The 56,242-nt window shown below is 69.6% G+C and carries 53 protein-coding genes, 1 tRNA gene and 2 pseudogenes (1 of these 56 running past the window's edge); 33 read left to right on the top strand and 23 right to left on the bottom strand.

Annotation, left to right across the window (positions count from 1 at the left end; all coding sequences use genetic code 11):
• On the bottom strand, nt 1-313 hold the 5' end (the start) of the coding sequence (locus ACFVGS_RS17330; protein ID WP_385692934.1) for an RNA-binding domain-containing protein. 1,499 nt of this gene lie to the left of the window's left edge; the window shows 313 of its 1,812 coding nt (coding positions 1-313); the start codon lies at nt 311-313; its stop codon lies off the left edge, out of view.
• A 175-nt stretch (nt 314-488) separates the two neighbouring features.
• Here ACFVGS_RS17330 and ACFVGS_RS17325 point away from each other — a divergent pair, with 175 nt between their 5' ends.
• Both ACFVGS_RS17325 and ACFVGS_RS17320 read left to right on the top strand, forming a co-directional pair.
• Entirely contained in the window at nt 489-818 is a 330-nt protein-coding gene (locus ACFVGS_RS17325) for a DUF6087 family protein (RefSeq protein WP_385692923.1), read from the top strand.
• A 70-nt stretch (nt 819-888) separates the two neighbouring features.
• The gene (locus ACFVGS_RS17320; RefSeq protein ID WP_385692922.1) at nt 889-1,323 is read left to right on the top strand and encodes an NUDIX domain-containing protein; all 435 of its coding nucleotides are present in this window, start codon (nt 889-891) and stop codon (nt 1,321-1,323) included.
• A 21-nt stretch (nt 1,324-1,344) separates the two neighbouring features.
• Here the strand turns inward: ACFVGS_RS17320 and ACFVGS_RS17315 are convergent, their stop codons facing one another.
• Both ACFVGS_RS17315 and ACFVGS_RS17310 read right to left on the bottom strand, forming a co-directional pair.
• The gene (locus tag ACFVGS_RS17315; protein ID WP_385692921.1) at nt 1,345-2,328 is read right to left on the bottom strand and encodes a phosphotransferase family protein; all 984 of its coding nucleotides are present in this window, start codon (nt 2,326-2,328) and stop codon (nt 1,345-1,347) included.
• A gap of 588 nt (nt 2,329-2,916) precedes the next feature.
• Nucleotides 2,917-5,307 (bottom strand): Helicase associated domain protein, encoded by a 2,391-nt coding sequence (locus ACFVGS_RS17310; protein WP_385692920.1) that lies wholly within the window; start codon nt 5,305-5,307, stop codon nt 2,917-2,919.
• A gap of 549 nt (nt 5,308-5,856) precedes the next feature.
• Here ACFVGS_RS17310 and ACFVGS_RS17305 point away from each other — a divergent pair.
• Nucleotides 5,857-6,042: a hypothetical protein gene (locus ACFVGS_RS17305; protein ID WP_385692919.1), complete on the top strand. Its 186-nt coding sequence runs from the start codon at nt 5,857-5,859 to the stop codon at nt 6,040-6,042.
• 268 nt (nt 6,043-6,310) lie between these two features.
• Here ACFVGS_RS17305 and ACFVGS_RS17300 read toward each other — a convergent pair whose 3' ends face one another.
• Nucleotides 6,311-6,451 (bottom strand): hypothetical protein, encoded by a 141-nt coding sequence (locus ACFVGS_RS17300; RefSeq protein ID WP_385692918.1) that lies wholly within the window; start codon nt 6,449-6,451, stop codon nt 6,311-6,313.
• Nucleotides 6,452-6,712: 261 nt separating this feature from the next.
• A complete protein-coding gene (locus ACFVGS_RS17295; RefSeq protein ID WP_385692917.1) occupies nt 6,713-7,003 on the bottom strand; it encodes a hypothetical protein in 291 nt (96 codons plus the stop codon).
• A gap of 976 nt (nt 7,004-7,979) precedes the next feature.
• Between ACFVGS_RS17295 and ACFVGS_RS17290 the strand changes: the two genes are divergently transcribed.
• The 7 genes from ACFVGS_RS17290 (at nt 7,980) to ACFVGS_RS17260 (ending at nt 14,219) form a co-directional block, all read left to right on the top strand.
• On the top strand, nt 7,980-8,234 hold the full coding sequence (locus ACFVGS_RS17290) for a LapA family protein (protein ID WP_385692916.1): 255 nt from the start codon (nt 7,980-7,982) through the stop codon (nt 8,232-8,234).
• A gap of 335 nt (nt 8,235-8,569) precedes the next feature.
• Nucleotides 8,570-9,103 carry a CbrC family protein gene (locus ACFVGS_RS17285; protein WP_385692915.1) on the top strand — a complete coding sequence of 178 codons (534 nt, stop codon included), beginning with the start codon at nt 8,570-8,572 and terminating at the stop codon, nt 9,101-9,103.
• A gap of 548 nt (nt 9,104-9,651) precedes the next feature.
• A complete protein-coding gene (locus tag ACFVGS_RS17280) occupies nt 9,652-10,170 on the top strand; it encodes a DUF2716 domain-containing protein (RefSeq protein ID WP_385692914.1) in 519 nt (172 codons plus the stop codon).
• A gap of 237 nt (nt 10,171-10,407) precedes the next feature.
• Complete coding sequence (locus ACFVGS_RS17275) at nt 10,408-11,178, top strand: hypothetical protein (protein WP_385692913.1); 771 nt, start codon at nt 10,408-10,410, stop codon at nt 11,176-11,178.
• A 222-nt stretch (nt 11,179-11,400) separates the two neighbouring features.
• The gene (locus tag ACFVGS_RS17270) at nt 11,401-11,898 is read left to right on the top strand and encodes a hypothetical protein (protein ID WP_385692912.1); all 498 of its coding nucleotides are present in this window, start codon (nt 11,401-11,403) and stop codon (nt 11,896-11,898) included.
• Nucleotides 11,899-12,475: 577 nt separating this feature from the next.
• Nucleotides 12,476-12,814 (top strand): hypothetical protein, encoded by a 339-nt coding sequence (locus tag ACFVGS_RS17265; protein WP_385692911.1) that lies wholly within the window; start codon nt 12,476-12,478, stop codon nt 12,812-12,814.
• A gap of 529 nt (nt 12,815-13,343) precedes the next feature.
• Nucleotides 13,344-14,219 (top strand): endonuclease/exonuclease/phosphatase family protein, encoded by an 876-nt coding sequence (locus tag ACFVGS_RS17260; protein WP_385692933.1) that lies wholly within the window; start codon nt 13,344-13,346, stop codon nt 14,217-14,219.
• Nucleotides 14,220-14,440: 221 nt separating this feature from the next.
• Here the strand turns inward: ACFVGS_RS17260 and ACFVGS_RS17255 are convergent, their stop codons facing one another.
• Nucleotides 14,441-15,592, bottom strand: a complete 1,152-nt coding sequence (locus ACFVGS_RS17255; RefSeq protein WP_385692910.1) for a DNA gyrase subunit B — start codon at nt 15,590-15,592, stop codon at nt 14,441-14,443.
• Nucleotides 15,593-16,384: 792 nt separating this feature from the next.
• Here ACFVGS_RS17255 and ACFVGS_RS17250 point away from each other — a divergent pair.
• Nucleotides 16,385-18,154: an ATP-binding cassette domain-containing protein gene (locus ACFVGS_RS17250; RefSeq protein ID WP_385692932.1), complete on the top strand. Its 1,770-nt coding sequence runs from the start codon at nt 16,385-16,387 to the stop codon at nt 18,152-18,154.
• A gap of 113 nt (nt 18,155-18,267) precedes the next feature.
• Here ACFVGS_RS17250 and ACFVGS_RS17245 read toward each other — a convergent pair whose 3' ends face one another.
• Nucleotides 18,268-18,570 (bottom strand): hypothetical protein, encoded by a 303-nt coding sequence (locus tag ACFVGS_RS17245; RefSeq protein ID WP_384417509.1) that lies wholly within the window; start codon nt 18,568-18,570, stop codon nt 18,268-18,270.
• A gap of 495 nt (nt 18,571-19,065) precedes the next feature.
• Entirely contained in the window at nt 19,066-19,488 is a 423-nt protein-coding gene (locus ACFVGS_RS17240; protein ID WP_385692909.1) for a hypothetical protein, read from the bottom strand.
• A gap of 8 nt (nt 19,489-19,496) precedes the next feature.
• On the opposite strand from ACFVGS_RS17240, the gene ACFVGS_RS17235 reads away from it, so the two are divergent.
• The 3 genes from ACFVGS_RS17235 (at nt 19,497) to ACFVGS_RS17225 (ending at nt 21,816) form a co-directional block, all read left to right on the top strand.
• The gene (locus ACFVGS_RS17235) at nt 19,497-19,619 is read left to right on the top strand and encodes a hypothetical protein (RefSeq protein WP_385692908.1); all 123 of its coding nucleotides are present in this window, start codon (nt 19,497-19,499) and stop codon (nt 19,617-19,619) included.
• Nucleotides 19,620-19,941: 322 nt separating this feature from the next.
• Nucleotides 19,942-21,057, top strand: a complete 1,116-nt coding sequence (locus ACFVGS_RS17230) for an NADAR family protein (RefSeq protein ID WP_385692907.1) — start codon at nt 19,942-19,944, stop codon at nt 21,055-21,057.
• Between the two features lie 387 nt (nt 21,058-21,444).
• Entirely contained in the window at nt 21,445-21,816 is a 372-nt protein-coding gene (locus ACFVGS_RS17225; protein WP_385692906.1) for a hypothetical protein, read from the top strand.
• A 326-nt stretch (nt 21,817-22,142) separates the two neighbouring features.
• On the opposite strand, the gene ACFVGS_RS17220 is transcribed toward ACFVGS_RS17225, so the two are convergent.
• Together ACFVGS_RS17220 and ACFVGS_RS17215 are read right to left on the bottom strand one after the other, a co-directional pair.
• The gene (locus ACFVGS_RS17220) at nt 22,143-22,832 is read right to left on the bottom strand and encodes a hypothetical protein (protein ID WP_385692905.1); all 690 of its coding nucleotides are present in this window, start codon (nt 22,830-22,832) and stop codon (nt 22,143-22,145) included.
• Nucleotides 22,833-23,107: 275 nt separating this feature from the next.
• A complete protein-coding gene (locus tag ACFVGS_RS17215; protein ID WP_385692904.1) occupies nt 23,108-23,494 on the bottom strand; it encodes a barstar family protein in 387 nt (128 codons plus the stop codon).
• Between the two features lie 290 nt (nt 23,495-23,784).
• Between ACFVGS_RS17215 and ACFVGS_RS17210 the strand changes: the two genes are divergently transcribed.
• On the top strand, nt 23,785-24,594 hold the full coding sequence (locus tag ACFVGS_RS17210; RefSeq protein ID WP_385692903.1) for an alpha/beta fold hydrolase: 810 nt from the start codon (nt 23,785-23,787) through the stop codon (nt 24,592-24,594).
• A 23-nt stretch (nt 24,595-24,617) separates the two neighbouring features.
• On the top strand, nt 24,618-25,559 hold the full coding sequence (locus ACFVGS_RS17205; RefSeq protein WP_385692902.1) for a helix-turn-helix domain-containing protein: 942 nt from the start codon (nt 24,618-24,620) through the stop codon (nt 25,557-25,559).
• A 69-nt stretch (nt 25,560-25,628) separates the two neighbouring features.
• On the opposite strand, the gene ACFVGS_RS17200 is transcribed toward ACFVGS_RS17205, so the two are convergent.
• Both ACFVGS_RS17200 and ACFVGS_RS17195 read right to left on the bottom strand, forming a co-directional pair.
• Complete coding sequence (locus tag ACFVGS_RS17200; protein ID WP_385692936.1) at nt 25,629-25,970, bottom strand: hypothetical protein; 342 nt, start codon at nt 25,968-25,970, stop codon at nt 25,629-25,631.
• A complete protein-coding gene (locus tag ACFVGS_RS17195; RefSeq protein ID WP_385692901.1) occupies nt 25,910-26,149 on the bottom strand; it encodes a DnaB-like helicase N-terminal domain-containing protein in 240 nt (79 codons plus the stop codon). The genes ACFVGS_RS17200 and ACFVGS_RS17195 overlap by 61 nt, the downstream gene beginning before the upstream one ends.
• A gap of 303 nt (nt 26,150-26,452) precedes the next feature.
• Between ACFVGS_RS17195 and ACFVGS_RS17190 the strand changes: the two genes are divergently transcribed.
• Entirely contained in the window at nt 26,453-27,184 is a 732-nt protein-coding gene (locus tag ACFVGS_RS17190; RefSeq protein ID WP_385692900.1) for a DUF6193 family natural product biosynthesis protein, read from the top strand.
• Between the two features lie 79 nt (nt 27,185-27,263).
• The gene (locus ACFVGS_RS17185; RefSeq protein ID WP_385692899.1) at nt 27,264-27,992 is read left to right on the top strand and encodes a DUF2625 domain-containing protein; all 729 of its coding nucleotides are present in this window, start codon (nt 27,264-27,266) and stop codon (nt 27,990-27,992) included.
• Here ACFVGS_RS17185 and ACFVGS_RS17180 read toward each other — a convergent pair.
• Nucleotides 27,942-28,756, bottom strand: a pseudogene (locus ACFVGS_RS17180) (IS5 family transposase). The gene ACFVGS_RS17185 and the pseudogene ACFVGS_RS17180 sit on opposite strands and share 51 nt — an antisense overlap.
• Nucleotides 28,757-29,398: 642 nt before the next feature.
• Nucleotides 29,399-30,073 carry a helix-turn-helix transcriptional regulator gene (locus ACFVGS_RS17175; protein WP_385692931.1) on the bottom strand — a complete coding sequence of 225 codons (675 nt, stop codon included), beginning with the start codon at nt 30,071-30,073 and terminating at the stop codon, nt 29,399-29,401.
• 83 nt (nt 30,074-30,156) lie between these two features.
• Here ACFVGS_RS17175 and ACFVGS_RS17170 point away from each other — a divergent pair, with 83 nt between their 5' ends.
• The 5 genes and pseudogenes from ACFVGS_RS17170 (at nt 30,157) to ACFVGS_RS17150 (ending at nt 33,944) form a co-directional block, all read left to right on the top strand.
• On the top strand, nt 30,157-30,591 hold the full coding sequence (locus ACFVGS_RS17170; protein WP_384417478.1) for a hypothetical protein: 435 nt from the start codon (nt 30,157-30,159) through the stop codon (nt 30,589-30,591).
• Nucleotides 30,592-31,375: 784 nt separating this feature from the next.
• Nucleotides 31,376-31,897 carry a hypothetical protein gene (locus tag ACFVGS_RS17165; protein WP_385692898.1) on the top strand — a complete coding sequence of 174 codons (522 nt, stop codon included), beginning with the start codon at nt 31,376-31,378 and terminating at the stop codon, nt 31,895-31,897.
• 243 nt (nt 31,898-32,140) lie between these two features.
• Nucleotides 32,141-32,701: pseudogene (locus ACFVGS_RS17160) on the top strand (GNAT family N-acetyltransferase); the annotation flags it as partial.
• 66 nt (nt 32,702-32,767) lie between these two features.
• A tRNA-Met gene (locus ACFVGS_RS17155) sits at nt 32,768-32,843 on the top strand.
• A 474-nt stretch (nt 32,844-33,317) separates the two neighbouring features.
• Nucleotides 33,318-33,944, top strand: coding sequence for a TetR/AcrR family transcriptional regulator (locus ACFVGS_RS17150; protein WP_385692897.1), 627 nt, complete (start codon nt 33,318-33,320; stop codon nt 33,942-33,944).
• A 125-nt stretch (nt 33,945-34,069) separates the two neighbouring features.
• Here ACFVGS_RS17150 and ACFVGS_RS17145 read toward each other — a convergent pair whose 3' ends face one another.
• The 4 genes from ACFVGS_RS17145 to ACFVGS_RS17130 form a co-directional block, all read right to left on the bottom strand.
• Complete coding sequence (locus ACFVGS_RS17145; protein WP_385692896.1) at nt 34,070-34,414, bottom strand: DoxX family protein; 345 nt, start codon at nt 34,412-34,414, stop codon at nt 34,070-34,072.
• A gap of 461 nt (nt 34,415-34,875) precedes the next feature.
• Nucleotides 34,876-36,471 (bottom strand): FAD-dependent oxidoreductase, encoded by a 1,596-nt coding sequence (locus tag ACFVGS_RS17140; protein ID WP_385692895.1) that lies wholly within the window; start codon nt 36,469-36,471, stop codon nt 34,876-34,878.
• Complete coding sequence (locus ACFVGS_RS17135; protein WP_385692894.1) at nt 36,468-37,373, bottom strand: alpha/beta fold hydrolase; 906 nt, start codon at nt 37,371-37,373, stop codon at nt 36,468-36,470. Before ACFVGS_RS17135 ends, ACFVGS_RS17140 begins: the two co-directional genes overlap by 4 nt.
• A 19-nt stretch (nt 37,374-37,392) precedes the next feature.
• Nucleotides 37,393-38,226, bottom strand: coding sequence for an alpha/beta fold hydrolase (locus tag ACFVGS_RS17130; RefSeq protein ID WP_385692893.1), 834 nt, complete (start codon nt 38,224-38,226; stop codon nt 37,393-37,395).
• Between the two features lie 118 nt (nt 38,227-38,344).
• Here ACFVGS_RS17130 and ACFVGS_RS17125 point away from each other — a divergent pair, with 118 nt between their 5' ends.
• From ACFVGS_RS17125 to ACFVGS_RS17115, 3 genes are all read left to right on the top strand, one after another.
• Nucleotides 38,345-39,361 (top strand): alpha/beta hydrolase, encoded by a 1,017-nt coding sequence (locus ACFVGS_RS17125; RefSeq protein WP_385692892.1) that lies wholly within the window; start codon nt 38,345-38,347, stop codon nt 39,359-39,361.
• Between the two features lie 1,163 nt (nt 39,362-40,524).
• Entirely contained in the window at nt 40,525-42,501 is a 1,977-nt protein-coding gene (locus ACFVGS_RS17120) for an RICIN domain-containing protein (protein ID WP_385692891.1), read from the top strand.
• Between the two features lie 117 nt (nt 42,502-42,618).
• A complete protein-coding gene (locus ACFVGS_RS17115) occupies nt 42,619-43,272 on the top strand; it encodes a hypothetical protein (RefSeq protein ID WP_385692890.1) in 654 nt (217 codons plus the stop codon).
• A gap of 151 nt (nt 43,273-43,423) precedes the next feature.
• On the opposite strand, the gene ACFVGS_RS17110 is transcribed toward ACFVGS_RS17115, so the two are convergent.
• Nucleotides 43,424-44,329: a TolB family protein gene (locus ACFVGS_RS17110; RefSeq protein WP_385692889.1), complete on the bottom strand. Its 906-nt coding sequence runs from the start codon at nt 44,327-44,329 to the stop codon at nt 43,424-43,426.
• Nucleotides 44,330-44,611: 282 nt separating this feature from the next.
• Nucleotides 44,612-45,391: an NAD(P)H-dependent oxidoreductase gene (locus ACFVGS_RS17105; RefSeq protein WP_385692888.1), complete on the bottom strand. Its 780-nt coding sequence runs from the start codon at nt 45,389-45,391 to the stop codon at nt 44,612-44,614.
• Nucleotides 45,392-45,529: 138 nt separating this feature from the next.
• Between ACFVGS_RS17105 and ACFVGS_RS17100 the strand changes: the two genes are divergently transcribed.
• Both ACFVGS_RS17100 and ACFVGS_RS17095 read left to right on the top strand, forming a co-directional pair.
• The gene (locus tag ACFVGS_RS17100; RefSeq protein WP_385692887.1) at nt 45,530-46,390 is read left to right on the top strand and encodes a helix-turn-helix transcriptional regulator; all 861 of its coding nucleotides are present in this window, start codon (nt 45,530-45,532) and stop codon (nt 46,388-46,390) included.
• Between the two features lie 104 nt (nt 46,391-46,494).
• Nucleotides 46,495-47,241 (top strand): hypothetical protein, encoded by a 747-nt coding sequence (locus ACFVGS_RS17095; protein ID WP_385692886.1) that lies wholly within the window; start codon nt 46,495-46,497, stop codon nt 47,239-47,241.
• A gap of 148 nt (nt 47,242-47,389) precedes the next feature.
• Here the strand turns inward: ACFVGS_RS17095 and ACFVGS_RS17090 are convergent, their stop codons facing one another.
• A complete protein-coding gene (locus ACFVGS_RS17090) occupies nt 47,390-48,085 on the bottom strand; it encodes a phosphodiesterase (protein WP_385692885.1) in 696 nt (231 codons plus the stop codon).
• Nucleotides 48,086-48,410: 325 nt separating this feature from the next.
• Here ACFVGS_RS17090 and ACFVGS_RS17085 point away from each other — a divergent pair, with 325 nt between their 5' ends.
• The 3 genes from ACFVGS_RS17085 to ACFVGS_RS17075 all read left to right on the top strand — a co-directional run bounded on the left by ACFVGS_RS17085 (nt 48,411) and on the right by ACFVGS_RS17075 (nt 50,530).
• On the top strand, nt 48,411-48,623 hold the full coding sequence (locus tag ACFVGS_RS17085) for a hypothetical protein (RefSeq protein ID WP_385692884.1): 213 nt from the start codon (nt 48,411-48,413) through the stop codon (nt 48,621-48,623).
• Nucleotides 48,624-48,838: 215 nt separating this feature from the next.
• Nucleotides 48,839-49,921, top strand: a complete 1,083-nt coding sequence (locus tag ACFVGS_RS17080) for a YihY/virulence factor BrkB family protein (RefSeq protein WP_384406538.1) — start codon at nt 48,839-48,841, stop codon at nt 49,919-49,921.
• Nucleotides 49,922-49,939: 18 nt separating this feature from the next.
• Entirely contained in the window at nt 49,940-50,530 is a 591-nt protein-coding gene (locus ACFVGS_RS17075; protein ID WP_384406540.1) for a phosphatase PAP2 family protein, read from the top strand.
• Nucleotides 50,531-50,674: 144 nt separating this feature from the next.
• Here ACFVGS_RS17075 and ACFVGS_RS17070 read toward each other — a convergent pair whose 3' ends face one another.
• Nucleotides 50,675-53,002 (bottom strand): hypothetical protein, encoded by a 2,328-nt coding sequence (locus ACFVGS_RS17070; RefSeq protein WP_385692883.1) that lies wholly within the window; start codon nt 53,000-53,002, stop codon nt 50,675-50,677.
• Nucleotides 53,003-53,211: 209 nt separating this feature from the next.
• Between ACFVGS_RS17070 and ACFVGS_RS17065 the strand changes: the two genes are divergently transcribed.
• The gene (locus ACFVGS_RS17065) at nt 53,212-53,805 is read left to right on the top strand and encodes a hypothetical protein (RefSeq protein ID WP_384406544.1); all 594 of its coding nucleotides are present in this window, start codon (nt 53,212-53,214) and stop codon (nt 53,803-53,805) included.
• A 181-nt stretch (nt 53,806-53,986) separates the two neighbouring features.
• On the opposite strand, the gene ACFVGS_RS17060 is transcribed toward ACFVGS_RS17065, so the two are convergent.
• A complete protein-coding gene (locus tag ACFVGS_RS17060) occupies nt 53,987-54,589 on the bottom strand; it encodes a hypothetical protein (protein ID WP_384406546.1) in 603 nt (200 codons plus the stop codon).
• Nucleotides 54,590-54,774: 185 nt separating this feature from the next.
• Here ACFVGS_RS17060 and ACFVGS_RS17055 point away from each other — a divergent pair, with 185 nt between their 5' ends.
• A complete protein-coding gene (locus ACFVGS_RS17055) occupies nt 54,775-56,097 on the top strand; it encodes a serine hydrolase domain-containing protein (RefSeq protein WP_384406548.1) in 1,323 nt (440 codons plus the stop codon).
• The last annotated feature ends 145 nt before the right edge of the window (nt 56,098-56,242 follow it).

Raw genomic sequence — 56,242 nt, 5'->3', positions numbered from 1 at the left:
CGCGGGGAGCCGGGGAGATGCGCTGACGGATCAACTTGCGGATCTGGTCCACGTTTACTGCGGCCGGGTCGAGGCCGACGACACGGTCCAGAACCTCCTCGTCATGCTCGAGGCGGGTGGAGATGCCGACGACGATGACCCCGCCGCCCCCGTTGGCGAACGCCGCGACATCCTTGCTGAGCTCCTCGACCGCCTTGGGGTCCGCCAGCTGGTACGGGGCCGCCTTCGCGTCGAGCCACTGCGTCTCGCGTATCCCGAGCAGCGAGCCCGGCTCCTGGGCGTCCAGCGCGGCCAGCGCGCTCTTGAGATCCATCACCACCTCGGCAGTATCCACCGCCGCACACGCCGGACCACCGGATTTCGAAGTTCCCGCCTACGCACGGGCACTGCCCCGCGACCGCACCTCTCTCCCTCTGCTCCCCGGGAGCGATGACACCCGCCGAGGGACACGGTGGCCAACGAGCGGAAACCTCGGCGACGATCCACAGATGCAGGACGAAGAGCCGCTGGAAGAGTGGGCACGCCGACGTGCCGAGCGCCAGGCAGCATCGAAAGGCAGACTGCGCGCCGTACCGCTGGGCGACGGCCCTCACCGCGGAGCCCACGTCGCCCCCAGCGTTCCCCGGGCGATCGAGGAATGGAGCGGAACGCAGTGGCAGGTGATCGGAGTGGTCGAGAACCTGGCAGCGGCCCAGGCCCTGCTGTATCCGCCACCGCCCGAGCAGGACAAGCCCGCCGAATGGGACCGCCCACCGACCGCGATGCGTGAGGGCCGGGGGCGGCACCGCAAACCGGCGCCGAAGGAGGGGGATCGGTAGCTTCCAACCGCACGGGACCGGCACCCGCAGCAGCACTGTCCCCCGCCCCAGCCACAAGAGAGACCGAACCGTGAAGCAGCGCGTCCGCGCCATCCTGATCACCCCGAGCAACACCACGCTCCTGATGAAGCGCGTCCGCCCCGGACGCTCCCCCTATTGGGTGGTCGTCGGCGGCGGCGTCGAAGACACAGACGCCAGCCACGAAGCCGCGCTCCTGCGCGAGATCCGCGAAGAGGTCGCCGGCGAGGCGGAGATCGTGCGTCTGTTCCACCGGCTGACGAACGCAGCCGGCGAGACCGAACACTTCTACCTCGCCCGCATCACATCATGGAACTTCAACGACCGCAGCGGCCCCGAGTTCCAGGGAGACGACCGTGGGCAGTACCTCCTTGAGGAGATCCCCCTCACGCCCGAAGCCCTCGCCGAACTGAACCTGCTGCCCGAGGAGATCTCCGTCGCCGTACGCGAGGCCCTTGTCCACGGCGACCTGCTTGCTCCGGCGTAGCGACCTGCGCGCTTGAACCATTCAGGCGTAGCGCGCGAAAAGCGCCTGGAGGTATCCCTCCAGCCGCCTGGTCAGCAGGGTGGGGGTCAGATCGGCACGGCCCACCTCGCGCCATGGGACGGCGACCTTCTCCGCGTCCGGAGCGAAGGCCAAGGCGTCCAGCAGACGCCAGTAGAGATGAGAAGCGTGATCTGCAGCCAGCGTCCCTCCCGCCGCAACGTAGAGGTCGGCGAACTGCATGCCCGCAGAGACCCCGTGCAGGAGGGCGAGGGCCGTCGAGCAATGGGCCACGTCCAGGTCGGCCGGTCCCCACGAGGTCTCCACCCAGTCGACGACGCCGCTGATCCGCAGCCCGTCGCCGTCGCCTGTGAAGAGGACATTGCCGGGATGGAAGTCCCGGTGCAGGAAGCAGGCCCGGTACTCCGGGGGCTCGCGGCGGATCACGTCCACGGCCCATTGCCACAGCTCAGGCCGCTCGGTGTCTTCGGGCGGGCTCACCCGCTCGGGAGAGGTCCACGCCTGATACGCGCGCGGCCGTGTCTCTGCGGTCACCGACACCCGGTGGATACGCAGCAACTGGCGGGCCAGTCGTTCGGCACGCTGGCCGGCCCCCTTGTCGCTCAGGCGCACTGCCCCGGGCAACAGGGACATCAACAAGGAGGGGTGATCGCAGTACTGCGCTGTTGCATCCACGGCCACCAGCGCGGCCGCGGGTACATCCGTGCCGCCGAGCAGACGCAGAACGGCTGCCTCGCGGTTCAGCAGGCCCTCCGCGTGTCGAACGTAGAAGGGCTTGACGAAAGAACGCAGGACCAACGCGCGTCGACCTGCCGGCCCACAGACGTCCAGACGGCGCATCTCCGACGTCCAGCCGCCACGCAGCCGCGCGACATCCTCGATGCGTTCCGTCTCGGTGAGCCCCTTCTCAACCCAGACGCGCGTCGCATCCCAGCCCTGGCCCTCAAGATCGACACCGATGTGCTCGGTTCCCTCACCCGCAACCATGGAGGCAGGCTACTCACTTCACCCGACGGATACCTTCGGCCACCCCACCCATAACTGTTGCGGCCGCCTTCCGGCTCCTGGACGCCATGGGCTTTCAGCGGGGCCAGGAGCCGCGGCCTCACCCTCATCGCCGAAGATTTCGGGCGGCCGACGAAGGCCCCGGGACGCAGATCCCGCTCGACGGGGAGCAGGAGAACCGTCTCCCACTGGAACCAAAGCTGGACCGCGTCAACGCCCGATACGGGCGCTCCGGGACGGCGCCTCGCAGGACCACCGGCGTCTACGTGAAAGCCAGCTGACGAACCGGTAGCACGGACCTGGCCGTATCTGGCATATGCCGGATTCGGTCGCCCCTTGGCGCGCACCAGCGCCGCGGCACCACAAGGAGGGGAACCATGCGACGAGACACCGGCTGGGGCGTGCAGGGCGACACCGGCTGGGGCGTCGACCCCGGCTGGGGAATCGACCAGGACAGCGGCTGGGGCGCGGCTGGCGACCCGAACTGGGACTGACACGCGAGGAGGGCCCCCTCGAGCCTCTCTTACGGCAGCGCTCTTCCGCGTCTGGCGGAGGACCGCTGTAGGGGGGTCAGGATGCCCATTCAAGTCCAAGTGCGGCGAGCGCGGCGAGCTTGTCGGAGGTGAGGTTGGTGCGCCTGGTCTTGGCGTTCGAGAGCCAGACGCCGAGTTTGAATTCGGTGCCGTTCTCAAGGCGTTCGATGTGCGTGCGGCTGACGGGTCCTACGGTGCCGGTGCGGTCCTTGTACTGGGTGAGGGCGGCGAGGCCTCGTTCAAAGGCGCTCCTGGCCGCCTTGGGCGGCTTGGCGGGTGCCTGCTCGGGTGGAAGGGGTGTGACGCCGAGCTGCTCCAGGAGCTCGCGCTGTCCGTCCGCCAGCGCGGTCCACAGGGTGTGCTGGCGCTGTCGGGCGAGCCATCGTCCGACGTCCATGCCGTAGACAGTGACGCCGGGCAGTACGTCAGGCTGACCGGGCTCGTCGGCGACGAGGTCGCGCAGGGCGGCGTAATGGCGCTGCCAGTCGGCCGGCCACGCGGGGTTCCAGTGCTCGTCCACCTCACGCAGCGCTGCTTCCCATTCGGGGTGGTCGTCGAGGGCGCCAGGGCGGCGAAGGTTGGAGAGCCACTGGCCGATCGGCCGGTCCAGCGCGGTTGCGGTGCGGGGCGCGCAGAGCGTGCCGTGCTCCTCGTGGTACACCTTGGCTGCGGCGAGGTTCTCCTGGAACCGTTCGTCTGCCGGCGACCAGACCATGCCGAGCTTCTCCAGCCGTCGGGCGCGCTGGCCGCTCATCTGCCCGACGGTGTAGGTGCGGCGCTGCTCGGCGATCCACTGCCCGAGCGGGTAGGCGCCTTCCTTGTGTCCGTAGGGGACGCGGGCGTGTCCCTCGCGCTGGGTGTACTGCTTGAGCTTCGACCAGCCGCGGGCCCAGTCCTGCTTTTCGGTGTCGATAATGTTGAAGCTGACCCAGTCGGCGATCATGGCGGGGTCGCGGCGGGAGGCGAAGCGCAGCAGGAGGCGGGATTCTTCCTCGCCTTCCTCGGGCGGCGGGCCGATGTACTGCGAGGGCTGCGCGGTGTCCTTCTGCGGTTCCTGCGGGATGGCCAGGAGCTCCACGGCCTCTTCGTCGTGGGAGCGCAGGGCCTGCAGGACCTTGACCAGCGGGCGGTAGGAGGCGGAGGTGAACATGTCCTCCTCGGGCTTCTCGCCGGGCTGGAGGAACACCGGGACGATCAGGGAGGCGAGCTTGCGCTCGCCGGGCTTTTGCCTGAGGGCGCGGCCGATGGCCTGCACGATGTCGTGCGGGGCGCCCTTGGGGTCGAGGAGCGCGACGCAGTCGACGGCGCGGATGTCGACGCCTTCTCCCAGGACGCGGACGTTGGACAGGATCGCGCGCCGGGCGGTGCTGCCGAACTGGCCCAGGACCTCGCGCCGGTGCTCGGGGGCGTGTTCGCCGCACAGCCAGTCGGCCCAGATCCGGTTGGGGTAGGTCTCGGGCTCGTCGGCATGAAGCTTCGCCGCCACGTCTGGCAGGCCGTCGGCGAACGCCTGGGCTTCCATCGTGCGGTGGTGGAACGTGATGCAGGTCTGCAGTTGGTGGTCGGACATCGTGTGCAGCAGGGCGGCCTGGAGGGCTGCGAGTCGCTGTCCTCGGACCTCTTCGGAGTGCCGGTCCTCGCCCATGAGCCGTTCGGGGGTGACGAGCGGGTCCTGGATCTCCATGACGATGATCTGGTAGCGGGCGAGCAGCCGGCGCGAGACGGCTGAGGCGAGCGAGAGCTTGTAGAGCACGGGCCCGAAGAGATCGGGGTCGTCCATCGAGGCGGCCATCTCCTGCGGCAGCGCGTCGCGGACGCCTTCGGCGACTTCCCAGTGCGGGGGTCGCTCCTGCCAGATCCGCGGGGTCGCCGTCAGGTACAGGCGTCGTGCCGCGGGGATCACGCCCTGCTTGTGGACGTCTGCCCAGGCCTTTCCGAGCGATCCGGACGTGCGGTGGGCTTCGTCCACGCACACCAGGTCCATCGGCGAAAGCCGCTGGCCGTAGATGCCGGCGAACGCCTCGGCGAGGACGTCGAGGGAGGCGCAGGTGGCGTAGATGGTCACGGGTCCGGTGCCGTGCCACAGGGCCAGCTGCACGGGATTGGTCGTCGCCCGCATCCCGCGGCTCCACAGCGCCGGGTCGTCGTTGAGGGAGCACACGGCGACGGCCGGTCCTGTATGGCCGGCGTCGTGCCAGGCCTTCACGGTCTGGGTGAGCAGGTCCAGGGTCGGTACGAGGACGAGGACGCGCCCGTTGCGTGCGATACGCCGTGCTGCCGCGGCCGCGATGATCGTCTTCCCGGTTCCGCAGGCGGCGTGGACCTGGCCACGCAGACCGGTCGGAGGGATACCGCCGGGCGGGATGTCCAGGCCGCGAACGATGGCGTCGACGGCTTCGATCTGGTGGTCGCGCAGCTTCACGGCCATGGCTCGGTGTCTCTCCTCATCTCGCGGGCGAGTGCCACGTCAGGGCGGGCGGGGTCCCGGTGCGGACCGTGCCGTCACGGGTCCCCTCGGGCAGCGGCCAGGGATTCCCGCGTCCCCGTACAGCCCTAGCTCCGCGTCCGGGCCGTACCTGTTTCTGCTGGTGGCCGAGAAGAGCCCGCTCGCCTGCGCCGGTGATGGCGATTCTTGGAAACGGCCAGGGCTCCTCCTGGCCTCACATGATCCGATTCTCAAGGGAGTGGGGAGGCTCGGTGAGCCGCGTGCGGCCGGCGATGGGCTGTCCTGGCAGCCAGGAATGCGGATGCTGGGCCCGGAAGCATGACTCGGAGAAGCCCCTGCCCTTCGTGACGCCGTCTTCCACCCGGGGCGCCGGGCAGCCGTCCGCAGCGTGCTCCAGGGCAGGCCTCGCACGGATTTGGCAGGCCGGCACCTGTGCGACCGGAGTCCGTCCCTCCGATGGGCCGTGTCCGCGCCCCGGTTGCAGCCGGTGCGTCGCGGGTATTTCTCCCGGACGCTCATCCAAGGGGGATCGTGAACAGCGACGAGGACAACGAGGAGACCGGCGGCGAGCCCGGCAAGGGCCAGCGCAGCCGCGCCGAACTGCTCTGGCGCGTCGGCATGCTGGTGGCCCTGGTGGCCTGGATCGCCTTCCTGATCTCGATCTACGAGGATCCCGGGCCGGTGTGCGGGACGGGGCAGGACAAGGGGCCCTGCTGAAGTTCCGCGGCCCGGTAGGCGGACTGCGGGATCACGGCCCGGATCCCGCGCTGCCGCAGATGGGTGGGGATTGGCGCGGGGCAACTAGGCGGTGCAAGGACGGCTTCTGGCCGGGTCCGGGGCCGTCCACGCCTTCGGGGAACACGCAGCCGGGCCATCACGTCAGCGAAGGCAGGCGCGTCATCAGCCTGCGGTGGGATGGAAGACCAGGCGCCGGCAGTCACTGTCGGTCGCAAGATGGATCTTCGTAGTCAGACCGCCGCGGGGCCTATGGCGTGATCGTCCGGCTCGCCGGCTGTGGCCCCTTCTTGCGGGCTTCGGCCGCGTGCTGGTGAGAGCGCACGATCGTGGAGTCCACCGAGACGACCCAGTTCAGCTCCTCGTCGGCGTCCGCCTGTGCCACAAGCACGGTGAACACCCGCTCCCACGTGCCGTCGGCGGGTCACATCCGCAGCCGGTTGTAGCCCCCGGCCAGTTGTGTACTTCTCCGGCAGCTGCACCCACTGAGGCTCGATCTGGAGCTTCCAGGCGATGGCGTCGATCACCTCTCGGCGGTCCGGCCGAACGCCCGCCTCGGCGTCCGGTCCGGAAGCAACGGCTCGATCCGCGCCCACTGCGCGTCAGTCAACGACACGCCCGGACAGACGATCAGGCGACACGGAAGAAGCGTTTACACGAAGCTGGTGCCATCAGCCCTGCCGGCATTTGCCCACCAGTCGATCACTCGGACTGCCATCGCATCCGGTCGCAGGCCCAGAGGGTCGAGACCGAAGTGATCCTCAAGCTCTTGCCGCAGAAACGCAGCAATCTCGGCCTGATCCGCGCCACCCCGGAGGCGCTGGAGCAAAGGTGCAAGCATGCAGTCGTACTCGTCTGCCACCTCGTCGGCGACGCCAATCGGATCCCACTCATTGAGCAGATGCCGCAGGTCGTTCTCGGTGGCGTCGGTTCCAGGTCGCATCGCACCAGGGTGCCACCCGGGAACCGCCGTCATCACTCGCCCCCGCCATGATCCAAACGAAACCGCCTAACTGCACTGCCTGCGGATCAGCCGACGGAGCATCAAGGCAGCAACGGACTGTGCGAGTCCTCCCAGGAGATGCGCGATTGGGATTCTGTCTCTGACGAGAATTGCGCCGCCTGGCGCACCGTCGCCTACCGGATTGCTGCCCGCGACGAGGTTCCCGAGCTGATCCGAGTAGCCGCAGCCGCGGTCCTCTCCGCCGTCGACCGCGAGCCGTGTTCTTGATCACCATGGCGGGGATATCGATCCCCGCGCATGTGTGGGGACCGGCCTGTCGAGCACGTGTCTGCGCGAAGTGCCGGCACCCGAGCGACGGGAAGCCCGTGAGGAGCACCGAGTCCTGGGCGAAGGGCAAGCCGATGCGCTCGGCCGGCTGAAGACGAATCAGCCGACGAAGCGGGACTCGTTTCGGACTCTCATGTGGGGCGCTTTGCCTCCTGACGGCTCACGCAGCTGAAGGTGAATGGCGCTTCCATGTCTGTGGCTCCACGCCGTGCGAAATCCGCGGAGCCACCACAGAGACACCCGTCCAGTCAGGTATCAGGGAGAACGTCCGACCTGCCGCTCGATACCGCGCTTCGGCTGCCGGTCCGCACGGGTTTGCCCAGATCGACACTTGGGTTCAGCCCAGGCGCGCATCCTGAGACCATCCAGAGCTGGTCCCCGCGCCAACGAGACCGACCTGACACAGCGGGCACCGGCCGTCCGACCGCTCCGTCGCACCTGACGCGAACCGCTCGACAAGCGCCGCGGGCTGCTCCAATGTGGCGGGACAGATCGTTCGGCTGCCCACACCCTGGGCCGTAGGGCCGGCTGCCGGGTCGGGGCCACGAGTGGGACCGCCGATCAGAGTTTGCGGCTGCGACTCGTTGCCGGGTCGCCCCGCGGAGGTAGATCGACTGATACTGGAGGTATGGCCCGAGCAGCTGAGAAATCGCACGAGCGTTCTAAGCTTACGGTCAAGGGGCGTGACATCCGGTTGCGTACGATCGGCTTTGTCGCGCTCGCCGTTTTGGCCGTCTGGTTTATCGCCGCCAACACCAAATCGGTCACCATCCGACTGTGGGTCGCCGATGTCACGCTCCCTCTCTGGACCGTCCTAGCGGGTACTCTGCTGGCCGGAATCGTCCTAGGCCTGCTCATCGCCTACCGGCGCGCCCGCCGCTGATCTCGGGACACCGGCGCAGTTGGCTTGCGTCCCACGGCCTGACTATGCCGCTGTCCGGACCATGCCCTGACGATGTGGTGGTCCTACCCGTCAGTAGGCGCTTTGAACGCCGGCCGTGCGGTGCCCACGGCTGGGTGGACTTTGGCTCTGGCGTGTGGCGGGGTGGGCCGGCGGTGCTGCGACCTTCGTATCCCCCGCCCCCGAAGCAGCTGACAGGCCGACTCCATGCGCCCTTAGCCTCCCACCACACCCTTGATCGAAAGCCCGCCCTCAGACAGACTGATCTTCTTGGAATCGGTGGGCGTGGCCACCGGGAAACAGATCGAAGAGTGTCGATGAGTCCCGACCTGCCCTTCTTCCGTTATCACCCAGACCCCCTCGCGAGTGGGTCCATCCGCGCGGCCAACGAGACGTGCGCCTGCTGCAAGCGCAACACTGGGTGGATCTACACGGCCGCCTTCTACACCGCTCAAGACGTCAACAGCCGGTTCTGCCCGTGGTGCATCGCGGACGGGAGCGCGGCTGAACGCTTCGCCGGTGAATTCACGGACTCCTACGGGCTCGACGGTGTCAGCGAGGACGTCGTGCACGAGGTCACCCGCCGCACCCCTGGTTTCCACGCCTGGCAGGATCCGCACTGGCTCGTCCACTGCCGGGACGCCGCCGCGTTCATCGGCGAAGTCGGCTTCACCGAGTTGGCGGCGCATCCTGAAGCCCTCGACCAGCTGCGGACCGACATGCGCCTCGACGGATGGCATGACGAAACACGACTTGAGTACTTCCTGACCAGCCTGGGCGCAGGAGCCACCGCCATGCTCTTCCGCTGCACCGCCTGCGGCACCCACCTCGCCTACGCCGACGCTTCCTGAAAAACCGTGAGGGCCGGTGAGTCTGCGATGGCAGATGAGGGGTGCAGGCGACGCTGGCGAGGACCAAGAAGTGGCCGGCATTTCCTTCGTAGCGCCGATGCAGGCGCCGGCATCGCCGAGCCAGGCCACGATGCGCTCGACGGGCCCGCGGAGCCGGCCCAGACGACGGCCGGCATCCTTCCTGCTACGCGCGATGGGGCGTCGTACCGCGACCGCGTAACCGTCGCCGCACGTAGCCCTAGTCGCAGGCCTTTTGTCACCGCTCTCTCACAACACCCCACCCTCGCCAGAGATCAATCCGAAATCGCCGCCTACCCCCCGCCGTGTGGTGGCCGCCAGTAGTGACAACCGCTACAAACATGACGGCGCACTGACGCGCGAGAGGCATGGGCCATGCCACCACCGTTGTGGAGAACCCACACGACCTCGCGGCCAGGAACGGTCCGCGTATTCCTCATCGCGAGCGCTGGGCAAGGACCGGCGGCACGGAGTTCCGTGATCGACCTATCCTCGTGCTTTTCGACGGGACTGATCGGTAGCATCCACAGGTGACGAACGAACCCGTGCTCAAGCTTCAGGAAGCCGAGTACCACCGTGTTTGGGATCGGTTCTGCGCGGAGTTCGCGTTCCGGCCAAGCATGTACGCGGCGAAATGGCCTGCAATCAAGGAGCCCACCGCCTCGGTCACCTGGAGCCTGGCGGCATTGGACGACGATCCGGACTACAAGCGACTCGACCGGCTTGTCGAGGTAGTTCAGCAAGGGCTGACGGCCTGCGTCCTGCCGCAAGACAGGCTGTTCGCGCTGGACTGGCAGCACGCCTCGTTCCGGTTCTCGCCCCGCATGGTCGGAGGTCCTGGGCAGGAGCGGTGGCCTTTGAGCCCCTACCCGGATGGCGACTACTACATCTATCTCACGGAGGACTTCCTGACCGGCAGCTTCGGGCACCCCTGGGAGCACTCACTGTGTCTGTTCGGGCAGGCATTCCTCGACACCGTTGCCGCCCAGGTCGACGAGATTCTCGGCGTGCCGATACGCAGATCCGGTCGCGCTACCGATCAGCAGTAGTCAGTGATTCCGCTCGGAATTGGGCCTTGCAGCGGATCCGACCATGGTGCCGGCAGCCTCGCCAGGGGCGCCGCAGGTGCGCACCGAACGGCTGCTGCAGCTCCCGGCTGCCCTGGTCTGGCCAGCGCAGGTTTCAGGCGACCGCACGGCGGAGCCAGACATGCAATGACTGCGGCACGCCGGGAAACCTAGGTGCCGCTACCAGGCCAAGGGGCGGTCAGGCTGCATGGTGGGGACATGATCGGCACGGTGATCGCGATCCTCGGCTTGTTCGTGTCTGTGGCGACCGCAGTCGTCGGCTACCGGCACGGCCAACGTGCCGAGCGAGCTCAGCAGCGGCGCGACGAACGTGAAGCGGCCGACCGGAGACGCCTCCAGGAGGAGGCGGATCGGACGGAACGGATCCGCCAGGCGAGCTGGATCTCGACTCTCATCGAAGCCGACGGCCTGCACGTCGAGGTCTACAACGGCAGCAGCCAGCCTGTCAGCAACGTGCACGTCCTGGCAGGCGACACTCCTCTGCAGCCGCACGTCGATCGGCGGCAGGATCTCGTGCTAGGCGTCACTCCGACCAGCCGGCGGCTGCTGACGCCGGGCAGGTCCTTGTTCTTTGTTCGTGATCCACAGGATTCGACCAGCGAACTCGACCTCGCACGGGTGACAGTGGAGTTCAGGGATGTGGCGGGCCGCGTCTGGCAGCGGACGGCTGCCGGCGCACTGCGCGAGCGCATCTCGCCGGACGACGCTCCGCCGGAGTGGAGCACAACCATGGCTCCGCTCGTCGAACCGTACCGAGAGCCTAGCCCTGAAGGGGGGCGGTACTTCGATGGCCCGCCTTCAGGTCCTCTCGGCGGAGCAAGCCAGCCGCCACTCCCGCCCCCGCCCTACGGCAGTGGTGTCTCCCGCGCTGCCAGCCTGCGCTCGCGACGAGCCTTCTCTTGTCTGTTCGTCCTTGGCTGCCTAGGCGCGGCGGCCGCTCTGGCCTACCTCATCTCGCAGTTGGCCTAAAGCGTGCCTCCTTGATCCGTCGGTTCTTGGGGGCATCGGCCTGCACTGCCTGCAGTGCCTGCACCTGACGGACGATAGCCATACCCGTGGGATTCTGTCGGGATCGATACGTTCACGGCCCGCGGGCAGCTTCAAGGCTCTGCCCAGATCTACGTGAACGCTCCTGTAGGTTCTTCGGGACGCGTGTGGGCGGGTCCCCGCCGGAAGCAACAGGGAGGGACCGTGGCTGGCGAGCGGCTTGATGCCGAGTGGCTTCGCGGTTGGTGTGGGCAGGCGAATTCGACGCTCGCGAAGCTGGTGCACTCGTTCCAGGCACGGCACGGCTTCGAGCCAGGCAGCAACGTGGTCGTGCTCGCTACGGAGGAGAGTCATCAGGCCACCGACGCGCTCGTGGAGCTGACGCCGATTCCCTCGGACCTGACCACGATGTACTGGGTGATCGACGAAGTCTCCCTGCCCGATGTCGAGAACGGCTACTTCGTCCACCCGGCCTCGCTGGTGGCGGACCACTTCCGCGAGTACGGGGCCGTCCAGATCAACGGGGAAGAGCCTGCCCTGGTCTTCGCCAGCGACGGCGGCGGCCACCTGTTCGCGCTGGCAGGATCCGGGCGGGTCTGGAGGTCGACCACAGCCTCGTGGTTCGATCAGTTCGACCTCGCTGCGGCCAGTCTCCAGGAGTTCTTCGACGGGCTCGCTCGGCAGATCAGGGGCCAGCTCTGAAGGTTGTTCGAAGGGCGCGTCGACTCAAATCCGGGTGAGGATTTGGATCCTCAGGAGCCGGATCGAGGCCCGGCCTTACATGGCTCTCTTGATCGTTTGACCCTGTTGACGTGGCCCTCGACGGCGCCGGAGCTCTAGACGCGGGTCAGGCCGGCCGTCACCGCGTCGAGGTCCTGGCGGAGGAAGCCGGCGAAGCCGCGGATCGGGGCATGCCCTCTCCGTCCCTGCTGTCGGCAGCTCGGACAATCCAGCGGCTTGCCGCACGCTGCGGCGTCGACGAGCAACACCGCGCCGGTGACCTCATGGTCTCCAACCGCACGTCGATTCCGAGAAACAGCACATCTTCGATCGAGCAGGCCCCATATTCGAGACCTGCCCTGAGTCAACGTACATCTGGCGGCGGCCGCAGTCGGCATGCCGACCTGGCCGCCCTGTCGGAGGCCTGGCGCGGTTGGTTCATCCGTCTTGTGACGAGATGCTGTAGGGGACATTCGGGTGGAATGCGCACCGCTCCGCAACCTCCGTCAGGCTTCTTCCAGTCGTCTTCCCCAGTGGTAGGACGACCAAGGAGGTACTCGTGACCGGGTTTCAGGCATTGGCCACAGGCACCGCGGCGCTGCAAGATCTCGACCCGTATCGGTTCCCGGCCGCGCTCATCGACGGTCAACCGGAGAGCGCGTCTACAGCCGGCGCTTTCATGGACACAGGCGACTACCTCCTGCCCGCACCGGACCCGGCCAGCCGCCTGTCCGCTCCACTCGCCCCGGCCGACCGTCGCCGTCTGGAGCTGCACGCCGCTCTCACCACCGCGGGCGTCACACCTTTGCCCGGCGACCTCGACGCCATCGAAGCGCTGTGCACGCTGGACGACACCACCCATGCGGTGCTCCGGCGATGGATCAACCACACCATGTGACCGGCAGCACCGGATCGCCGGATCCATATCGGGGAATCGCCACGGCGCCCGGTCACCGCGCGCCCGCCCGAGGACCGGGAGGCCGACGGCGCGGCCTACCTCACGGAAGGCGAGCCGGCTGAGTCCGAGACGAGGCGTACTGGCGGCTGCTCATCGAAGCCTGGCGGCCGTCCACCGCGTATCCCACACGCGGGCGTATCGCCTGGCTGTCGGACTTCTCCGGTACGGCGTGGCGGATTCCCAAGCCGGTCCCTGTTCGCTGAGCGTGCGGGTGCCGAGGTCTGACCGGCTGCGCAGTCGCGGCGGCATGCCGGCTGCCGAAACCGATGTGCCTGGGAAGCCGTCTTGGGCAGCAAGGTCAGGCAGAGGGGACGTCGTGGTGGGTGAGAAGGCAACCGTGGTCCGGTGGGCGCGGCGACGATCCGGGGCGTGGGCTGCGGGCGGGTGCGCGGAGCGGGTCTCACGGTGGCCGCTGGACTGGCGACGGGGGCGGGTGACCGCCGTGCTCGCGGTGCTCACGGCCGGGCTCATGGCCTGCCATCGAGCGGTGCCCAACTCCGTGGGGCGGCTGGGCAGTCTGCTGGAAGCGTTTCTGCCGTGGCTCGGCCTGGTGGTCGTGGTGCTGCTCGTCCCGGCCCTGCTGCGCCGTTCCGCATCCGCGCTGGTGGCGCTGCTGCTACCGGTGGCGGCCTGGATGCACCTCTTCGGCGAGCTGCTCCTGCCCGGGGCGGGGCCCGGCCCCCGGGATCTGGTCGTGGTGCAGCACAACGTCAGCGACGAGAACACCGACCCGGCGGGCACGGCCCGCGCCCTGGCCGCCGCCGGGCCCGACCTCATCGCGCTGGAGGAGCTGGTGCCGCCGGCGCTGGCGGTGTACGCCGACACTCTCGCGCCGAACTACCCGTACCACGCCGTCCGGGGCACCGTCGGACTCTGGTCGAAGCATCCGCTGACCGATGCCCGGCTGGTGGACATCAGGCCCCGGCAGATCGCAGAACCCTGGAGCCGCGGGCTGCGGGCCGTGGTCCACACGCCGCACGGTGACATCGCGGCGTACGTGGCACACCTGCCCTCGGTCCGTGTCCAGGCGAGCGGCCTTGCCTCCGTCGCGCGGGACGACAGCGCCCGCATGCTGGGCGAGGCCATCGCCGACGAGAAACTGAAAGCAGTCCTCCTGCTCGGTGATCTCAATGGCACCGCCGACGACCGTGGCCTGTCCCCGCTCACCTCGCGGATGAACACGGCCGAGCGGGGCCTCGCCTTCAGCTTCCCCGCTGCCTTCCCCATGGCCCGCATCGACCAGGTCATGGCTCGCACAGCCACCGTCAGCCGCATCCGTACCCTGCCCGCCACCGGCAGCGACCACCTTCCCGTCACCGCCCGGGTCGTACTGGGTGAAAAGTGATCTTGGTGACAATATGCCTGCCCATGCTGCGAACCGTCGTGTCTCAGGCCACGGCTGGTCCAGGCCGAGCGGAGGTACTCCCCTTTCTCGGACCGCGTTGGAGCTCTGCCCTGGCCTGTAGCTGTTGAGGCTGGTGAGGTTGCTGCGCCCGTCTGCGCCGTCGAAGCCCCAGGCCGGGGATCCTCCCCGACCTGGGCTTCGGTGTCTTCGGTGTGCTGCTGTCAGGGGCGGGCGGCCGTCGAGACCCGGGCGAGGACGGCCGTCGCCTGCGCCGGGTTCGCGCGGAGCCAGGCGGTCAGGTGGTCTCGGACGGCCTCGGTGACGCAGGTGCGGACGGGGCCGTTGCCCAGTCGGTCGCGAGTTGCGCCCTCGTACTCGGGCCGATCGAGCTTCACCGACACGACCGCCGTCAGGCCCGCGCCGAGCTGGGTGGGGGTGAAGTCGGGGTCGGACGGGCTGAGCAGCCGGTGCTCCTGGGCGTACGCGGTGAGTGCGGCCGCGAGGCCGTCTCGGAAGCCGAGTTCGTGCGTGCCGCCGCCGGTGGTCGGCCGGCTGTTGGCGTAGCTTGCGATTCGTTCGTCGCTGCTGTCGCACCAGCGGAGGGCCACCTCCACGGTTCCCTCCATCTCGGCGTACTCACGCTCGAAGCTGATCACGTCCGGGTGGAGCGGGGCACTCTGTTGCGCGACGTAGTCCCTTGGGCCGCCCGGGAAGCGGAAGCGAACGGTCCGGGGTGCCGCGGGGTCGCGGTCATCGGCCAAGGTGATGTCCAACTCGCGGTTCAGGAAGGACAGCTCCCTGAAGCGCGCAGCGAGGGTGTCGAACGAGAGCTCCAGAGTCTCGAAGATCTCGGCGTCCGGCCGGAAGGTGATCACGGTCCCGGTGGCCTCGGCCGGCCCGGTGCGGGCGGGCACCCCGACAGGCACGCCCTGCTCGTACTCCAGCACCCAGCGGGCGCCGTCGCGGCATACCTCTGCCGTCAGGCGGCTCGACAAGGCGTTGACGACGGCCATTCCCCCTCCGAAGTTGCCGCCGGACAGCAGGCGCCGGTCAGCGGGTGGTGCCCCGCACCAGAGTTCGGTCAACCGGCTCTCCAGCGGAGGACCGTCGCCGTGGCCGGCATACCCGACCGCAAGACCCGTGCCGTCGTCGGCGACACGGACGCCGCCGTCGGCGGTGAGGGTGATCTCGACACGGCTGGCGGTGCCGCCGAGGATCTCGTTCAGCGCCCGTTCGGCGGCATCGAGCACCAGGTGGTGCAGGCCGCGTTCGCCGACCGATCCGACGTACATCCCGGGGCGCTTCCGAACGGCCTCCAGGCCCTCGAGAACCACGATCACGCTGGCGTCGTACGTATGGGATTCCTCGCTCATGATGCCCCCTCCGAGGGTGTCCGACAGAGGTCTCCCAACTTAGGAGATCTCCCATAAAAACAGCAGGTCAGGGGCGAGAGAGCGAGGCCTCCGGCGGACTCCTGAAAGGCGATGAGGGGCGGTCGGTCGGGAGGAGTACGCGCGGCCGCGGCAAGGTCCGCCGCGGCCCGCAGAGGACCGTCTGCGGCACTGTTTCGGGAGGCCGCGGAGCCACGAATTTCAAGAACTTGCCGCTCGGTCTCATGCGGCCGTGAGTGCGGGTGAGCCGTTCGGCTGCGCGCCGAGATGGCTGCGCGACACGGGGCCGTTCGGCTGATCAGGTCGTGCTGTGCCAACGCCTGGTAGCTCTGGGGAGAGAACGGTCGCGGGGGCTGTCGAGGCGGATGCGGCCGGGTCAGCGCCTACCGGTGAGGCCGTAGGCGACGTGCTCGATGAGCACGATCTCGGCGCCGTCCGGACGAGCAGGGAATCGAGATCGACAGGTGCCATCGGCGTTTCGGCCAAGCGCCGTGGTCGTGAGGTCCGTTGGGAGACCTGGGTCGGTGCATCTTCCATGCTCCGACACGCGCCGGATCCCGGGGATCCGACGGAGTCCGAAAGACACCAGTTCGATATCTCCGCGGGGTCGTTGAGCTACACGAACCGCGCCGGACGACCGCTCAGGAGGACCCGCCGTTGACCTCGACGCCCGTGAACGAACAGCAGACCACGCCGCCTCCACCTCCGCCCGCGGAGATCACCTACAGCGGGCAGTACGCGATCAACCCGCTCGCCGAGGTCTCCTTCCGGCGCATGTGCGCGCAGATCCCCGCCGTCCTGGGTCGCATCGCTCGGCTCTCGTGGCGGACCGACCGGCGCGCCGTGCAGCTGCTCCTCGGCTGCCAGCTGGTCACGGGCGCCTCCGCCGCGGTGCTGCTGACGGCCACCGCCCGGGCCATGGAGCCCGTCCTCGGGTCCGGTTCCGCCGGGGAGCGGCTGAGGGGTGCGCTGCCGGCCCTGCTGGTGGTGGCCCTCGCCGCGGCGCTGGCTCGTACGGCCGGGGCGGTTGCCTCGTACGCGGAACGGCGGATCACGCCACGTCTGACGACCGAGACGGACTCGGCGCTGGTCGAGGCGGTGTGCCGGGTGGAGGCGGTGGCGTACGCGGAGGACGGGTTCGCGGACCGGCGCGAGGCGGCCGAGATGGGCGTGATGCGGACCCATGTGATGGTGACCGACGCCCAGCGGTTCGTGTCGGCGGTCATTCGCATGGTCACCGCTGGGGGTGTTCTGTCGGTGCTGAACCCGCTGATGCTGCCGCTTCTCCTGCTCGCCGTTCTTCCGGCCGGCGTCGGGGCCGTGCTGAGCGCGCGGGTCGACTACGAGATCCACTACGCGAACGTGGCGGACCGCAACGTGAGGGGGATGATGCGCTGGTGGGCGACCGAGTCCCGTTACAGCGACGAGGTCCGCGCGAACTCGATGACCGACTACCTCGTCTACTGGTACCGGGCCCTGTCCGACCGGTGTGACCTGCGCAGCCTGGGCGCCGCGCCGCGCACGCTGCGGATCGCCCTGCTGTCGGCGCTGGCCGGCGGCGTCTTCCTGCTGGCGACGTGGGGGGCTCTGGCGTGGCTGGCCGTGTCCGGCCGGATCGATCTCGCGGTCGCCGCGACGGCCGTGATCGCCGTGCAGACCACGCTCGCCGCGCTGTCCCAGGTGGTCATCGGCGGCGCCGCGGTCTTCCACACCAGCCTGTACCTCGGCGACATGCAGTCCTTCCTCGACGCCGCCGCCGCCCGCGCCCCCAGACGCGGTCCCCACCGTCTCGCCGCCCCGGTCGACGAGATCCGCATGGAGGAGGTCGTGTACCAGTACCCGGGCAAGGACAAGCCTGCTGTCGACGGCGTCTCGTTGACCCTGCGGCGCGGCCAGATCCTCGCGATCGTCGGGGCGAACGGCTCGGGGAAGTCCACGCTCACCCGTCTGCTGACCGGGGTCTACCTGCCGGACAAGGGCACGGTCTCGTGGAACGGCACCGACCTCTCCGGGACGGACCCCTCCACGGTGTGGGCGTGCACCGGTCTGGTGCCGCAGATCTTCGCGCAGTGGCCGCTGCGCGTCCGCGAGAACGTGACCCTCGGCCAGCCCCGTACCCACGACGACACCCCGGTGTGGGAGGCCGTCGACGCGGTCGGGCTGCGCGACGCCGTCGAAGACCTCCCGGCCGGTCTCGACACCCTCCTCGCCCGGGACCTCTGGGGCGGGACGGAACTCTCCGGCGGCCAGTGGCAGCGCATCGCGTGCTCAAGGGCCCTTTACCGCCGGCCCGAGCTGCTGATCCTCGACGAGCCCACCTCCCAGATGGATCCCCGGGGCGAACACCAGATCTTCGAGCAGATCAAGGCCATCTCCGCCGACCGCATCACGATCGTGGTCACCCACCGTCTGGAGAACACCAAGATCGCCGATCACATCATCGTGATGGAACACGGCCGGATCACCGAGCACGGCACGTACGACGACCTCGCCCATGGGGGCGGGACCTTCGCCGAACTCCTGGAACTCTCCCAGGACCGCTGACCCTGCTCACCGCCATCAGTCGCGCTCGTCGAGGACGCCCAGGACCGCGGGGCGGCAACTCCGCACGGCCGTACGCCCCGCAGCGGCTCGTGATCCGACCGCGGACCGGCCTGTTACCTGCCGTAGAGGAACGCCCGTGCGGGTACGAAGATTTCGTGCCCCTTCGGGAAGCGGACCCGTACGCCTTCTCGGGTCCACTCCGTCGACTCCACCCCCTGCTGCCCGAGCGCGGCGTCGACGTCGAGCCAGTGTCCGTAGGCGGGAGTGGGCTGCCTGCCGATGAACAATTGGAAGGTGTCGCTCCCGGACAGGCTGCTGCGGCGGACCAGGGCCAGGTGGTGTGGTGCCTCGTCCGGGTAGATCAGCGAAGGCGGGGCAGCGCTGCGGTAGGTCACTTCGTCCGTCGGCCAGCGCACGACGGCGACCAAAAAGCCGGTCAACACGATGCCGCAGACCAAGCCCAGCAGGGCCGGCCCCAGCCAGGGCCTACGGCGGGGGCGTGCCTGCGGTGGGTTCGGGGCGGTTACGGGCATGCGGACGGGGACCTCCGGGATCGATGCGGCTCGGGACCGGCCGCGAGAATCGGCTCACGAGAAGGACGCGGAGCCGCGGACGGGGGTTGCCGGCCGCCGACGTCGTGTCACGATCATGCCCCGTAGGAGCTGTTGGAAAGTACTGGTCCCGTGAGGTCTGGCATCGATGGAGGGCTACGCTCGCACTGCCGGAATGCCTGGACCGGCCGCTCTGCCGATCACCGAGGTGGGTGCCCGCGATAGCTGGCGTCGTCGGCTCGCCCAGCTTGTCGACCGGCTCAGGGAGCAGGCCAGCCGTGGAGGTCAAGCCCCGGAGCACGAGAGCCTCGTGCACCAGGTTGATGATTTTGATGCAGGGTTCAGTGGGCCGGGAGCGGATCAGCTGGTCTGCGCGGCCGCACGCGGGTCGGAGGTGTCGATACGTTCGGCGAACCGACGGACCTGGTCCTCGACAGGTTCGTTCCCGGTGACGGCCATGGTGTAGTGACGAAACGCCGTCGCGCGGAACGAATCCTCGACGCGGAACCGCAACGTGATGTGGGCCTTCTCGCCACGATCGCCGACCGATAGGCCAAGGCCCCAGGGCGGGGGCAGGCAGTTCCACCGCCGGAACCAGTCGAGGTCGACCAGTTCCCGGGCCAGGAGGCGTACGGCGGTGTCGACCGGCTCCTCCCAGCTGTGGTCGGCGACGAAGCGGTTCCAGCTCGGCGTCGTACCGGGCGGCCTCGAAGTGGGAGTCCGATGGCAGCGGCACCCGGATGTCGTCCGTGTTCTCCCATGTCCACACCACCAGACCACCACACCGCTCGATGGTCACGAAGACGCCCCCGCAGCAGCCGGTGTCGCAGCAGTTGTTCGACAACTCGACCCGCCGCGGTTCGGTGCCGGCCGTCAGCGGCCACGTTTCGGGCGGGCCGATCAGCATCTCGTGAAAGAGACTCGAATCGCTGTCGGGGTGGATGGTCTCCACGACATCCACCCCGTCGACCATCAAGCGGATCCGCGCCGACGATCGCCATGATCCCGGATGCGCGGGGACGTGGCGGAGGGAAAGGACGTTGAACGGCTCCGAAGGCTCCATCTTTTTATGATCACACCTTCGGGCCCGCACTTCCCGGTACCCGCCCCGCGCCCATGCACCGCGTCCGGTGTGGCGCAGCCTGTCGGCCGCCGAGCTGGTTTGTGGAGGCTCTGATCTGCGGCAAAGGATTAATCGGCGTGCTTCCCGGCAGGCCCGTCGGGCATCATCACGGGATGATCGGCAATCGGATCACCCATCGCACGGCGGACGGCGTCCGTGTTCCCGGAACATGGCGCCACGCGTTCATATGCAACGGCGGCACCTACTTCCTCACCGACCTCTTCATCTACGCCGACGGCATCATCGACTGCTGGGACCTGGTCACGCTCGACGAGTTCGAGAAGAAGCTCCGCAGCGGGTGGGTGGCCACCAGCCTTCCCGACGGTGGCCAGGCATCCGCACACCGCCTGGCCTCGTGGACCTTCGATGAGCCGGACACCTGGCTGACCCCGGAGCTGCTGCTGGCCGAAGTCCGCGACACCATCGACAGGCTGAACGGTCGCCCCGATTCGACCGGCCGCTGCCTGGCGGCGGTGGATGCGTTCTTCGCCGAGCGGACGGAGGAGAACCGGTCCGCGGCCGAGGTCGCCTATCTGGCCATCCCCGAGACGGTGCGCCACTACGCCCTCGGTGACATGGACCGCAAGGACCGTCCCCTGCAGGTCCTGGTGACGGGCCCGGGCGGTCGCTGTCCCCAATGGCCTGACGAAACGGTTTCGCAGGACGAGTACGACGAGGCCGTCGCGTACTTCGAGGAGCGGAGCCGACGGCGGGCCGAGGCGCCTTCGCGGGTTCCCGCGGACGGGGCGGTGAACTCCTTCGCCCCCGCGTTGAAGCTGCCGCACTCGTATCCGCAGCGCGTGCTCGATCACCCGGACAAGCGGTGCCTGCGCAATGACTACCCCGCGCCCATCACCCTGGACGACGTCACCTATCCGTCGGTGGCGCACGCCTACTGGGCCCGGTCCGTCGCCGAACCTGAAGCGCGCATCGCGGTCGTCACCGCGGAGACGGGGGCGAAGGCCCACACGCTCGCGGCCAAGGCGACGCGACGTAAGGGCTGGGAGCGGACCCGCACGGCAGTCATGGCCCGATTGCTGCGTACCAAGTTCGAGCAGCATTCCGACCTCGCCGCGATCCTTCTGGCCACGGGTGACGCGACCTTGATCTACGACGACGCGGACTCGGATTTCTGGGGCGACAACGGAGGACGGGGCCGGAACTGGATGGGCCGCCTCTTGGAACTCGTCCGGTCCGAACTGCTGGCTGGGGAGGCCGGCGTCGACTAGGACCCGTTCCAGCCGACCATGCGACTGTCGGTTGATCTGCTCGTTCTCCATGTATGGGGCAAGGTGAACCCGATGATCTGCCGGACGCAGAGTGGGCGCGGCTTCGGCCGCTCCTGCTGGTCAGGTGTGGCCGCTGCGGGGCAGTGGCCTGATGACCGGCAGGTGATCGACGGGACCGTTGACACCTCCTTCACAGTCCGAGGGCCTGCTGCGAGACCACACATTCCGCACGTCGTGCGTGAAGGTGATGGTCGGCAGTCGTAGCCGACCCGTAACTGCCGCCCGCTACGGGCGACGCTCAGCCGATCGCTCCTCTCTCGGTGAACCCGGGTGACCGAGCGGAGCTGGGGACTGTCTCTCTGCACCGTCTGTGAGATCGTCCTGATCGTGATCGAGTCCTGGGTGATCAATGACGGCAGCCCTGCGCCCGTGTCGTCCGAGACGGTGCTGGAGGCACTTCGGGCGAGGATCGACAGCGGGAAGCTCGAGACATGGCTGACCAGCTCGTCCGGACGCTCGCTGGCCTTCGTAACAAACACGGAGCGCGCGATGGTGATGCTGCTCGAGGAAGAGGGCGATCCGGGCGAGCATGCCACGGATCCCGGCGCTCAAGGATCGAGCGGCGGGTTCACCCTCTCCAACGGGCAGAACGACGAGTACCCGGATGAGGGGCACCGTGCCCATGCACGAGGCGTTGAGGCTCGTGCAGCAGATCGTGGGCTCGGGATCCTGGCCGACGGACGCACACTGGGTGGTTGATCGCTGAGCCGGCTGCCGTCGTGCCCCCGATGAGGAACCGCGGGAGTTCGCCTGCGGCCCGGTAGGCGGTGGCGAGCTTGTCTGATCGCATGGGCAGGCCGCGGCACTGCTTGAGCCGGTTGATGCAGCGCTCGACCGCGTTGCGCTGCTTGTGGGTCTCGGCGTCGAAGGCCGGCGGTGCTCGGCGATCCAGTCGCCTCGTTCGTGAGGATGGAGTGGAAGTCGTTGCTGGCCGTGCCCTGCGGCCTCGACGAGGCCCCGGTCCGGGATGTCGGGTCCCGAGCCGAGGTCTCCCGTCGTACTGCGCTTCCCGCGAGCGGCGGTCTCTAGCCGAGCGGCAGGCCCAGGAACTTCGCTGGTGCCAGTGCGAGGAACTTCGACATCGCGGTGGCGAGACCGGCCGCCTCCGGGCTTTCGGGCTCGGCCGCGAGGCTACGGAACGTCAGCTCCAGGGCCCGGTCGCCGTCGCGCACCAGAAGAGTGGTGATCTGGGCCTGCTGCCCAGCCGGGCCGGCGAGCATCGTGCGCATCAAGGCCTCGTCACCGAACTTCTGCTCCACCTTGAGCGGCTCACTCGGATCATCGGCCGGGTCCACCAGCTGAACGGTGATCTCCTGATCGCCGACGCTCATCGTCCACGCTGCGCACTCGGCGTAGACCTGGCGCATGTCGGCCATCCAGGTAACGGCGGCCCCTGCCGCCCGTTCCGAGACTCCCTCGTCGACGACGATCGTGGAGTCCGCATTCACGAACGAGGTCCTGACCTCCCTCACGGCCTTGTCGGTGAACGCCCTGTTCAGCAGGGCCGTGAGCTCTGGAGTCGCACCGGTCATCGGCGGCGGGTCCTCGTCGGACGAGGGCGACTCCAGTTCGGCGAAGTCATCGAGGCCCGCCTCGGACAGATCCGCTGCCGCGACCAGCAGCTCCTCGAGGTCCACCGGCCGCTCGGCCGGCGACGACTGCGAATCGCCAAATGTGCTCACGAAGTTGCCTTTCGATAAGGGTGCTTGGCGCATGCCGGGCATCACCGTAACCCGCCGCACCCCGAGACGATCATGAAATTCGGAGTTCGGTGCTGCGCGAGACCCCTGGTGGGCATTGAGGCGGCATGCGCTTTGCCGATCAGGGGCGGTGTCACCGACTTGTGAAGAGACCAGTGCGGCGAATGCGCACCTGGAGTCGGGAGCGTACGAACGGACCTTTCACACACCGTCCCCGGTCACCGCGGCGGCGAACCGCCCGGTCGTCGACGAGGCCGTACGGCAGGCAGGGAGGAGAGGGGCAGCCAGCGTCACTGGAGTCGCAGGACACCAGGTGCTCGGTCCTCGAAGATCTCGATCAACCAGTCGAAGACGGTTGATCCGCGCTCTCCACGCGCCGCGGCAAGATCGGCACTGACCGCCGGGCGGTTCGCGGGGTGGCAGCGTGACAAGCGCAGCTCCAACTGCCGAGCAGTCTCCGGATAGCTCAAATAGTCGCGAGCCACCTGATGGTCCCGCCACTCAACCACGTAGTCATCGTCGTCGGGCGTCCCGAAACCACCGCTGAGGCAGTCGGCGAAGGCGTCGAGATTCCTGCCGAAGTAGCCGCCGGGACCGTTGATCGCCTCGCCGATGACTCGCCAGAAGTCTTCCAGCGTCCTGATCCGGGTGCCATCCAGCACGTACGTCGCGGTCACAGCACGCAGGATACGTGCGGCTCCGGAATGTGCCCGTCCCTTTTGGACCCGTGCTGTGAAGGCACTGCCTCGCGCGGGTTTCGCCGGAAGTCGCGGTGTAGCTGGTACGTAGGGACACGTTGAACCGCATGAATGCTCGGCAGTTCAAGGCTGCCGATGGCCGCCGATCTCGAACGGCCTGCTTTCGCGGAAGTCCCGCTCGCCATGGAGACGGCAGTCCTGGCGATGTTCGGCCCCGTGACGACATTTGTACAAGACCGAGGGACGGCAGCCCCGGCATCCTCCCGAGCATGGCTATCTACGAAGGTAAGCATGTGCACGGGATGCACGTGGTCCACGACGGCCTGCGGGAAGCGCCGCCGCTCGTGCTCATCCACGGATCGGGGGCCTCGGGCAGCTCCTGGGGTCCGGTAATGCCGGCACTGGCCAGCCGGTATCACGTCATCCGGATCGACCTCCCGGGCCACGGTCAGTCCCCGCCCGCGCCGTCGTACGACGTGCCTGAGCAGGCAGCCAGACTGGCCGCGGCGCTCGATGAGCTCGGCCTTCGTCCGGTCACCGTGGCCGGACACTCCAGCGGCGGGTACATCGCCACCGCCCTCGCCGAACAGCGCCCGGACCTGGTGGGTTCGCTCGCACTGATCAGCAGTGGTCCGAGTCCCGACGCGCTCCTTCCGCAGCCCGTCCTCCTTCGGGTCCTGATCGACCCGCCGCTCGGTCCGCTTCTTTGGAGAGTCCGTTCCGACGCGATGCTCCGCCGGGGGGTGACCGCGGTGTGCAACCGCCCGGTGGACGTCCCGGACGACCTGGTCGCCGACGTGCGGGGCATCAGTTATCGCACGTTCAGGACGGTGCTGCGCCAAAACCGCGCGTACATCGCCGACCGGAGCGTACCCGCGCGCCTGACCGCACTCGACGTCCCGGTTCTGGTGATCTTCGGCGCTGCCGACCCCCGCTGGGATCCGTCTTCGGCGCACCACTACGACACGGTGCCGAACGCGCGAGTCGTGCAGCTGCCCGACGTCGGGCACTTCCCCATGCTCGAAGCGCCGGAGACGACCAGCGAGTTGCTGCTGCGCTTCGCAGCGACGGGCCGTTGACACCCACCGCCTAGCCTGGTGCTGTGAAGTCCACCGAATCACCACCTGACTGGGCGTCGGTGAAGGTCGCCGTGCCCCGCCAGCCCGGCCGGCTGCCGGGGGTCAGCATGGCCGGGTTCAGCCAGCGTGCTCCGGCAGACGTGGGTATCGCCATGGTCGCGCACCCCTCGGTGACTCTGTTCGTGGACCTGAGCGACGGAGACAGGCTTGTCCACGACGCCCACGGCCGGCGCGAATGCGGCAGCACGGTCGTCGGGCTGGTACCGGGCGACCTTCGGCTCGGGGGCCGGGCGGCAGGGGGGATCGAATGCCTCCAGATCCGGTTGTCGCCGGTCTGGGCGGTCGCGGTGTTCGGAGCATCGACCGACCTCAGCGGGACGGTGGTCTCCTTGGAGGATGTCTGGGGCCGCGATGCCGGACGAACCGAGGAAAGGCTGCGGGACGCCGCGTCGTGGGACGAGAGGTTCACGATCGCAGCGGACGCCCTCGGCCGACGGATGAGCGCCCGCCCGTCGCCTGATCCCGAGGTCGCCGCTGCCTGGTGGCTGATGCGCACCAGCCGGGGACGGGTGCGCGTCGACAGCCTGGCGAGCGAGGTGGGATGGAGCCGTAAGCGCCTGTGGTCCCGCTTCCGGTCCCAGATCGGCCTCACGCCCAAGCACGCCGCCCGGCTGGTGCGCTTCGATCACGCCGCCCATCTCCTCGCGGCGGGTAACGCCGCCGCCCAGGTGGCGGCCGAAAGCGGCCACGCCGACCAGGCCCACCTCCACCGCGAGGTCAAGGCGTTCACCGGGGTGACACCTACGGCCCTAGCGGCTGCGCCGTGGCTCGCCATCGATGACGTCGCGTGGCCGACCTCGTTCGCGGACCTGACACCGCCGACGTCTCCGATCCATCAGTTCCCGCGAAGTGAGCCGAGTTCGCACGAGAGACGACGCATCATCTCTCAGGACGTGACGGGATGAGAGAAGGGCAGCACAAACGAGAACGGGTGGGAATCCGACAGGTTCAACCGACAGGACAACCAACCAGTCTCACGAAGACGGCATAAGTGCCACCGTTGGATGGGGACACGGGCTTCCGTCGCGAGGATGCGGGGGGGCGATGTCTTCGCGGCCGGACTCGTACGTGAACGGGCTGCAGGAAGGCCGGATTTCCGCCTGGGCGATGTCAGCGAGACGGTCGACGTCGTCAGCGTCGCTCTCGGAGCCCAGGCTCTCCACCCGAGCGGCGGCTTCCTTCGTGCGTCGCAGCACGGCGTGGGCCTGCACGCGTTCTGCGGCGCGGTGCCAGTCGTTTGCGGTACCTCTGACGATCAGTGAGCTGATATGGTCCATGCCTCCGGCCGCGGTCGGCGTGCCGGCGGTGTCGAGCACCGCGGCACCCGGACAGGGTCGGGACTTTCACCGGCGCCGTAGACGCGGAGCACGGCGTCGTAGATCAGGGCATGAGCAGGCTCGTAGAAGTCGTGGGCTTGCAGGATCTCCACGACGTCGGCGACGGTGTCCGTGGACAGGAGCAGCGCGGAGCACCGTCTTCTCTGCGCTGTTGTCACAGTTCGAGGACTGCCGGCTGCCTGTGTCGCTACTCATGCCGAAGTCCCCAAAGCGGCGCCCGTCTTCAGCGCCAGCGGCGAAGCGGCCGGCGACGGTCCTGGTCGGAGACGACTCCAGGGCTCCCGTGGCGGCTGAGGCGAGCTCGCCTTGATGCGGATCTGGATCCCGAACATCCCCCGGTGTCGCTCTTCGCTCCCCACTCAGGTGCTGCGGTCAACGGAAACGGCAAGCTCTACGGAGCATGGAGCACCGGGAGCGAAGCGGCGGTGATGGTGGTTCGCCGTCCTGGCAGACTCGATGGCATGGACGAGCTTGCCAGCGGCGCGGCGCTGAACAATCCCATGCACGAGTACGTGACGCTCTATCCCGAGGTCGTCAAGGCAGGTTCCTTGCAGAACGCCTTACAGGCGGTTGCCGACGACGCGGGCAGCGGGCTCGCGGTCGAGCTCACGTCCTCACCCGGCTGGCGCCGTGTAGCCGCGTGCGTGGAACGTGACGGCCGGAGGGCGGATGTCCTGATGGCCCTCGGCGAGCGCTGTTTCATCGTCGACTGCTGGACCGGCGGCGTCCGTATGGCTTCCGGCAATACCTCGGATCTGACCGAGGCTTCCGGAGCGCTCCACTCCTGGCTGGAGGGGCCGCGGGTGGGTGAACTCGTCGCCCAGTGGTCCTTCCTGCGGACCTGGGAGCTTGCCGAGGCCCACGAGCGCGGCGAGGCTGTGCCCGTGCGTTGGCGCCGGCTCCGTGAGGCCGCCGCGCGCACGCCGGACACCGGATTGCACGAACTCGTCGAGGCCGCGTTCGAACAGGAGCGGCTTCGGGTCCTGTCGCCGGGACGGAGCATGCAATGGCTCACCTTCAGCCGCCGGGCCGCGCCACCCATCTGCCACGACCTGCCGCGGGCCATGCCGCTCAAGAACGGCCGCTACCGGGTGCGGTTCGCCGACGGGCGGCTGCAGGAGCTGACCAGTGCGGCAGAAGCGGTGGTGGTCATCATCGAGGGCCTTCCCGAGGATGCCATGCCACGGCCTTAAGAGGTCGTCTCGATAGGCGGTTAGTGCGTCGGAGCGCCCTGCTGGTTGGGGCGTATGGTGCGGGTGCGACGATGCAGGCATGCGCGAGTTGAGCGAGTTGATCGACGTCGAGGAACCGGCTTGGCCTGAACTCAGGGAGATCGTCGGTGCCGGGCCGGTGTCCGTCGAGGTGCTCCCGGCTGATGGCGGCCTGGGGAGGGCGTCGATTCTCCAGTTGCAGGTCACGGCCAGGTCGTATTTGGGCGCGGTGGTGCTGCACTGTGGCGGCCTGCTGGTGGACGGCGGATGGTTGCGGGTCTTCGGCAGCCCCGTGGACGGGGCGGCGCGTGAGGTGCCGAGTCTGGCGCAGGTCAATCAGCTCCCTGGAGCGTTCGACCCTACGTGGCGAGCGGATCCCGGTCTGGTTGTAGCCCAGGACGTGCTGGGCGGTGTCTTCGTTCTCAACGGCGGAGACCCGGCGGGTCACGGGCGTCCTGGGGCTCCTGGGGAGATGGTCTACTTCGCCCCGGATTCGCTTCGCTGGGAGGCTTTGGGGGTCGGTCACTCAGCGTGGATGGCCTGGCTGTCATCAGAGGGGCTTGATCAGTTCTATGCGGATCTTCGCTGGCCCGGCTGGAAAGATGAGGTCGAGGCACTGAACGGTGATCAGGGCCTGTCGCTGTTTCCGCCGTTGTGGTCTACCGAGGCTCGTCAGGACCTCTCCGCGACCAGCCGTCGAGCTGCGCCCATGACGGAGTTGCTTGGCGTCGCCCGGGACTCATGCCGACAGTTCGATGGAGTCGATCCGGGATTTCTCGGCGCCGTGTGACCTGGCCGGCTGGTCGAGCCGGCGGTAGCAGATCAGGGCGGCGGCGATTCCGGCGAAGGCCAGGAAGTGTTCCGCCTTGCGCTCGTAGCGACGGTGCAGGCGGCGGCAGCCGGTCAGCCAGGCCACCGTCCGCTCCACGGTCCAACGGTGGCGGCCCAGCCTCTGGGAGGACTCGATGCCCCTGCGGGCAATGCGCGGCGTGATGTTCCGGAACCGGAGCCATCGGCGCAGGTGGTCGTAGTCGTAGCCCTTGTCGGCGTGGAGCTTGGCAGGCCGTCGCCGACGGGGGCCGCGGCGGGAGCGGATCGGCGGAATGCCCCGGACCAATGGCTCCAAGGCCTGGCTGTCATGAGTGTTGGCGGCGGAGATGCCGATGGAGAGTGGCAGACCGGTCCGCTCGGTGACCAAGTGGATTTTTGAACCTTTCTTGCCGCGATCTATGGGATTCGGACCCGTCAGGTCCCCCCTTTCGCTGCCCGCATATTCACCGAGTCGATTGCGCACCGCGACCAGTCCAGCGCGCCGAGCTCGTCCAGGACCAAACGGTGGAGCTTGCCCCATCCCGAGCCCGGCTCCACTCGGTGAACCGACGGTGCGCGGTCGGTCCGGACGGGCCGAAGACCGGTGGCAGCTGTCGCCACGTACAGCCCGTCGTGGCCACGAACACGATCGCCGCCAACACCTGCCGGTCCCCATACTGCGTCGGCCACCACCCTGCGGCCGCACAGGAGCACCTGAACCACCCGCTGGAACAACTCCCACAACCCATCCGGCCAAGCCGCTCCACCATCGCCATCACGCCCCTGAGCCTAGTAATCAAGCCAGTTGAGACGATCTCTAAAGCCACGGGTGGGGAAGATTCCCCTCGCGGCGCGTCGGGGCCGACCAGGCTCGCTCCCTGCTCGCCAGGATCAGTGGTCAGCCTCCGGCCTCACGATTTCGACAGCCGTGCCCGGCTGCCCCGTTGGGCGACCGGGGAGCCACCGGGACAACCGTCAGTCGATGGCGTGCGCCTTCTCTCCACCATGAACGCGGCCTCGGCGGGCCTTGATGGAGGGTCGCGCCAGAATGCGCGGGTGTTCCTGGGTGCTCGGACACCACTGGTGGACCTGCGCATTCGCAGCTCCACCGGTGGTCGTAGACCCGGCTCGTCCTCTCGTCCCCTCGTCCCCTCGTTCTCAGGTGAGCTCCGCATGGGGACCTGTTACGCCGGGCGATGACGCGGACGTCGGGTCGGCCGGCGCTGCTCCACCACCGAGAGGCCTGCCTCCTCGGCCGCTCGCGCGGGGTGTGCGGGGCGCGGGGGGCGCGCGGGGCGGTGACGCCCTCTTCCTCCGGCGGCGGCGCGTTGTACGCCGCGATTTGGTTGAGCACGGTGATCGGCGATGCCGCGGACCGCGACCCCGTCAGGCGGCCGGCTGGAGTCGGACGCAGCATCGTCCGGGAGCGGGGGCCAGGCAGGCCTCGGTTCCGGTCTCCCCGGCGCCCTTCAGTACGCCGCGAAGCAGGTGGAGGTTCATGCCGCAGACCGTCTGCGTGTGGTCCTGGGCCAGGGCGTGGAAGGGGCAGTTGGACAGGACGACCGCGTCGTCCTCGCGGTGCGGCTCGAAGCCGTAGCGCTCGAGCAGGTCGAAGACATCCGTCCGGTGCTCGCCCAGTTGTGCGCCGTACTCCTCGGCCTTGCGGTGCAGGACCTGCCGCACCGGCTCACCGGTCGCGTCGGACTCCTCCACGGCTTGGGCGAGGAGCCGCCCGGCCAGCTCGTAGCGGCGGTCCGGGAGATTGAAGGAGACCTGCTTCCCCGAGCGCCGGTAGAGCTTCGCCGGCCTGCCCGCTCCCGGCCCGGAGCGTCCGCTGCGGCGTTCGTAGACGACGTCGAGCAGCGACTCGTCGGCCAGCCGGTCCAGGTGGAACGCCGCGGTCTTGCGGGCCAGCCCCAGAGCGGCGGCGGCCTCGTCCCGGCTCACCGGGTCCGACTGACGCACCACGTGGTCGTACAGCCTCCTGCGGGTCGGCTCGTCGAGAGCGGCGATGGCGGAGACGTCGGGGTCGCGTACTTCCTTCGGGGTGTCCACGAACACCAGTGTAAAACCCACAGCCATTGACTAAAGAACGGGACGGAGCTTCTATAGGAAGTGAAACTTGCCGATAGAAGGAGAGGGTCATGACCTCCGTCACCACAGACACCAGCTCCGCCGCCACCCGCAGGCGCGCGGCATTCGCCGACCCCGGCTACCAGGCGTTCCTGATCCTCCGTGCCGGTTTCACGGTGGCGCCGATCCTGTTCGGGCTGGACAAGTTCGCGAACCTGCTCGTGGACTGGCCGACCTACCTCGCGCCGTGGATCGACGACATCGTTCCGGGCAGCGCCCAGGCAGCCATGTACGCGGTCGGCGCGATCGAGATCGTGGCCGGCCTCGCGGTGGCACTGGCCCCCCGCTTCGGCGGCTGGCTCGTGGCCGGCTGGCTGGCCGGCATCATCGTGAACCTGCTGACCATCCCGGGCTACTACGACATCGCGCTCCGCGACTTCGGGCTGCTCCTCGGCGCCGTCGCGCTCGCACGGCTCGCTCAGCGCTACCACGTCGACCGGGGATGACGCGCACGGACCGGTCGCTCCTGAACCGGGAGGGTCGCTACGCCGCAGCCCCGCGCGTCGAGCGCCGGCTGGGGTGGGGCACGCCCTCCCGGTACCGAGGCCACTTGCCGTCCGGCCGCAAGTCGCCATGAGCCGGTGTTGCGCTGCTGGTCGCGCCAGCCTCGGGCATGGCCGATGGCGCACCACGAGGTGCCTCGACCGGTCGGTTCAGGGCCGGGGAGCAGAGTGGCAAGGCCCGTCGCCGCGCCGTGAAACTCAGGTCGCCGGCTCCGGACCGGGGCCCGGCGAGGGAAGCGGTCCCGGTTGCGGCGACGGCTCCGGACGCGGACCGGGTGCGGGCGGATCCGGCTCAGGCCGAGGCGGCGCCGGCGGAACGGGGTCGGGCCCACCGGGCCCCGGAACCGGCCCCGGCAGGGGACCCGGCCCAGGCCCGGGCCCCGGCGCCGGCGTGGGGTTGGGCGGGACCGGATCGTTCGGAGGCGTACTCATGCCCGGCGCGTACCCCCTCGACGGGACGCCAGTCGTCCGCTGCCCTGCAAGCCGCCGGTAGTCCAGGAAGGGCGAGCCCGCCCCTGCGGCGGATTGCGACCGCGGCCGAAGCTCGCCGGCCCGAGGCCCCGGCTCGTCGGCCGGAGGTTCCGCTCGCGGCCTCGACCGCCCGTAGCGCACCTGGCCGGGTGATACCCGGGTATGACCCTGCGGTTGGCTCCGTGGTGCGACGACGGCGCGGTCGTGCGGGCGGGAGGGTTCGGGGCGTCAGCCCAGCGAGGGTGAGGAGCCCACGATGTCCCCGATCATCCACACCGCCCGCACCGACCTGCGGAGTGCTGCCCGCGCCTTCGTAACGCTGCCCGCCGGTGTGGCCGCCGCCGCCCTCGCCCTGGTCGGCCGCCCCTCCTCCGCCGCCCGGCTGCGGACCCGGCTGACCGGCCGCACCGGCTGGACGGGCGGCCGGACCCTGTCCCGTACCGCTCTCGGCCTCCCGCTGGACCTGACGGCCTTCGCGCTGATCGGCTACGCCCTCTTCAACTCGGTCCGCAACTTCGGCTATCCGCTCTGGTACTTCGACACCGACTACCACAACGCCTGGGGCGGCCCCACCATGGCCGGCGTCTGGACGGTCCACGCCCTCGGCTGGCTCGTCTGCCTGGCCGTCCTCCTCCACTGGCCGGTCCGCTGGCTGGCCAAGGGCCAGCGCGCCCTGGACCGCCGCCTCACTTCCGCCGGCCTCGCGCCGCAGGCGCCCGACACCGACCCCGACACCGGCCCTGACCTCGCCCCCGCGCCCGCCCCCTTCCGACGGTGACGAACGCGTGCCGCCCTCCGTGTCAGTCGCGTCGGCCCCTCACTCCGCTCGGCGGGTACGCGAGCGGCCGCACGGGGACCGAGGCGGCGGGCAGAGTCCCCCTCTCCGCGGATGGGCTTGGCCGGCGTCGGCAGGTCCAGGACGGCCGCCGGAGCCGGCACGTCTGCCGCCCCGCCGAGTAAACCCGTTGCGAGTTCACCGCCTCGGTTATCTGATGGGTCGGTCATCGACCTGGGAGGGAACATGAAGGCGTCGCTACCAGCCCCTTCGTTGCACACCGCTCGTCTTCGACTGCGTGCTTTCGAAGACGCGGATGCGAACGACCTCTTCGCGCTGCAGAGCAGCGCCCACATCCTGCGTTACTGGGATTCGCCCCCGTGGACCGAGCGCTCGCGCGCCGAGGAGTTCATCGCTGCTTGCCGACGGATGGAACAGGACGGGACCGGGGTGCGGTTGGCGGTGGATCGTGTTTCCGACGGGGCGTTCGTCGGCTGGTGCACCCTCAGCAGTTGGAACCCGGACTTCCGCAGCGCGTCGCTCGGCTACTGCTATGACGACGCAGTGTGGGGTCAGGGCTACGCGACCGAGGCCGCGCGCGCTCTGCTGGGATGGGCGTTCGACACGCTGGACCTGAACCGCGTCCAAGCCGAGGCCGATACGCGCAACGTGGCTTCTGCTCGCGTGCTGGAGAAGCTCGGCTTCGTGCGTGAGGGGACGTTGCGGGAGGACTGCGTCGTCAACGGCGACGTGTCGGACTCGTGGGTCTACGGGCTGCTCAGACGGGAATGGCAGCCGTCGTCCGAGGCGGTTCCCACCCGCCCGAGTGCCGTCGCTCGGCATCCGGTATCGACCCAGCCCACCACGCACCGACGCGAGGTGGAGGAGCTCGGTAGCTCGCTGGGCTCATAGCCCAGAGGTCGCGTGGTTCGAATCCCGGCCCCCGCTGAACCGACCTCTGACCGGCCAGATGTGCCGAAGCGCGATGGTTGTCACCAGTCGCCTTAGCGGATCTTGACGTGCTGGGCTGTCCGCTGCCGGGCACGGCGGCTGGGGTTCGCAGTCACGGACGCTGCTGCTGGTAGGCCGCGCCGATCATGACCTTGCAGATGGCCTTGACCAGCGGCGAGGTTGGTCGCCGATCACGAGCAGGACCCCGGCCAGTTAGCTCTCGCGCAGGGAGTGCGGGAACTGGCTCCAGAACCCCTCGGTCCCGCTGTCGCTCGACACGGGCTGTGCAGTAGGTCGCGTCCAGGTACGGCGGATCGAAGGGGGCATCGCCACTCGGTGTCCGACCGGCGGTCTCCATAGTGGATACGGTGTTGCTGTTATGGTGCTGGGCGAGGAGGTGGACGTTTCCGTGGCAGCAGTTGGTCCTACGCGAGCGACCCAGGCATCGGGTCGGGGCCCGGGGCGTCCGCCCGTGCCGTTGGAGCGCATCGTCTCCACCGCACTGGAGATCGTGGACGATGAAGGGGCCGACGCCCTCTCGATGCGGACGCTGGCCCAGCGCCTGGGCTCGGGCACGGCGACGCTGTACCGGCACTTCGACAACCGGACAGCGCTGGTCGCCCATGTCGTGGACCGCATGTTCGGTGCCGTGGAACTGAACGGCGACGAACTCCGCGCGATGGGCTGGCAGCAAGCGCTGCGGACGGTCGCGCACACCATGTTCGAGGCCCTGGCCCGCCACCGGAACGCGGCGCGCCTGATGGCCGAAGAGATACCGCTGGGGCCGAATGCCATGGCGCTGCGGGAACACTGTCTCGCGGCGCTGCTCGACAGCGGCTTCCCGCCGCGACTGGCCGCGCACACCTTCGCCACCCTCGCCCGCTACGTCCTCGGATTCGCCATACAGGTCAACGGTCATGGCGGCGGCGGGCAACGCGACGACGCGCACCTGTCCGCCGTGTTTCAGAGCGCCGATCCGGCCTTGTTCCCGGCAACGGTCACCGTCGCCGGGTCGATGCCCGTTCCGATCGAGGACGAGTTCTCCTTCGGCCTCGAACTCCTTCTCAGCGGGCTTGCCCACCTGCGCGACGACGCCTGACCAGCCAGGACGATGCGAATCTGAGGCCGTCGGACTGTGAAATCACAGCTCGGGGCGGCATTGCTTCCAGGGCGAAACTGCCGGAGCTGCCCATCGGCGGAGGCGTGGACTGGATCCGCGGCGCCTCAGGCGAACAAGGCCCAGAGGTATGAGGCGACAAGCACCGCGCACACGGCAGCGGGCACGAATTTGGCAACCGGGTCGCCCTTGCGCAGGTGTACGACCACAGCTCCGGCGAGCAGCAGGAGAAGGCCGACCCCCGCGAGGCCGCCGAGCGACGGCACGGCGGGGCCGAGCGCCACGCCCGCGACTCCTGCCAGTTGCAGCACGCCGATGCGGCGGTAGGCGGCGACGGAGAAGCCGGTCTCGGCGGCCAGCTCGCGTGCCTTCGGCAACGCGAGTGTGTTGAGCACTCCGCTTGCCCCGAAGATCAGGACGATGGCGCAGGCGAGGGTGATGGTGAGGATCATGAGGTCTTTCCCGGGGTGTCGGCGTCATGGCGGCTTGGGCGTCAAGGGTGACGACCTTGTGGCGAGCAGGTCGTCACGAGACCGTTATTGGATGTGTCGGGCGCGGTCGGGTTGCCGGCCGGGCGCAGCACTCGGCGACCGGACGGGCGATTGAGTCGATCAGGTCGGGGCTTGTCGACGACCGTCCACTCCTGGGCATTCGTCGCGCAGCGTGCCCAGCCACCCGCCCGGAGCGTGGGAGTCCTCCTCGGGATGGTGCTCCAGGGCGTTGCGACAGCTGTTCCAGCTCGGGATGGCCGGTGATGACGCGGCCGGAGAAGTCGACGACCCCGGCGTCGGGCGCCTCGATGACGTTGCCGACGGCTGCGATGGTCTCGCGACGGCGAGGATGTCGACATGCTCGGCGTCCGGCCGGTGGGGCGTCATCGTGACGACCTGCGCCCCGCGCAGCAGTATGCGGCCTATTCAGCGGCCCCCGAACCGGGGTGGGTGTGGCTCGGCTGGGACATGGTGCGGCTCCTTGCCTGGGGCGTCATCGCCCGCACGGCGGCTTGTGTGGTGGTGAGGAAGTCCCGGGTGGCGATGTACCCGATGTAGCCGTCGGGACGGATCAGCAGCAGCGTGTCGCCGGTCAGGCCGTAGGCACCGCGCAGCGTGTTCTTGGGGTCGGAGAAGGCGCGGCCGTCGCCTGCGGCCGGTACGACGGTGAGCCGCTTCAGCGGGGCGCCCGTCGTCGGCCAGTCGAGGAGTTCGAGGTCCCGGGCGGCGCCGGGGCCGTAGGCGATGGCGGTGAAGTGCGGTCCCCGGAAGAGGTCGAACAGGCGGGTCTCGGCGCCGTCGGCGCTGAGCAGGCGGGCGTCCGGGGCGCGGTCGCCCACGCGCAGCGTGCCGGAGTCGCCACCGTCGGTGGGGGCGAGCGGGCCGCCGTAGTAGGTCAGGGAGAGCTGCTGCTCGTCCTTGCCGCGCTTCATGCTGGAGGGGTCGAGCTTGGCGATGCCGCCCCATTTCTCCGTGGACAGGCCCAGGACGCCGGCGGCGATCGGCTGCCGCTCGGCCTCGTAGGTGGCAAGGAGGGCGGGGTCGGCGCCGGCGAGGACCTGGCCGAGCTTCCAGCCGAGGTTGTAGCCGTCCTGCATGCCGGTGTTCAGGCCCTGGGCGCCGGCCGGGGTGTGGACGTGCGCGGCGTCGCCGGCGAGGAAGACCCGGCCGCGGCCGTAGTGCTTCGCAAGACGGATGTTGGGCCGGAACACGGACTTCCAGTGGATCTCGTGCAGCTGGATGCGCCGGTTGCGGGTGTGGGAGTGGATCCGGTCGACGATGGCGCCGATCTCCTGAGGCGGCTCCTCGTCGGGCGTCAGCCGGATCATCCACTGGAACATGTCGCTGCCGGGGAGCGGGCAGGCGGCGATGAGTTTGCCGCCGAGGCCGGGCCACATGTGCCACCGGTTACGGGCCAGGCCGCTGACGGAGGCGTCCACGATCAGCACGCGGTCGGACTCGTCCGTCGTCCCGACGAAACCGATGCCGAGCTGCTTGCGCACCGCGCTGGAGCCGCCGTCGGCCCCTACGGCGTAGCGGGCGACGATCTCCTCGGCCCCTTCCGCGCCCACGACCGTGGCGAGCACCGTGTCCTCGTCCTGCGTCAGCTCGGTCAGTTCCTTGCCGAACTCGACCTCGCGGCCGAGCTCACCGAGCCGGGCGTGCAGGGCGCGGTCCGTGCGGAACTGCGGGATCAGCCAGGTGTTCGGGTACGGGACGTCCGGGGTCGGCTCCGCGTGGGGGAACATCTTCCACGGCACGCTGAGGGGTCCGGCATGGAGCCCGAGCTTGGGATAGAGGTCGCCGCCGGCCAGCACGTCGTCGAGAGCGCCGAGGTCTTCGAGGACTTCGAGGCTGCGGGGCTGGATGCCCTTGGCGCGCGAGCCGTCGAAAGCGTGGGGGGACCTGTCGACGATCCGGACGTCGAGTCCGCGGCGTACGAGGTCGATCGCCAAGGCGGAGCCCGAAGGGCCGGCACCGATGACCAGGACGTCGATGGTCTGCGGGTCGTTGTTCATGGGTCGAGCCTTTCGGTGCGTGCGGACACGAACGGGACGAGCTGGTCGGCGACGTCGTGGGGCCGTTCGAACGGGGCCATGTGCCCGCACTTGGTAATGATGTGATGACTGTGAGGCTTCAGCAGGACGCGCGCCGTGTCGAAGTGAACCGGCGGCGTGACGGTGTCCTCGTCGCCCCACAGCAGCAGCGTCGGAATGCCCAGCGCCCCCGTCCGCCGGAAGAGGTCGTCACGGCCGCTGAGGGGCAGGTGCTGGAGGGTGTCGAAGACCGCGTACATCGAGCCCTCGAAGCGCAGGCAGTCGAGGACCATCTCGGTCAGTTCCGCGCCGAGCTCGGGGTCCCGGACGTTGTGCCCGAGGTGCCCCTGGAGGAGCCGGAGGCCGCGACGGCGGGCCACCACTCCGGCCAGCAGGTCGCTGCGCAGCAGCCGGTCGGGGGAGGCCGGCCGAGGTTTCGCGAGACCGGCGGGGCCGACGATGGCGAGCGTGGACACCCGCGAGCGGTACTGGGCGGCGTACGTCATGGCGACGAGGGCACCCATGGAGGTGCCGACCAGGTGCAGGGGTCGCGCCGTCAGGCCGAGCCGGTCCGTCAGCTCGGCCAGCTGCCGGGTGAACAGCGTCTCGTCGTACCGTGCCCGCACCCGGTCGGAGTAGCCGCGACCGTAGGCGCTGCAGGTCAGCGTGCGCAGCCCGTGGGCGTGCAACTCGGCGACGAGGCCGTCCCAGTAGAACAGCGGGATGGTCAGACCCCCCGCCATCAGGACCACGTCCCCGTCCTCGGGCCCCGTCAGCTCGTAGTGGGTGACACCGTCGGACAGCTCGATGAAACTGCCGCGCAGCGCCTTGCGCGAGTCGGCGGTGAGTTCGCGGTCCTCGCCCGAGGCGACGAAGTACTTCATGGAACGGGCCTCCTTGCCTTCAGTTCGCGGGGGTGTCGGCGCAGGAGCCGAGGAACGTCGCGATCGCGTCCGCGACCCACCGCGGTTCCTCCTCCGGCAGCAGATGTCCGCCGTGGGGGTGGACGAGCTCCTGGGCGCCGGGGATGTCGCGGGCGAAGTGCTGGCCGTCGATGCCCGCGCTGCGCAGCACCAGCGTGGGCGCCGTGATGCGGGGGATCTGCGAGCTGCGGTCCGGCTGGTCGGTGTTGCAGAAGTCGACGAAGGCCGAGCGGTTACCGGGGCGGCTCATGAGCTGATGGGCGCGGTCCACCATGGCGTCGTCCACGATCTGCGCATGCGGCCCGACTGCCTCGCGCAGGCTGCGCTCGATGGCCCCGCGCGGCATCACCCGCCTCAGCAGGGGCCGCACCAGCGGGTTGCGGGTCAGGCGCATCCCCGCGGGCACCGTCTTCTCCGGGTAGCCGGTGGCATTGACCAGTACCAGGCCGGTCAGCCGCTCCGGGTGATCCAGTGCGACGTTCCAGGCGATGTTGCCGCCCAGGGAATTGCCGGCCAACGCGTAGCGCGGCACGTTCAGCGCCTCCAGGAAGCCCGCCACCGTCGCGGCGTACGCCGGGATGCGGTAGTCGCGATCCTTGCGCGGGCCCGTCAGTCCGAACGCCGGCAGGTCGGGACGGATGACGTCGAACGAATCCGACAGCAGATCCGTCGCGCGGTCGAAGTGCTGCAGGGACGAGGCGCTGCCGTGCAGCAGCACGAGCGCCGGGCCGTGCCCAGCGCGCTTGTAGTGGATCCGCAGGCCGTCCACCTCGACGAACCGGGAATCGAGCTGGGGCTCGGACCAGATATCCATAATGGATACACTGTTGCCGATAAGGTGGTCGTGTCAAGTGGAAGCCCTTGTCGCGGGCGCGGTGTGGCGCGGCGCGGCGCCTCGGCCGACTCCTGCCCGAACGGAAGGTACGCAGTACATGACACTCCGACGCGTTCTCGGTGGACTGGGCGCCGCGGCGACCCTCGGCGCTGCTGCGGCGATCAGCACGCGTCGCCGCGCTCTGGCGGCAGTCCCCCGCGAGCTGTGGCACCCCGTGCTCTACCTCCCGCTGAACTTCGGCAACCCGGTCACTCTGGCCATCGCCCGCCGCCTCGTGCCCTTGGCGGGAGCCGCCGTGAGGCCCGGCGTCCGCGTCGAGCGGCACACGCTCCCGGCCACGGCCGACGACCTCCCCGCAGAGGTGCTCACCTACCAGGCATCAGGCCGAGCGCCGCGCGCAGCGCTGCTCTGGATCCACGGCGGAGGAACCGTCATGGGCGCCGCTCGGCAGGAGAACACCTGGTGCAGCCGCGTCGCCGACGAACTCGGCGCCCTGGTCGTCAGCGTCGACTACCGCCTCGCACCCGAAAATCCGTACCCCGCAGCCCTGGACGACTGCTTCGGTGCGCTCCGCTGGCTTCACGCCAGCGCCGCCGCCCTCGGCATCGACCCCACCCGCATCGCCGTCGGCGGCGAAAGCGCCGGAGGCGGACTCGCCGCCGCCGTAGTCCAGCGCGCCCACGACTCCGGAGTACCGGTCCGGTTCCAACTCCTCGTCTACCCCATGCTCGACGACCGCACGGCCCTACGCGCCGACCCTCCCGACAGCACCATCCACACCTGGACCCCGGACTCCAACCGCTTCGCCTGGACCTCCTACCTCGGCCGCCCGCCACAGGACCGCGACGAACGCCCCTACATCGCGGCGGCAAGGCGTAGGAACCTCGCCGGGCTGCCGCCCGCGTGGATCGGCGTGGGCGACCTCGACCTGTTCCACGACGAAGACGTCGACTACGCCCGACGCCTGAACGAGGCCGGCGTCGCCTGCGAGCTGCGGCTCGAACCAGGCATGTACCACGGTGCTGATGCCTTGCTCGACGGCAGAGCACCCTCGATGACCGCTTTCCGCACTGCCGCGCTCGAGGCTCTGCGAACTGCCCTGGCAATGCCCTGACCGCCCCGGACATGCCGAACCAGCCTCGGCGACCAGGCCAGCTCGGTGAGTCGAGAGTGGATCGGGCTGCCCATTGGAGGCCAGGCACTGGGGGCAGTAGCGCCCAAGGCGGTGCGCTGCCCAGCCGGCCGGAACGCGCCGGGGTGCCTGCGTGCCAGGAGCGCCAGGAGTGCCAGGTTGGCGATACGCCGGGTGCTGCGGCGCCGAGGACGAGTTGCGCTCCGCGGCTCCTTCCTCGCGCCGGGCACGCCACCAGTCGATTCCCCGCGGCGCAACGCCGGCCTTCCTCGCCCGGGCCTCCAGCAGCTGGATGCGGTATCTGAACGCAGTGTCGTCATCGCTCTGCGGGACGTTCGTGCCCGAGAACCAGGAACTGAGCTTGCTCCGGCCGAGCTTCACCGGCGGCGTCAACCTGGCGGCCTGAGACACGATCGCGCCGTACGACAGGCCCGAAGCATCACGCAGCGCCCGTAACTCAGCGGCAAGCCGGTATCGCGCCGACATCTCCCCCACAGGCCTTCCCCGTTCGGTCTGACCCCCTCGCTGAACACTATCTCCACCCACCGTGGCCTGGCATGACGAGCTGTCCAGGTGTTCCCGCCGGCGCCGCCCGGGAGGTGATCCAGTACGCCCTGGACCTGTGGACCCAGATGTGACCCGGCCACTCCGTTGCGCGGGCCGCTCCACTCCAGTGTGTACACATGTCGAGGACGGACTGGCGGCCACGCCAACAGCCCAACCGGCTCGTGACGTTGAGCGTGGGTGCCAGAGAGCGGGGTGCGGCAGCGGCACGACAGGAGTCGAGATCGCTCACGGCTGGTGACGAAGGGAATTCACGAGGTAGTAATTAGGTGAATCCCAAACTGAATTACCGTCAACAAGCTCGGTCCGTATATCTCGATTTGATAACGAGATTCCCGGAAAGGCCTGAACCTTTCACGCGCTGACTTCCAACTGGCCGCATTTCCAAGGGAATTGAGTGTTCATCAGATCAGACCAGGAAGGTAACGGTCTGATATCTCGACAGCCATTCCCGTTTGCCCGAATTCTCCACCGGGCGCGTCTGGCAGGCTTCCGCCACCCACTCCTCCGACCAAGGATTTGAGGTGCGCATGACTAGTCATCGCAAGAAGCGTCAACACAGACGTAGGCCCAGGGGATTGATGCTCGCCACCGTCGCCGTGGCGTCAGCGGCGGTGATCGCGGCAGGTGTCGCGTACGCCGGCATCGGGGGCGACGCTCAGGCAGGAACGTCCGCACAGGGCATACCCGTGCAGACCGGAGCCCCGGCAGCACCCCTCGCGCCGGCCGCGGTGCCGGCCCGGGACGAGGAGCCGGAGCCCATCGCCAAGAAGCCCGCCAACGACACCCGGCGGGGCCTGGTCTACGACGGGCTCAAAGCGGCCGCCAAGGGCGACCGTTGCACGGGCGTCTACCGCACCAACGCCGGACTGTGCACCCATGGTCCCGACGCTCCGCCCAAGGGCGTGAACATCAAGGCGGACGTGGCTCCCGCCGTGACCGCCAAGACGCCCCCGGCCAAGCGCCCGCAGGACGCGCCCGCCGCCGACGCCGCCGGGGCCAGGGCCGCGGCCGCCGCGGCCCCCGAGCCCGCCGCGACGTCGGGAAGCCAGACCGCCGCCGCGGGCCCCGCCGGTCAGACCGTCCAGTGCGACGGTGACGGCAGCACCGGCAACCGCGTGCAGGTCGTCTACGTACACGGCCCCGACCGCGACCGGTACGCCGAGTACGCCGCCTCGTTCCGCAAGTGGGCCGCCGACGCCGACCTCATCTACGCCACGAGTGCCAAGGAGACCGGCGGCGTACGGCACATCCGCTACGTGACCGCGGCCGACTGCACGCCGACCGTGCTCAACATCGAGCTCCCGGCTTCCGCGCTCGCCGAGTTCAGCGCCACCAACAGGGCGCTCGCCGACAAGGGCCTCAACCGGCGCGACCGCAAGTACATGATCTTCGCGGACACCAAGGTCTACTGCGGCATCGGCACCTTCGCCGGTGACGAACGGCCGGGCCAGAACAACCAGAGCAACTTCGGCCCGTCCTACGGACGTACGGACGCCGGCTGCTGGGGCGGCCACACCGCGGCGCACGAACTGGGACACAACCTCGGCGCGGTCAACAACAGCGCGCCCAACACCAGCCGTGGCGCGCACTGCACGGACGAGTACGACGTCATGTGCTACTCGGACACCCCGTACTACCCCCAGATGCGTTACGTGTGCACCAACCAGGCGGCCGAGAACATCCTGGACTGCAATCACGACGACTACTTCCACACCAGTCCCAGGGCCGGCAGCTATCTGGCCACGCACTGGAACATCGCCGACAACCAGTTCCTGATGCGGTCCGCGGGCGGCACCGGTCCCGACCCGAACCCCACTCCGACGCCCACCCCGACACCGACGCCGACGCCCACCCGGCAGCCCACCGGCGGGCCGCCGGTGACGGTCAGCCAGATCCAGTCGACGGCCGCGGTCGTGAGCTGGCCCCAGGTGGACGGCGCCGCCTGGTACCAGGTCCTGCTGAACGACAGGCACCTGACCTGGGTGCAGTCGCAGGCCCTGCGCATCTACAACCTCCAGCCCGGCACCACGTACAAGGTCGCCGTCTCGGTCCGTGACCGGTCCGGCCGTGACAGCGGCGCCGGACGGACCACCACCTTCCGCACGGCCGCGGCGGACGGCGGCGCGACCACCCCGGGCACCCGCTACACCCTGGGCAACGCGGGCACCGGCATGGCCGCCGAGGTCTGGGGCGGGCGCTCGGCCGACGGCACGGTGCTCGTCGGGGCGCGGGCCACCGGTTACGCCCAGCAGCAGTGGCTGTTCGACGACGCCGGCAGCGGACTCTTCCGCATCCGCTCCGCCGTCTCCGGCAAGTGCCTGCAGACGGGCGGAGCCCCGGCCCAGGGCATGTGGATCGCCCAGCAGGCGTGCGGCAACGCCGCCACGCAGAGGTGGAAGCTGACCAGCCGCAACGGAGCGGTCACCGTGACCGACCCGAGCGGCGCCTACGCCCTGACCGTGAGCAACCGCCCCTACTACGGGAGCTGGCTGCTCGATCTGCAGGCCACCAACGGCGGCGCGACACAGGCATGGACGGTCCAGAAGGCCTCCTGACCCCGGCCTGAACCCAGGCGACGCCGGCCTCCGCGCCGGCCGGGCGCCGGTGGACGGCCACCACGGCCGTCCACCGGCGCCAACCCACCGCACCCACGCACCAGGAACACCACGACGATGCGAACACAACGCACTCTCCGCACCGGCACCGGTCTCGGCGTCAGCTTCGGCCTCCTGCTCACGCTCCACGTCCACGCCCTGGCCCTGCCCACCATCGCCCAAGCCCACGGCGACACCCTCGACGTGGTCGTGACCGGCCAGCGTGACGGCCACATCACCACCGACATCACGTGGGACAACGACGGGGATGCCGTCGACGAGACCGTCGCCGCCACCGTGAACGCGACCAGCCCGGACGGAACCCGATCCCTGGGCCCCTGGACGCTCGTCCGCGACCCCGGCAGGCGCACCGGCTGGAGGACCGCCGAAACCCTCGCCCCCGGTACCTGGAAGATCACCGTCGACGTCGGCTTCCCCGCCCTCGGCCACGCGGAAGGAGAAGTCTCGGTCCCCGTGGTCGACCCGTCACCACCCGGCCCCCACAAGCCCCCGACCGCGTCCGCTCCAGTCCCCACGACGGCCGCCGCGCCCAACCTGTCCGCGACGGTCCCGTCCGCGACGGCGCCCGTGCCGTCCTCTCCCGCCGCGCGCCCGGCAGACGACCACAAAGACCGCACAGTCGAATGGTCCGTGGCCGGCCTGGCCGGATTCGCGCTCGTCGGCGCCGCAGTCGGCATGCTCGTACGCCGAACCCGCACCCACAAACACTGAAATCCGGCGACGCCGGATGCCCTGCCTGAAGCGGCGCGGCCTTGAGGCCGTTGATCCGCCGGCAGGCGCTCCCGTCGGAGGCCTGCGACTGCCCGCCTGGCGGCACGGGGCGGCCAGGCAGCGCCGAGTCAACACCGTGAGTACGCCGGCCTCAAGGCGAACCCCAGTCGGCCTGGAAGTCCAGCGTGTCGCCGAAGGTCACCTGGGTCAGGCCGGAGCCGTCGGCGGCGGCGGTGAACAGGTTCATCGGGTCCGTGTCGTCGTAGCCGCCGCGCGAGAACACCAGGCGTGAGCCGTCCGGCGACCAGGCGGGGTCCGTGTCGTTCAGGCGGCCCGCCGTGATCTGGCGCAGCGACGTGCCGTCCGGGCGGCACACGTACAGGTGGGCCGTGCCGAGCGTGTCGGTCCTGCTGAAAACGATCCAGCCCGTGCGCGACCAGTCCGGGTCGCTGTCCCCCAGGGTGCCCGGCGGAGTGACCGGTGCCTCCTCCATCTGCCAGGGGTTGAGGCGTACGAGGGACTGGTGACCCGCCGCGTCGCGCCGGGTGAAGACCAGGAAGATGCCGTCCGGGGACCAGGACGGCTCCAGGTCGTCGACCGTGTTGTACGTGAGCCGGACGGGCGCGTAGCCAGGGGTCACCACGAACAGCTCGTTCTGACCGCCGACCCACTTGGCGAACGCGATCCGCTTCCCGTCCGGCGACCAGACCGGGTCGCGCCCGTCCTCGGTGCCCGGCACCGGCACCGGACCGCTGCTCGACGTGGTCCATATCCGCTGCGCCGGCTCGCCCAAGCTCTGTCGGGCGTAGGCGAGCTGGAGACCGTCGGGCCGCCACGCCGGCATCACCTCGCTGGTGTCCGGCGTGGCGGTGACCCGGTTCGGGAAGCCCCCGCTCGGCGAGACGGAGTAGAGGTCCTCCAGCGGTCCGCCGAGCCAGTGCCGGGTGAAGACGATCGGAGCGGGCGTGGCGGCCTGGGCATGGCCGCCGGGCAGCAGAACACCCGCGAGCACGGCGGCGAGTACGGCGGCGGCCGTACGGACCGGTCTCAGGTTCATGTCGGAAGATCCCTTCGCGCAGTGTGCACCGGAAACCCAGGCGTCGACCGTCCATGGGAACGCCCCGAAGCGTCAAGTCACCTTGCTGTTCGGGGCGGCCGGCCGCGGCGCCGGCCTTCCGCCACTCAGGGGCAGCCCTGGCCCGGCGGGTCCCGGGCCGGCGCGACCGGCAACGCGTAGGGATCGACCGGCAGCTGAGGCGGCAGAGGACCGGGCCCCGCCGGCCTGACGGTCGGCGGGGCCCGCAGTGGCGCTGCGCTCACTCCTGTCCAGTGCTCGGGGTCAGCCGCGCACGTGAAGGCCGAAACCCGTGCGGCCCGCCGGCTCCAGACCCTCCTTCAGGTGCAGCGAGGGGATCTCGTAGTCGCCGAAGTTCTGCTTCCGGAACGGGATCGGCTCGGTCGACTCCAGGGTGAGCAGGCGCTGTCGCCACGCCTTGGCGACGTCCTGGTAGTCCTCGTCGGTCATCCGGTCGGTGCCGTACAGCACGAACGGGGGCAGCACGTCGAGGCCCGGGTAGTACAGGATGCCGTGGTGGATCGGGAACAGCAGGTCGTCGATGGGGCCGTTGATCCCGCGGGCGGCGTAGTGCGACTCCGGGCCGCCGGCGGTCACCGACAGCAGGGCCCTTCGGCCCGCGAGGGTGCCTTCGCCGAAGCGCTCGCCGTACCTGGTGGCGCTGTGCTCGCCGACGCCGTAGGCGAAGTGGTAGGTGAACACCCGGTCGACCCATCCCTTGAGGATGGCGGGCATCGTGTACCACCACAGCGGGAACTGGAAGATGACCGTGTCGGCCCACAGCAGCTTCTCCTGCTCGGCGCGGACGTCCGGGGTGAGCGTCCCGGCGTCGAAGGCCCGGCCCGAGTCGCGGGCGACCTGCAACGGGGTCGAGGCGTCGGGGCCGTAGTCCGCGGCGTCCACGACCGCCTTCCAGTTCATGGCGTACAGATCGCTCACCCGTACCTCGTGCCCGGCGGCCTCCAGCGTGGACACCGCGAGGTCCTTCAGGGAGCCGTTCAGCGACTTCGGCTCCGGGTGGGCGTAGACGATCAGCGTCTTCATGGGAACTCCTTCGGATCGGATGCCTTCGATCCTGGGCGCCGGGGCGCCCGCTGTTCAGGGACGCCTCGTCCGACGGACCGGACTTCCTGGTACTGACGGGACCACCTTCCCGGGCAGTCCCGACGACATACTGAGGACATGGACGATCTTGCGGGTTTCCTGCGGACCTGGCGTTCCCGGGTCGACCCGGCGGCTCTCGGCATCCCCACCGACAGCCGCCGCCGGGTCGAAGGGCTGCGCCGCGAAGAAGTGGCGCACCTGTCGGGAGTCAGCGTCGACTACTACGTACGGCTGGAGCAGGGCCGCGCGAAGCAGCCCTCCGAGCAGGTCCTCGACGCACTCGCCCGCGTCCTCGGCCTCGACGCGACCGAACGCGGGCACCTCTACCGGCTCGCGCGACAGCGCCGCCGCCCGGCGAAGGCACCGGGCGGCCGGGTCCGTCCGGAACTCCTGCGCGTCCTCGGCCTGGTCCCCGACGCACCCGCGCTCATCACCGACCATCGCCTGGACGTGCTCGCAGGGAACCGCCTCGCGGGCCTCCTCTTCGGCCGGCCGATCCCAGGCCTGAACACCGCGCGGCACATCTTCCTGGAGGAGGCCGAGCGGGGCCTCTACGCGGAGTGGGAGCAGTGCACCGTCGACGTGGTCGGGCATCTGCGCCTGGCCGTCGGCAAATTCCCCGACGACCCGCGCCTGGCCTCCCTCATCGGCGAGCTGGCGATGGGCAGCGAGCGCTTCCGGCGCCTCTGGGCGCGTGCGGACGTGCGCGCCCGCACCCATGGACGCAAGGCGTACCGTCACCCGCTGGTCGGACTGCTGGAACTGCACCACGAGAACTTCGCTCTGCCGAACGAATCGGGCATGGAGCTGGTGGTCATGTCCGCGGCCCCCGACAGTCCCTCCGAGGACGCACTGCGCCTGCTCGCGGGCCTGGGCTCGGACAGTCCTCACACCCATCCCCTGGTGGAGGTCATCGACACCGACGAGCTCCGCCGCTGATCCCAACACGAAGCCGCTGCTGACCGCGTACGTCCTGGTTTGGCGGTAGTTTCGTGCCCACCCCGACAGAAGCGGAGAGGCCGGTGAGGACGAGAGCCGCGACCGTGTGGTTCACGCCGGCCCTGCGCACGCTCACCGTCGTCGTGGGCGCGGGGTCATTCGGACTGGGGGCGTTCGCGGTCTTCGCGACCCAGAACGGGACCGGCGCGGCGGCGCTGATCGTGTTCGGGGGCGTCCTGCTCCTCCTTGGTCTGCTGGGCAGTCATGTCGAGAGCCTTGAGTTCGGAGGGGCCACCCTGAGGCTTCGGGCCGCCGCGGCGGAGAGGTTCGCCCTGGCGGAGGAGTCCGAACGTCTGGGCGACGCCGCCACGGCGCGCCAGCTGCGAGCGGAGGCGAGGACCCTGCTGGACGCTGCGGGACCGATCGCCGCCGACTACGGCTCGGTGCGCGGGTCGATGCGTCCTGGTGCCGCGCGCACCCGGGCCCTGGAAGAGGTGATCGCCCGCGCGCGCCGCTTGGCGCAGGCACGGTCCTTCGAGTCGGCCGAGGTCCTGCGCTGGTTGCGGGAAGGTACGGATGAAGAACGCATCACCGCCCTGGCGATGATGCAGGCCAGGCCCGAACTGCGGAACTTCGAAGCCGCCCTCGCCGCCATCACACGGCCCCGTAGCCCGTTCGAGCAGTATCACGCCATGCGGCTCGCGGCGCAGATGGTCGACGAACTCGACGAAGGCCAGGCCAGGAGGCTGGCTGAAGCAGTCGACAGGCAGAAGGGCTTTCGCTTCCGCAGGGACGCAGATCGCGTGAGGCTTCGGGACGAGATCCTCAGGAAGGTCCGGGGACGCTCGTAGGCGGCCGCACGGCGGGCGCCGGGGTGGCAGGTGGCGCGCGGCCGAGGAAGGGCGACAGGCGGCGGGTGGCAGGTGGCGCGCGGCCGAGGAAGGGTGACAGGCGGCGGGTTCGGCTTCGGTGTCCTTGGCCGGCGCTTGAGCGTCCCGCTCAGGGTTGGTGTCTCGCGTGCCGTCCGGTGCGGGATCCCGCGTACGCAGCGGTCCGCAGCGCGCGCAGTCGGTGGCCTGGGCCGAAGTCGCGCACCGGGGTGAGGTACGGGTCGAACGCGTACCCGCTGTCGCCGCTCCCCGGCCGATGCCGCAGGGTGAGCCGGGCGAGCGGATGCCAGTGCTCCTGTGCGCCGAAGCAGAGCTCGAACTCGAGCGGACGTGTCTGCGAGGCACGGCCGACCAGTACGGGGTCGGCCCGGAGCGCGGCGGCACCGGGTGGCGGGAAGGCCGCGATCACGCCCCTGCGCGCGCCTACGGTGTAGTTCAGCAAGGTCGAGTACGGCCCCGCGTCGGCGGAGCGGCGGGGAAGCGGGAGGTGGCGGGCGAGCCGGCCGCGGCCGCTGCTGGTCATCAGCAGATCCACCGGGCGACCGGCACCGTCGGCGTCCTCGATCCGGAGGGCGAGGCCGAGGCCGTCCGGCAGTGGTTGGGGCAGGCCGGCGGCCCTGGACCAGCGCGCCGTCACCGCGTACGTGCCGGGCCGGTCGAGCCATGCCACTCCCCACGGCGGCCCGGTGGCCGCCACGACGAGCCGGCCGGTGAGGACGACCCCGCGCGGGTGCAACGCGGGCCGCCCGCGCACGCGGCTCACGGCGCGCGCGGCCCGGAACGCCAGGCGCTCCGGGCCGCTCACGACGCCACCTGCGCCAGGGCTGTCAGGCATGGCCCGCGCCTACCCGGGTGGACGCAGCCGACACGTACGGTGTGGAGCGGTCCGAGCGGGGCAGGCGCCCCGCCGGAAGGCCGGAGCAAGGAGGCGGTCATGTCCGATGCGGTGATCGTGGCGCGCGCCCAGGGACTGTTCAATGTGGTGGGCGGCATGTGGCCCGTCCTGTCGTTGAGAAGCTTCGAAGCGGTCTACGGCCCCAAGACCGACCGCTGGCGAGCAGCGCACGAACGGCGCCCTGCTGGCCGCCACCGGCATCAGTCTGCTGCTCGCCGGACCCGGTTCCGAAGGCATGCGGCACGCCCGCTGCGTCGGCACCGGCAGCGCCCTCACCCTCCTGGCCGCCGACGTGGTCTACGTGCCGCTGCGCCGGATCCCCGCCACCTACCTGCTCGACGCCGTCATGGAGGCGGCCTGGCTGACGGCCTGGTGGACCGCCCGGGTGCCCCGAACCCGCTCACGATTCCGCCGCACGGCCTCGCTGATCAGACCGAAACGACGGTAGTCATTCGGGCGCAGAGAGAAGGACCCGGCCGGTGACCGACGCCGTACCGAGGGTGCACGTGACCAGCGGACCAGCCTGTTCGGTCACTTGTTGACGGTGCAACCGGTCGAACGGCGGGGAGGAAGACGCCCAGCTGGTTGCCTTCGTCTTCCGCAAGCGGGAGCACGGAGGCCGGCTGAAGGTTCGTAGGGCGGCATTCGGGTTACTCGCACGGCATGGCACCTCTATGGCAGCGAAAGCGCGATGACCAGGAGCAGCACGACGAGCGGCGGCACCCGGGCGCCGGTCGGGAAGGCGACGGCAGGCCCGGGGGTGGAGGCGGCCCTGATCCGCAGGTCGAGCGCGATGCGCCCGATGCGCCGACGGACATGGGCAAGAGGTCGTGGGGGGCTGTGCTGAAGCGGACGCTGAAGGAGTTCAAGGACGACGAGCTGACCGACCGGGCGGCAGCGCTGACCTACTACGGCGTCCTCGCGCTCTTCCCAGGGCTGCTGGTCCTGGTTTCCGTGCTCGGCATCTCGGGGAAGTCGGCGACGCAGCAAGTCCTGGACAATCTGACGAAGCTCACTCCCGGCGCAGCCCGGGACGTCATCACCAATGCGGTGACCCAGCTGCAGTCCTCCAGCGGTACGAGCACCGTCATGGCGATCGTCGGTCTGCTGGTGGCCTTGTGGTCGGCCTCGGGGTACGTGGCCGCGTTCATCCGCACGTCCAACGCCGTCTACGACATCCCCGAGGGCCGCCCCGTCTGGAAGACCACCCCGTTGCGGCTGCTCCTGACGCTGGTGCTGATGGCCCTGGCCTGCGCCAGTGCGCTGCTCGTGGTGCTCACCGGTCCGCTCGCCCGGCAGATCGGTACGGCCCTGGGCATCGGGGACACGGCCTTGACGGTGTGGTCGATCGCCAAGTGGCCGGTCCTGGTCGTGCTGGTCACCTTCATGATCTCGATCCTGTACTGGGCCTCTCCCAACGCTCGGGGCCGCGGCTTTAAATGGATCACGCCGGGGAGCTTCCTGGCACTGGTGATCTGGATGATCGCCTCCGGGGGCTTCGCGTTCTACGTGGCGAACTTCGCCTCCTACAACAAGACCTACGGCACCATCGCGGGAGTGATCATCTTCTTGGTCTGGCTCTGGATCACGAACCTGGCGATCCTGCTCGGCCTGGAATTCGACGCCGAGCTCTCCCGCGAGCGCGCCATCATCGGCGGCCACCCCAGGGAACGGGAGCCCTACGTCGAGCCTCGCGACACGCGCAAATGGAGTGATGCGGAACGCAGGGGCATGGGCGAGCACTGAACCAGGGACTGATGCGCCATGGGACGGAAGCAGGTCGTCAGGCGTCCTCTGGAGAGCTTCCGCCGCCTCGATCGCCGTCTGACCCGCCGGGCCGCGTCCTGGACCTCCCCCTGGGTCCGGCAGGTCCTTCCGGCCGTGGACTCCGCAGCCGAGGGAACCAAACTCTGGTGGGGCATGGCCGTACTCATGGCCGCAACGGGCGGACGCACGCAGCGCAAGGCCGCGGCAGCCGGGCTGCTGAGCATGGTCATCGCACAAGTGCTGTCGAACGCCGCCGGCAAGCAGCTCCTGAAGCGGCCCAGGCCGCCCCGGCAGCTCATCCCTCACGACGATGCCGAGGACCGGCCGGACTCCTCGTCCTTCCCCTCCGGGCACACCGCGGCCGCTGCGGGCTTCACAGCCGCCGTGGCCGCGAGCAGCCCGTGGTGGGCAGCCGCGGCCGGCGCCGTGACCGCGGTGGTCGCCCTCGACCGCGTCCACACCGGAGCGCACTACCCGAGCGACATCGCCGCCGGCGCCGCCATCGGCATCGCCAGCGCCAGGCTGGTCCACCATGCGCCCCGCCTGCTGTTTCATGTCGTTCTCTGGCGTGCCCGGAAGGTGAGCTAGGAGTCCGCCTTGCCGCCCGGTGCCCGTGCTGCATCCCCCGTGACGCGGGACAGGGACGCAGACGATCGTGCAGGAAGGGCCCCGACCCTGCCGAAGCGTGGAGGTCGGGGCCCTTCTGCAAGAGGCGTGTAGCGCCTGGTCAGGCTACTCGCCGAGGGCCTTGCGTCGGCGCATCCACCACATCAGGCCGCCGCCGAGGGCGACGATCGCCGCGGCGATGCCGGTGATCAGGCCGATGGGAGTGTCGGAGCCGGTGTCGGCGAGGTCGCCGTCGGGGTCCGGCTTGTTCGCCGGCGGGGTCGTCGCACCGTCACCGGGGCCCGGGGTGGTGGGCTCCGGGGCCGGGGTGGACGGCGGATCGGTCGGGTTCGGCGGGTCGGTCGGGTTGGGCGACGGGGTGTTGCCGTCGTCGTCCTTCTGGCCGTTGGAGTTCCCGCCGAGGAGGAGCAGCCGCTCCCGCTCGGTGTCGTCGGTCATGGCCTTGACCGAGGTCTTGGTCTGGCGGGGCAGGTGCCGGTTCTGGAGGGTGAACTCGGCCTGGGTGACGTTGCGCTTGGGCTGCCTGGACAGGTCCACGCCGCCGACGGTGATGACCCAGACCTCCTCACCCTTGGTGAGCTCGTACTTGAACTCGCCTTCCTTGAAGACCTTGACGTACCTGTCGAAGACGTCGGTCTTCTTCCAGCCCTGGTGCGGGGCGCGGATCGGCCACTGCTTCACGTCGTTGCTGTTGATGATGGTGCGGTAGTCCGTCGGCCGCTGGGCGTCCTGCTGGCGGACGAACTCGGCCGCGACGCGGGACTTGTAGACGCGGCGCAGGTCGGCGTACTGCGGGTCCGTGTTGATCCACTTCTCGACCTCGGGCACGATCGTGCTGCGGAACACCCGCTCGTTGTGCTCGATCTCGGCCTTGGTCAGCGAGTCCTGGCAGGGCTTGCCGCCGCCGGGGCCGGGGGTGTTGACCTCGGCGTACTCGGACTGGAGCTTGAGCGGCGCGTCGAGGATGTAGATCCCGCCGTCCTGCTCGCGCACCTTCGCCGTCTTCGGCTCGATCCAGTTCCGCATCGACGTCAGGCACGGCCAGCCGTTGACCTTGGACAGCCGGTCCCAGGTGTTCTTGCCGAGTTCCGTCTTGGGGTCCATGGCCTTGTAGAAGTCGTGCTTGAGCTGGAGGTCGGCCTCCAGCAGCACCCGGCCGGCGTCCGTGGACGCGAACTTGTCGTCCATGATCGTGCCGGGGGTGTCCGGGTTGAGGTTCACCCAGAACTTGTCCGGCGTCAGCGCCAGCCACGTGAAGAACGCGTCCGAGGCCATCTGCGCCTTCGCCTTGCCGCCCCAGCCGACCGTGTCGTTGTCCGGGTCTTCCTTCGCGGCGAAGGAGTAGTCCAGGCCCTTGCCCTTCACGGGCGTGCCGACGTACTGGATCTCGAGGGTGGAGAAGTCGATGCCGCCCGGAGTGGGCATCTGGGAGACGCCGGGGATCCGGCCGATGCGCTGAAGCCGGTCGGCGAGCTGCCTCGGGTTCTCCGGCGACTTCTGGATCATGTCGTTGCCGCCGCCCCGCGAACCGGTGCTGGTGCCGGGCTTGGCGTTCATGTACGGGTCGACACGACGCGTCGGGGTGTTCGACGTACCGCTGGGAGCCTTCTCGACCGCGTCCGCCTTGTACGAGATCTTCTTTACCCGGTCGGGGGCGATCTTCCGCAGGTCGGCGTCGTGGTTCTTCGCGCCGCCCTTCGTCTCCCGCCCGTACGCGTAGGAGATCTTCTTGTCCTTGTGGTTCGGGTCCTTCAGCAGCGCCTTGTCCTTGGGGCGCTGCGTCGGGTCGGGCTTGTCGTTCGACTTGCCCTCGACGATCTCCCCGGTGCGCTTGTTGTAGGCGTCCGCACGCCGGACGTAGCGCTCCTTGGTGTCCGGGTCGACGACCTCGAACTCCTTCTCGCAGATCCAGTCCGGACCCACCAGACCGAAGTCGTAGACGAGCTTGGCCATGTACGCCTTGCCGCGGGGGTCGTTGCCGCCCCTGGGGATGTAGTAGTCGTCCCGGTACGTCTCGAACGGCACCCCCTTCCACTGGGTCGACTTCTGCGCCTTCTTGTAGTAGGCCCAGACCCGCCGCTTGTCGCCCTTCTTGTAGTCGTCCGGGTTGTCGCTGATCTCCTTGAGTTCGTCGTCGGTCGGCGCGCGCAGGCCGTCCCACTGCTTCTGCCCGTTGACGTAGTCGTACTCGTCGCGCTCCGCGTCCGGCCGGACGTATCCGTCGGCCGGGAGGCCGCCTTCCACGACGTCGGAGAAGTCGTAGTAGTCCTTGTACTCCTCGTCGCACCGCCTGCCCTGCTTCAGCGGCGGCTTCGCCTTCGCCTCGGCCTGGTCCCAGCCGGGCAGCCCGGTCAGCGAGACGGCGCCGGCGCAGGCCAGCGCGATCGCTGCCCGCGCCCACCAGCGGCGTCGGGAACGTATGTGTTGGGTCACGGAATCCCCCTGGGGGCCCCAGGTCAGTCAGATTTCCTCGCGCGGCGCCACGGGCCCCCGTGCTCGGTTCGGCGCCTGTGCGGGAGCAACGTTTACCCTAGGCCCTCAACTCGGCCTGCCCACGCCGCCATTACTGACGACACACCGACAACTCACGTGCCGCGCGGGATCTTTACACCGCGCACACATGGTTCGCCTAGTCTCGGGGCATGGAGTGGACCGACCCGCGCGACATGGACGAGGACGAGTACGCCGAGTACGTGCGCGAAGCGAAGACGCGAGACCACGTCAGCGCCCACAATCAGGTGCTGGAGGAGTGGCTGGAACGGCAGAGCACCGGATTCCCCGCCTGGGCGGAGGAACACGCCGGCCGCGGGCCGTGGGACTTCGCCGTGGATTCCCTCCCCCGGCTCGAGGCGCTCATCCGGGACGCGTTCGACAGCCCCGCTCAGGCGCGCACGGCGATGGACACGCCGTTGGTCGCGGTCGCGGCCTGGTACCTCGGCGAGGTCCACAACCGCGCCTTCGGAACCCAGTGGCAGTTCCACCCGTCCTTCGCCGACGACAACCCCCTCGACCACCGGCCGCACATCACCGTGCCCTGGGAGCGCCGGGAGGAATTCCACTACACCGACCCCGAGCACATCGAGGACGACGCGCGCCCGATCTACTCCCCCACCGAGATCCTGTGCAACCTCCCGGCCCGGCCTGCGGATGAGGGCCTCCTGCACCGCATCGACAGCCGGTGGGAGGTGCCCACCTTCTGCGACGATCCGTCCTGCCGCCACCACCGCAACAGTTAGCCGTCGCAACGCGGCGCGTCGTGCCTCCCGGCGCGATCGGACCGTGCGCGCCGTGCGCGCTTGATCCGGCGCGCGCCTCACCGCGAGGGGAACGCAAGCAGGGACCGCACCGACCACGCCGCGCGGGACTCGCCCAGCGCCCAGCCGTCAGCGTCAGCCGTCAGCCGTCAGCCGTCAGCCGTCAGCCGAACCACACCACCAGGCGGACGTTCTCGTCGCCGTGCACTGCCGCCAGCTCGCGCATCATCGCCCACACCGGGCCCCAGCGGTCGCCGTCCGGTGGCGCGAACACGCGGGGCGTGATGTCCACGGGGCGGTACACCACCCCGTTCAGCTGTACCTCACCGCCCTCCGGCCACTCATGCGGCAGCAGGTCCTCGCCGAAGAGCTCTTCGGCGGCGTCGAGGATCTCGGTCGGCGTCCAGTACACGTCATGCAGAACCAGTTCGCCGTGCGGGCCCGGCCGCCACTCGCCGATGTGCATCCAGGAGGGTCTGTCAGCCAGGGGCGCGTCCCAGTCGACGGCCTCGACCTCGGCCCAGGTGGCGTACGAGTGGCTGTGGTTGATCTCGTCGTCCGGCACGTCGCCCGAGACGTCGTCCGGCTTGCCCCGCTGGTCGAACAGCGCCCGGTCGTGGTCCAGGCCGAGGCCCCCGCCGTAACCGAAGAGACACTCCCGGGCGTAGCGGTCGCGCACGAGCGCACAGTCCGGTAGCCAGTCCCGGGCCGTCCACCGGCCGTCGAGACCGCGCACCTCGATCAGACCTTCGATGTCCGTCCCCATGAGTGTCGATCTTAAGCACCGGTGGTCTCGCTCCCTTCGTGCGACTTCCGGACACAGCGGAGAGAAATGGCCGGAACACGCCGTCGGTGGCGGGAACCCCGCCGGTGTCCCGGCACTCATGCTCGGTGAGCAAGTCGCCCGGATCGTCCGGGTCGACCTCATCGGACCAAGAAGTCGAGGGATACGTGCTCCGTTCGCTTTCGCCGCGCCGTCGTCCGGCCGCGGGTGCCCTGCTGATCGCCGCCGCCGCACTCACCGGGAGTCTCGCCCCTGCCGCTCCCGCAGCCGCCGTCACCGACTCCGCCGACTCCGTCGTACGGGTGAACGCGGCCGGGCACGGGTCCGCGCCCGCGTCCACGCCCGCGCCGGACATGGCCGGCGTGGTCGCCGCGCTGAACAGCGCCATGGCCAACGGCGCGCCGGGCGCCATGGCCCGCTACAGCGGCCCGGAGGGCGTGCGGAGTCGCGCCGTCGGCGTCATGAACCGCGAGACGGGCACGCCGATGGACATCCACGCGCGGTTCCGGATCGGCAGCGTCAGCAAGACCTTCTCCACGGTCGTGCTCCTCCAGCTGGTGGACGAGGGCCGGCTGGATCTGGACGCTCCGGTCAACAGCCTGGTGCCGGGCCTGCTGCCCGACGACCGGATCACGGTCCGCCATCTGCTCACCCACCGCAGCGGACTCGCCGACTACACGGACAAGATGTTCGAGCACACGGTGCCGGGCTTCGAGTCCGTGCGGAACCGGGTGTTCTCCTACCAGGAGCTGGTGGACCTGTCCCTGGCCGAGCCCCGCACCACGGAGCCCGGCGTCACGTACCGCTACTCCAACACCAACTTCGTCGTCGTCGGCATGATCATCGAGAAGCTGACGGGCCGTCCGGTGGCCGACGCCTACGAGCGGCGGATCTTCAAGCCGCTGAAGCTGCGCGGCACGTCGTACGTGCACCCGGACACGCGCATCGCGGGCCGGCACGCGCGCGGTTACCTCCACCCGGACGAGGAGGGCTCGCCGCTGGTCGACTCCACGGAGCAGACCGTGTCGTGGGCCCAGTCCGCCGGGGCGGTGATCTCCACCCCCGCCGACCTCAACACGTTCATGAGCGCGCTGATGCGCGGCCGGCTGCTCTCGCCCGCGATGCTGGACGCCATGACCACGGTGACGCCGACGGACACCACCGGCACCCGCTTCTACGGGCTCGGGCTGCGCCGCTACAACCTGTCGTGCGGCACGCAGGTGTACGGCCACACCGGCACGGTCCAGGGCTTCTACACGTACGCCTTCGCGACCCGCGACGGGCGGCGGAGCCTGGCGGCGCTGGCGAACACCTCGAACCACGGTGCCGCCAACACGGCGCTGGGCGGCACCTTGGAGGCTGCCTTCTGCGGCCCGAAGCCCACGACGGGCGACGCGCCCAAGGCACGGGCGGCTTCGCCCGGCACGGGCACGGCGAACCGGAGCGCGACGGACCACGCGGCGGAGCGTGACCTGCCCGAGCGCGGCTGACGGGCAGCCTGCGCCGGGCGGCCCCTGGAAGTGGGGGGGGGGGGGGGGCCCCGCCGGCGGGCACAGCACCCCCCCCGCCACAGCGGGCAGCCCCCGCCCGCACACACCGCCACGGGCCCGCGGGCCCCCCCCCCCCCGCCCCCCC

The organism is Streptomyces sp. NPDC127114 (assembly GCF_042677525.1).
GTDB lineage: Bacteria > Actinomycetota > Actinomycetes > Streptomycetales > Streptomycetaceae > Streptomyces.
This window is presented reverse-complemented; position numbering and strand designations above follow the sequence as displayed.

Coding starts and splice junctions, on each gene's coding strand:
- ACFVGS_RS17325 (WP_385692923.1), top strand. CDS start 489: ATGCAGGACGAAGAGCCGCTGGAAGAGTGGGCACGCCGACGTGCCGAG.
- ACFVGS_RS17315 (WP_385692921.1), bottom strand. CDS start 2,328: ATGGTTGCGGGTGAGGGAACCGAGCACATCGGTGTCGATCTTGAGGGC.
- ACFVGS_RS17310 (WP_385692920.1), bottom strand. CDS start 5,307: ATGGCCGTGAAGCTGCGCGACCACCAGATCGAAGCCGTCGACGCCATC.
- ACFVGS_RS17295 (WP_385692917.1), bottom strand. CDS start 7,003: ATGCGACCTGGAACCGACGCCACCGAGAACGACCTGCGGCATCTGCTC.
- ACFVGS_RS17290 (WP_385692916.1), top strand. CDS start 7,980: ATGGCCCGAGCAGCTGAGAAATCGCACGAGCGTTCTAAGCTTACGGTC.
- ACFVGS_RS17285 (WP_385692915.1), top strand. CDS start 8,570: ATGAGTCCCGACCTGCCCTTCTTCCGTTATCACCCAGACCCCCTCGCG.
- ACFVGS_RS17275 (WP_385692913.1), top strand. CDS start 10,408: ATGATCGGCACGGTGATCGCGATCCTCGGCTTGTTCGTGTCTGTGGCG.
- ACFVGS_RS17260 (WP_385692933.1), top strand. CDS start 13,344: ATGGCCTGCCATCGAGCGGTGCCCAACTCCGTGGGGCGGCTGGGCAGT.
- ACFVGS_RS17255 (WP_385692910.1), bottom strand. CDS start 15,592: ATGAGCGAGGAATCCCATACGTACGACGCCAGCGTGATCGTGGTTCTC.
- ACFVGS_RS17250 (WP_385692932.1), top strand. CDS start 16,385: ATGTGCGCGCAGATCCCCGCCGTCCTGGGTCGCATCGCTCGGCTCTCG.
- ACFVGS_RS17235 (WP_385692908.1), top strand. CDS start 19,497: ATGGTCACGAAGACGCCCCCGCAGCAGCCGGTGTCGCAGCAGTTGTTC.
- ACFVGS_RS17230 (WP_385692907.1), top strand. CDS start 19,942: ATGATCGGCAATCGGATCACCCATCGCACGGCGGACGGCGTCCGTGTT.
- ACFVGS_RS17220 (WP_385692905.1), bottom strand. CDS start 22,832: ATGCGCCAAGCACCCTTATCGAAAGGCAACTTCGTGAGCACATTTGGC.
- ACFVGS_RS17210 (WP_385692903.1), top strand. CDS start 23,785: ATGGCTATCTACGAAGGTAAGCATGTGCACGGGATGCACGTGGTCCAC.
- ACFVGS_RS17190 (WP_385692900.1), top strand. CDS start 26,453: ATGGACGAGCTTGCCAGCGGCGCGGCGCTGAACAATCCCATGCACGAG.
- ACFVGS_RS17185 (WP_385692899.1), top strand. CDS start 27,264: ATGCGCGAGTTGAGCGAGTTGATCGACGTCGAGGAACCGGCTTGGCCT.
- ACFVGS_RS17170 (WP_384417478.1), top strand. CDS start 30,157: ATGACCTCCGTCACCACAGACACCAGCTCCGCCGCCACCCGCAGGCGC.
- ACFVGS_RS17165 (WP_385692898.1), top strand. CDS start 31,376: ATGTCCCCGATCATCCACACCGCCCGCACCGACCTGCGGAGTGCTGCC.
- ACFVGS_RS17145 (WP_385692896.1), bottom strand. CDS start 34,414: ATGATCCTCACCATCACCCTCGCCTGCGCCATCGTCCTGATCTTCGGG.
- ACFVGS_RS17140 (WP_385692895.1), bottom strand. CDS start 36,471: ATGAACAACGACCCGCAGACCATCGACGTCCTGGTCATCGGTGCCGGC.
- ACFVGS_RS17135 (WP_385692894.1), bottom strand. CDS start 37,373: ATGAAGTACTTCGTCGCCTCGGGCGAGGACCGCGAACTCACCGCCGAC.
- ACFVGS_RS17130 (WP_385692893.1), bottom strand. CDS start 38,226: ATGGATATCTGGTCCGAGCCCCAGCTCGATTCCCGGTTCGTCGAGGTG.
- ACFVGS_RS17125 (WP_385692892.1), top strand. CDS start 38,345: ATGACACTCCGACGCGTTCTCGGTGGACTGGGCGCCGCGGCGACCCTC.
- ACFVGS_RS17120 (WP_385692891.1), top strand. CDS start 40,525: ATGCTCGCCACCGTCGCCGTGGCGTCAGCGGCGGTGATCGCGGCAGGT.
- ACFVGS_RS17115 (WP_385692890.1), top strand. CDS start 42,619: ATGCGAACACAACGCACTCTCCGCACCGGCACCGGTCTCGGCGTCAGC.
- ACFVGS_RS17110 (WP_385692889.1), bottom strand. CDS start 44,329: ATGAACCTGAGACCGGTCCGTACGGCCGCCGCCGTACTCGCCGCCGTG.
- ACFVGS_RS17105 (WP_385692888.1), bottom strand. CDS start 45,391: ATGAAGACGCTGATCGTCTACGCCCACCCGGAGCCGAAGTCGCTGAAC.
- ACFVGS_RS17100 (WP_385692887.1), top strand. CDS start 45,530: ATGGACGATCTTGCGGGTTTCCTGCGGACCTGGCGTTCCCGGGTCGAC.
- ACFVGS_RS17085 (WP_385692884.1), top strand. CDS start 48,411: ATGCGGCACGCCCGCTGCGTCGGCACCGGCAGCGCCCTCACCCTCCTG.
- ACFVGS_RS17080 (WP_384406538.1), top strand. CDS start 48,839: ATGGCACCTCTATGGCAGCGAAAGCGCGATGACCAGGAGCAGCACGAC.
- ACFVGS_RS17075 (WP_384406540.1), top strand. CDS start 49,940: ATGGGACGGAAGCAGGTCGTCAGGCGTCCTCTGGAGAGCTTCCGCCGC.
- ACFVGS_RS17065 (WP_384406544.1), top strand. CDS start 53,212: ATGGAGTGGACCGACCCGCGCGACATGGACGAGGACGAGTACGCCGAG.
- ACFVGS_RS17060 (WP_384406546.1), bottom strand. CDS start 54,589: ATGGGGACGGACATCGAAGGTCTGATCGAGGTGCGCGGTCTCGACGGC.